Raw genomic sequence first — 56,734 nt, 5'->3', positions numbered from 1 at the left:
GGTGTTCGGGGCGGAAGGCCAGGTAGACGGTGGTGACCGCGGTGATCAGGCCGAGCGCGCCGAGCGAGAAGGCGACCGTCCAGGAGGTGGAGCCCACGTAGTTGACGGGGCCCTCGAAGCCGAACAGGCCGTACAGCACGTGCGTGATGCGGTCGGCCAGGCTCGGGTCGCCGATCGTGCGCTTCGGGTGGGCGCTGACGATGACCAGTCCGAGCGCGAGCGAGCCGGCGCTCATGAGTACGAAGTTGGTAAGAGCGCGCCACCGGCTGCGCGGGTCGGGCAGCGCCCTGAACTCGTCGCGGTGGATCACGAGCGGCACGAACAGGGCCAGCGAGATGAGCGCTCCGATGACCGAGTGCCGGTACGCGAACTGCGACACGGCACCGGCCGGCAGGAGCGCGACCGCGGCCCTCCATGCCCGGCGCTTGCGCCGCTTGAGCCCGTGCGCGAGCAGCAGCAACAGCACTCCGGCGCTGATCGAGAGCGCGGCGGCGAACGGCCCGAGCGAGCCGGGCAGCACCTCGGCCATGGCGTGCATACGGCTGTGACGGAAGCGCGGGAACACACCCGCGGCGATGTCCAGGACGCCCACGACGGCGCACGCCCGGCCGACCAGCGCGGGGACAGCCTCCGGACGCGGACCGCGGACCATACGCCGCGCCCGGTCTGATCGGCTCGGAACCCCGCCCGACATTTCCCCATCTATCCTGACAGACATCGCATCCCGTAGTTCTGCGAGAGACCTTGAATCCGGTGCCGATTCGGGCATCCGGCGACATTGCGCCCTCTAGGACGGTGTCTCGGGGGGAGAGGTTCACTCCCCACTGGAAAGCCGGGTCAAAGGCCAAGGAAAGCTCGGGGCAAGCCTCGCTGAAAGCAGCGGTCGCCACGAGGGGAAGCGCAGGCAGGAAGCACCTCATGGGACTCACGAGCAATAAAATGCTGGCATTGACGATTTTGTTCGCCGTGCTGCTGTTCGCCGGCACGGTGTGGCTGTGGCCCCGGCTGGCCCGGCGGAACTGGCGGGCCGTCAGCGGTCGCGTCGGTCTTCTGCTGGCCACTCAGCTGGCCCTCTTCGCGTGCCTGGGGATAGCCGTCAACCAGGCCTTCGGTTTCTACGCGAGCTGGGGTGACCTGCTCGGTACGGAAACCGACCAGGGCGTCGTCGTCGACTACACGGCGGCCGGCCCGGGCCACGGTCCGGTCCACGTGGTGTCCACCTCCCAGGTGCACGGCATGGGCGGTTCGCTGCCCCGGACGGCCGGTGAGGTCCAGCAGGTCGACATAGTCGGCCGTACGACCCGCATCGCCACGCCCGCGTACGTGTACCTGCCGCCGGAGTACTTCCAGCCGCAGTACCGCACGCGTACGTTCCCGGTGACGGTCGTCCTCAGCGGCTATCCCGGCACCGCGTCGGCGCTGGTCGACAAGCTGCACTACCCGCGCACGGCACAGCATCTGGCCCGCTCCGGCAAGATGCGGCCGATGATCCTGGTGCTGCTGCGGCCCACGATCGCCCCGCCCCGGGACACCGAGTGCGTCGACGTCCCGCGCGGGCCGCAGACCGAGACCTTCTTCGCCAAGGACCTGCCCGAGGCCGTACGCGCCCACTACCGGGTCGGCGGGAAGCCGGGCCGCTGGGGATGGGGGGTCGTCGGTGACTCGACGGGCGGGTACTGCGCGCTCAAGCTCGCGATGCACCATCCCGACGTGTACAAGGCCGGTGCCGGACTGTCCCCGTCGTACACCGCGCCCCACGACCCCACGACCGGCGACCTCTTCCAGGGCGACCGGAACCTCAAGAACCGCTCGAACCTCTGGTGGTTCCTCGGGCACGAACCCGCTCCGGACACATCGCTGCTGGTCACCAGCAGCAAAATCGGAGAGAAGAACTACAAGGACACGATGAAATTCATCGCGCGCGTGCAGGCCACGAACCTGACCCGGATCTCGTCGATCATCCTCGACAGCGGTGGTCACAACTTCAACACCTGGCGCCGCGAGATCCCCGCGACGCTCCAGTGGATCAGCGGCAGGCTGGGTGGCAGCTGAACCGCGGCATTGCCGATGCCGTGCGAAGGCTTCGTTGTCGCCGTGTTTTTACGGCCCGGGGCACCACGATTCGCCTACGCGCGGTAAGTTTCTGGCCATGCCACGTGGACGTCACCGTCATTCCCCTCCACTGCACAGGCTGTTGCCTCCTTCGGTGATCGCCAGTGTCTCCCTCGTCTGCGCTCTCGGCCCCTGGGTGTTCTCCCAACCGACGGTGCTGCGCACCCTGGCCGCGATAGCCGCGGCCACCACCGCCGTGGGTGCCGCCGTCATGCGCCGGTGGGACAGCGAGGCGGGCAAGCAGGTGGCCGACCTGTCACGCGCGCGTGCGAGCGACGAGTGGCGCCACGAGGAGCGGATCGCCGAGCTGGAGACCGACCTCGAGGAGTCGCGGGAGCTGCGCACCAAGCTGGAGCAGCGCCTGCGCGCGAAGCGGGCGGAGCTGGCGGGCCTGCGCAACGAGCACGCGTCCCTGCTGCGCCGCTACGCCACCGCCGAGACCGAGCGGGCGAGCGCCCTGGAGGGCCGCCGCCTGCTGGAGATCGAGGCCGCCGAGCCGTCGTCCGATGCGCTGTCGGCCGCCGGGGCCGCCGCGGAGCCCGACGATGTCGAGGAGACCGTCGAGGAGCTGACGGTCGAGGAGACGGCTCCCGCGATCTTCTCGCCGGAGGGTTCCAAGCTGTTCCTGCGGGCCAAGGTGGCATTGGCCCGCTTCGACGAGGGCGACGCCCCGGAGGCCGACGCCGACGCCGGCACCGAGGGCGTGAAGGAGACGGCCGCCGAGTCCGAGGCGCCGAAGGGCGAGGCCGCGCCGGAGGACGAGGAACAGGGGCAGCCCGAGGCGGCCGACGGGCACACGCGCGCGGCCGCCACCACCACGGCCGAGCCGGCGGACACCGCCCCGGCGGCGGCCGAGCAGGACCCCCACCCCACGACGGTCCCGTCCGCCAACTCCGTGCAGCCCACCGGGCACTTCACGGTGCCGACGGCGGTGGCCGTGCTGCCTGCCGCGCCCATCCCGCGTCCGCTGGTCACCGGTGGGTTCGACTTCTTCGGCACGCAGAAGGGCTCGCCGTCCGGCGGTCTGGAGTCCATGCACAACGAGGACCTCGCGGACGTCGTCGGCCAGGAGGCGCTCGCGCTCCACAAGGCCGAGTCCGAGTCCGACTTCAAGCCCGTCGGCCAGGCGCGGGGCGTCGGCCAGGTCATCGACCTGACCGCGCACGACGAGACGGAGCAGATCAACCTCGGGGGCCTGCGCAGCGCCGCGTCCTGAACGCGTGCCGGTGGTCGGGCGCTGAGGTGAGCGCCCTTTCAGGGGCGCGGGGAACTGCGCGACCAGCCCCCACTCACCCGCACCCGACCACCGTCCGGACCGACCGAGCCGGCCGTCAGGCCATCCAGCGGTCCGGCCGCGCCGCGCGGCGTCCCGTCCGCGACCGCTCGGCCTGCTCCCGCAGCAGCGCCGCCGCCTCCTCCGCGCCCCGCAGACGGGCTGTCACGGTCTTGTTGGCCCCCGTGTCCACATGAACGTCCGCGAGCCGCCACAGCCGCTCCCAGGGCCCCTGCGTCAGCCGTACGCTCTGGACCTTGGCATGCGGGACGAGCGACAGCTTCCGGCGCAGCAGCCCGTGCCGGGCGGCGAACACCGCGTCCGTGACCGCGAGCCCGTACCCGCGCCACCACAGCGGCACGCACCACCCGGCCCGCCGCGGCGGGCGCGACAGCTCGGCCGGCACGGTCACACCGGGCAGCACGCGCGCGACGACCGACTCGGCGACCGCGCGCGGGGCGACCGGCACCAGCACGGAGTTCGCCGACCCGGCCACGTCCAGCTCCACCCGCACCCAGCGCAGCGGCCGCCACATCAGCGGCTCCACTATCCGCACGGTCTGCACCCGCCCCGGCGGCACGGTCTCGTGCGTGCGGTCGAGGAGCCCGTGGTCGATGCGCAGCCCGTCCGGGGACTCCGCGAGCGTCCAGTCGTACTCGGCGACGAACCGGCCCACGCTGGTCGTGGCCGCCGCGCCCAGCAGCGGCAGGGCGGTGGCGAGGACCGTCCACACGCTGTGGGTGGCCAGCCAGAGGAAGGGCGGTACGACGAGGGCCGCGGCCAGCGAGCCCCAGGCGGCGCCCGTCAGCACGAGGGAGAGCGCGAGCTTGCCCGGGGGCACGCGCATCAGCTCGTGCGCCGGTGCCTCGCCGACCTCGTGCGCCGTCTCGGGCGCGAATCCGGCGGCGCGTGCGAGCAGCTCCGCGCGGAGCGCACGGGCCTCGCCCTCGCCGAGGAAGGCGAGTTCGTCCTTCTTGTCGGTGCCGACGACGTCGATGCGCAGCTTGGCGACGCCCGCCACGCGCGCGAGGAGCGGCTGGGTCACGTCGACGGCCTGGATCCGCTCCAGCCGGATGTGCGCGGTGCGCCGGAACAACAGGCCGGTGCGTATGCGCAGTTCGCTGTCGGTCACCGAGAAGTGGGTGAACCACCAGGTGAGGAAGCCGTACAGGGCGCCCGCGGTGACCAGGGCGGCGAGTCCGCCCAGCAGCATGGTGGCGGTCAGCTTCGTCAGCTGCTCCTGGGCCTGGTTCGGGTCGTGGACCGCCCAGCCGGTGATCACCGCGACCGGCGCCCACGCCCGCCGGAACGGCGTCACGGGGTGCAGCCGCCGTTCGGGCACGATCCTGCTCTCACGTATGGCGTCGTCGACGCCCGGCGTGGTCACAGGCCCGCCGATCGGGCCTCGCCGAGCTCGGTGAGCCGGTCACGCAGCCGCTCCGCCTCGGCCGGGTCGAGGCCGGGGATCGTCGCGTCGGTGGCCGCCGCCGCGGTGTGCAGCTGCACGCTGGCCAGCCCGAAGTGCCGTTCGACGGGCCCCGAGGTCACCTCCACCAGCTGCATCCGTCCGTACGGCACCACGGTCTCCTCGCGCCACAGCACACCGCGGCTGATCAGCAGGTCGTCGGCGCGCTCGGCGTACCGCCAGGACCGCCAGTTGCGGCCCAGCAGCACCCAGCCCCACGCCAGCAGGGCCAGCGGCAGCAGCGCGAACGCCGCCCACACCGGACCCGCCAGCAGGCCCAGCAGCAGCCCCAGGGCGAGGGCGAGCAGCCCCAGCCACACCACCAGCAGCAGCCGGCGCATCCGCAGCAGGCCGGGCGGCAGCCCCGTCCACATCGGCTCGGTCCCCGTCGTCTCGGCGCCGGCCGCGCTCCCCGTTTCCATATGGCCAGCGTACGTAGGAGAGACTGTGTCCATGACTCCTACGACGGAGACCACGGTCGGGATCGGCGGCGCCGCGGAGAGCACCGACATGGTGCTCAACATCGGCCCCCAGCACCCCTCCACGCACGGCGTGCTGCGGCTGAAGCTGGTGCTGGACGGTGAGCGGATCGTCTCGGCGGAGCCGGTGATCGGCTATATGCACCGCGGCGCGGAGAAGCTCTTCGAGGCACGCGACTACCGGCAGATCATCATGCTGGCCAACCGTCACGACTGGCTGTCGGCCTTCTCGAACGAGCTGGGCGTGGTCCTCGCCGTGGAGCGCATGCTCGGCATGGAGGTGCCCGTCCGCGCGGTGTGGACGCGCACGCTGCTCGCCGAGCTGAACCGGGTGCTCAACCACCTGATGTTCCTCGGCTCCTACCCGCTGGAGCTGGGCGGGATCACCCCGGTCTTCTACGCGTTCCGCGAGCGCGAGGTCCTCCAGAACGTCATGGAGGAGGTCTCCGGCGGGCGCATGCACTACATGTTCAACCGCGTCGGCGGCCTCAAGGAGGACCTCCCGGCCGACTGGACCGCACGCGCGCGTGCCGCCGTCTCCGCCGTGCGCTCCCGCATGGACGTCTTCGACGACCTGGTCCTCGGCAATGAGATCTTCCGGGGGCGCACGAGGGGCGTGGGCGCCCTTGCGCCGGAGGCCGTGCACGCGTACGGGGTGAGCGGGCCCATCGCGCGCGCCTCGGGTGTCGACTTCGACCTGCGCCGCGACGAGCCCTACCTGGCCTACGGCGAGCTCCAGGACACCCTGAAGGTGGTGACCCGGACCGAGGGCGACTGCCTGGCCCGCTTCGAGTGCCTCCTGGAGCAGACGCACAACGCCCTGGACCTCGCCGACGCCTGCCTGGACCGGGTCGCCGAGCTGCCGCCCGGACCGATCAACCAGCGGCTCCCCAAGGTCCTCAAGGCACCCGAGGGCCACACCTACGCCTGGACCGAGAACCCCCTCGGCATCAACGGCTACTACCTCGTCAGCAAGGGCGAGAAGACCCCGTACCGGCTGAAGCTGCGCTCGGCGTCGTACAACAACATCCAGGCCCTGACCGAGCTGCTGCCGGGGACGCTGGTGGCGGACATGGTGGCGATCCTGGGGTCGATGTTCTTCGTGGTCGGAGACATCGACAAGTAGCGACGAGTAGCGACAAGTAGCGACAGACAGCGACAAGCGGAGGCGAGCAGCGCGGGTGCCGCGTGCGCGTCAGAGCAGCGCGTCCTTGATGCCCACCGGCTGGAGCAGCCAGCCGAAGTCGCCGAGGCCGCCGGAGGCGGTGAGTTCGGCGGCCTCTCCGGTGGTCGCGAGGGCGCGGACGTAGGCGGCGGGGTGGGTGGAGGCGAGCGTGAGCGGGGGGCGTGCGCTGATCAGGCCCAGGGCGCGCAGGGCGTCGCGTTGTGTGCACAGGAGCGCCTCGGGCAGCCTGAGCGCCGGGTCGAGCGCCGCGCACGCGTCCAGCGCGACATGCGCCGTGATGTCGCACGACCCGTCCGGCACGGGCGCCGTCGCCCGCCCCTCGCGGAAGCCGGTGAGCGTTCCGAACGGGGGGCGCCTGTCCGCGGTGTGCGCGTAGTCCACGGCCACCGCGAGTCCCCTGCGGAGACTGGTGACGGCGGATGCCCACGCCTGGTCCCGGGGCAGCCCGATCTCCGCGCGCAGCCCGTGCTCGGTGCTCAGCGGCCACCACCGGGCGAGCCACTCCGCCTCCGGACCGGACACCCGCTCCCCGAGCAGTTCGATGCCGTCCCGCCGGACGTGCACCAGGCGGGGCACACCGGCCGCGTCCACCTCGGCGACGTCGACCGGGACGTTGTCGAGCCATTCGTTGGCGAAGATCAGGCCGGTGACCGTGCGCGGGAGTTCGGTGAGCCAGGTGACGCGGTCGGCGAGGCCGGCCGGGCGGGCGGCGACCTCGACGGCGTACGCACGCGCGCGTGCCGCGACGTCGGCGGGCAGGGCGGCGAGCACACCGGTGACCAGCTCGCCCCGGCCGGCGCCCATGTCGACGAAGTCCAGCGTCTCCGGGCGCCCGAGGGCCTCGTCGACCCGGCACAGCAGCTCGGCCACGGCCTCGGCGAACAGCCCTGACGCGTGCACCGACGTACGGAAGTGCCCGGCCGGGCCCTCCGGGCGGCGGTAGAAGCCGCCGGGGCCGTACAGGGCCGCCTCGGTGGCCGTACGCCAGCCACGGGCGTCGTCGGCCGTCTCTCGCGTCGCCTCATCCGTCACCGGGCCAGACTAGGCGTACAGGTGATCACCTTCTCCACCTTGCGGAGTACACATGCGGAACAGGGATCGGCCCTCCGGTTGACCCCTGCACCTATCACGCTTCCCTACTCTGGGTTACGTGCAGCGCCTCTATGACTTCCTCCGCAGGCACCCGACATGGGTCGACACCTTCTGGGCCGTCGTCCTCCTCGGGCTCTCCGGCGCGAGCGCCTGGAGGCTCAACCAGGGGCAGGACCAGCACGGGTCGGCCGCCGCCATGATGGCCGTGGCGGTCGTCATGAGCGTCGTCGTCGCGCTGCGCCGCCGGTTCCCGGAGCAGATGCTGCTGCTGGCCGCGGCCACCGGCCTGGCCCAGCTGGTGCTGGACGTGGAGACGACGGTCGCCAACTTCGCCATGCTGGTGATCGTCTGCACGAACGCCGCGACGGGCCCGCGCTGGGCGTCCCGGTTCGGCCTCTACGCCGGGCTGTGCGCGGCGCCCCTGGCGGAGATCCGCTGGCCGCAGGACCGGCTGAGCGTCCCGGGCCATATCGCGCTCGTGCTGTTCCAGACGGTGCCGTTCGTGCTCGCCTGGGTGCTCGGCGACTCCATGCGCACCCGCCGCGCCTACTTCGCGCAACTGGAGGAGCGCGCCGCCCGGCTGGAGAAGGAGCGCGAGGCGCAGGCCAAGGTCGCCGTCGCCGCCGAGCGCGCCCGGATCGCGCGCGAGCTGCACGACGTGGTCGCGCACAACGTGTCCGTGATGGTGGTCCAGGCCGACGGCGCCGCCTACGTCCTCGACGCCGCCCCCGACCAGGCCAAGAAGGCCCTGGAGACGATCTCCTCCACCGGCCGCCAGGCCCTCGCCGAGATGCGCCGCCTGCTGGGCGTGCTGCGCACCGGCGAGCACAAGGAGGTCGGCGAGTACGTCCCGCAGCCCGACGTCGAGCAGATCGACGACCTCGTCGAGCAGTGCCGCAGCTCCGGCCTGCCCGTCGACTTCAAGGTCGAGGGCACCCCGCGCCCGCTGCCCAGCGGCGTCGAGCTCACGGCGTACCGGATCGTGCAGGAGGCGCTCACCAACACCCGCAAGCACGGCGGCCCCAACGCGGGCGCCAGCGTGCGGCTGGTCTACTTCGACGACGGACTCGGCCTGCTGGTGGAGGACGACGGCAAGGGCGCCCCGCACGAGATGTACGAGGAGGGCGGCGCCGACGGACAGGGGCACGGCCTGATCGGCATGCGCGAGCGGGTCGGTATGGTCGGCGGCACCCTCGACGCGGGTCCCCGTCCCGGCGGAGGATTCCGCATCAGTGCCCTGCTGCCGCTCAAACCGGCGCATTGACACAGACGCGCGCCCCTGGTTGACACCTGTCACGCCCCGGAAAAGCCGCAAAAAACCCGGAACAAACAGACGAACGGAAACGGAAGAGGCCCCGATGACGATCCGCGTGATGCTCGTCGACGACCAGGTGCTGCTGCGCACCGGGTTCCGGATGGTGCTCGCGGCCCAGCCGGACATGGAGGTCGTCGCGGAGGCGGGCGACGGCGTCGAGGCCATCCAGGTGCTGAAGGCCACCGACGTGGACGTCGTGCTGATGGATGTGCGCATGCCCAAGCTGGACGGTGTGGAGGCCACCCGCCGCATCTGCGCCGAGCCGGACGCGCCCAAGGTGCTCATCCTGACCACCTTCGACCTCGACGAGTACGCCTTCTCGGGGCTGAAGGCGGGCGCCTCCGGCTTCATGCTCAAGGACGTGCCGCCGGGGGAGCTGCTGGCCGCCATCCGCTCCGTGCACAGCGGTGACGCCGTCGTCGCGCCCTCCACCACGCGACGGCTGCTCGACCGCTTCGCGCCGATGCTGCCCTCCGCCGGCAAGGAGCCCCGGCACCAGGAACTGGAGCGGCTCACCGACCGCGAGCGCGAGGTCATGGTGCTGGTCGCCCAGGGACTGTCGAACGGCGAGATCGCGAGCCGGCTGGTGCTCTCCGAGGCGACCGTGAAGACCCATGTGGGCCGCATCCTCACCAAGCTCGGGCTGCGCGACCGCGTCCAGGTGGTCGTGCTGGCCTACGAGACCGGGCTGGTCCGGGCGGGCGGCGGGCACGGCTGACGCACGGCGCCCCTTGCGGGGCGCTCCGGCGCGGGGCGGTCAGGGCAAGCGCCGTACGAAGTCCGCGACCGCCGCCCGCACCTCCTCCGCCGTCCACTCCAGGCCCGCCTCCGCGACCGTCACCTCGGTCATGCACAGGCCTGGGCCCTTGGACTCCCAGAAGCCGGCGAAGAGGTAGGTGCCGGTCTCCTCGGCCTGGCGTACCGCCGCCTCCATCAGCACCTCGGCGTCGTACGGCAGCCAGACCTGGAACTCATGGGTGTGCGGCTCCTCGGGGTGCACCCGGGTCCACGGAAGCCCCGCCCCGGCGAAGCCCTCGCGCAGAGCCGCGGCCACCACGCGCGCGTGGTGGACGTAGTCCGGGAGGCGGGGCAGTTCGCGCTCCAGGCCGATCAGGGCCGCGAGCGCCGTCGGGAACTGCTGGAAGACCATGCCACCGTAGCGGTGCCGCCAGGTCTTCGCCTCCTCGACCAGGGATTTCGGGCCGGCCAGTGCGGCGCCGCCGAAGCCGCCGAGGGACTTGTAGAACGACACGTAGACGCTGTCCGCGAGGTCCGCGATCTCCTGCAGGGGGCGCCCGAAGCGGACGGTGCACTCCCACAGGCGCGCGCCGTCGAAGTGCACCACGGCGTCGCGTTCCCGCGCCGCCTCCACGACCTCCGTGAGCTCCTCCCAGGTGGGCAGCACGTAACCGGCGTCCCTGAGGGGCAGTTCCAGCATCAGCGCCCCGAACGGCTCCTCGAAGCCGCGTATCTCCTCGGCGGTGGGGAGCCGGGGCTCGCCGGTGACGCGGACCGTGCGCAGGCCGGCCACGTCACGGAAGGCGTTGCGTTCGTGCGACTCGGGGTGGGAGAGGGCGTGCAGGGCGACCGTGGGGTTGCCGGTGCGGGCCGCCCAGCAGCGCAGGGCGACCTGCTGGGCCATCGTGCCGGTCGGGAAGAACGCGGCGGCCTCCGTGCCCAGCAGGGCCGCGACCCGCTCCTCCAGGGCGGCGACGATCCCGTTGCCGTAGATGTCCGCCGGTTCGTCCAGGTCGTAGACATCGGGTGCGGCTTCCTGGAGGCGCGCGAGCCGTTCACGGAGGGAGGCGCGCATGCCCACGCGCGCGAGGACGCGGTCGGCCTTCCGGTAGGCGGCCGCGCGCCGCTCCCGCATCCGCTGTTCCGCCGACCGGGGTCGGTCCGGCTGCTCTTCCTGGGGCGTCGTCGCCGTATCGCTCATGCCGTGGATGATGCCGTGGCGCGGGGACGCGAGGCCTCACATTTTCCGTGCGGGCCGTCCCGGCGGATGTCCCGGCGCCGTCCCGGGGGGATGTCCCGGGAGATGTGACGGGTCACCCACAGCCTGTGGACAACCAACTGGGCCCGAACCCGATAGCGTTAACATGACGAGAAATCGTCCGGTACCCAGAGCGGACTGGAACGGGAAGGCCACCCTCGCGTGAGTACAGTCCAACAGCCAGACCCCAGTGACCGCCCCGCGCGGCTCACCGTCGGCGTCGTCGGCGCCGGCCGTGTGGGCCCCGCGTTGGCCGCGTCCCTGCAGCTCGCCGGGCACCGCCCGGTCGCCGTCTCCGGGGTCTCCGACACCTCCCGGCGGCGCGCCGAGGCGATGCTGCCCGGCATCCCGCTGGTACCCCCCGCCGAGGTCCTCCAGCGCGCCGACCTGGTCCTCCTGACCGTCCCCGACGACGCCCTGCCCGGCCTGGTCGCGGGCCTCGCCGAGACCGGCGCCGTACGGCCGGGCCAGCTGCTCGTGCACACCTCCGGGCGGTACGGCACCAAGGTCCTGGACCCGGCCCTGCGCGCGGGCGCGCTGCCGCTGGCGCTGCACCCGGCGATGACGTTCACGGGGACACCGGTGGACGTGCAGCGGCTGGCGGGCTGCTCGTTCGGGGTGACCGCGCCCGAGGAACTGCGGCTGGCCGCCGAGGCGCTCGTCATCGAGATGGGCGGCGAGCCGGAGTGGATCTCCGAGGAGAACCGCCCGCTCTACCACGCGGCCCTCGCCCTCGGCGCCAACCACCTGGTCACCCTGGTCGCCCAGTCCATGGAGCTGCTGCGCACCGCCGGTGTCGAGGCCCCCGACCGGATGCTCGGCCCGCTGCTCGGCGCCGCCCTGGACAACGCCCTGCGCTCCGGCGACGCGGCGCTGACCGGGCCGGTCGCGCGCGGGGACGCGGGCACCGTCGCCGCGCACGTCACGGAGCTGCGCCGGCACGCCCCGCAGGCCGTCGACGGTTACCTGGCGATGGCCCGCGCGACGGCCGACCGGGCCCTCGCGCACGGCCTGCTGAAGCCGGAACTCGCCGAGGACCTCCTCGGCGTCCTCGCGAACAGCGCCGACGGCACCAACGGCACCAACGGCACCGAGGGGAACGCCCGATGACGACCGCCCTGCTGAGCACCGCCGACGAACTGCACGCGCGCGTGCGCCGCGGCCGCCGCGCCGTGGTGATGACCATGGGCGCCCTGCACGAGGGCCACGCCACGCTGATCCGTACCGCGCGCGAGATCGCCGGCCCGGACGGCGAGGTCGTCGTCACGGTCTTCGTCAACCCGCTCCAGTTCGGTGCCGGCGAAGACCTCGACCGCTATCCGCGCACCCTGGAAGCCGACGTGAAGATCGCCGAGCAGGCGGGCGCGGACGCCGTGTTCGCCCCCTCGGCCGAGGAGGTCTACCCGGGCGGGCAGCCCCAGGTCCGCGTCACCGCCGGCCCCATGGGCACCCTCCTGGAGGGCGCCTCCCGGCCCGGGCACTTCGACGGCGTCCTCACGGTCGTCGCCAAGCTGCTCCACCTCACCCGCCCCGACGTGGCCCTCTTCGGGCAGAAGGACGCCCAGCAGCTGGCCGTGATCCGGCGCATGGTGCGGGACCTCAACTTCGGCATCGAGATCGTCGGGGTACCGACGGTGCGCGAGACCGACGGGCTCGCGCTGTCCAGCCGCAACCGCTATCTGTCGGTCGACGAGCGGCGCACGGCGCTCGCGCTGTCCCGCGCGCTGTTCGCCGGGCGCGACCGGCACGCGGCGCAGGAGGCGCTGCGCGCGCGGGCGCGCGAGGTGCCGTCCACGCGGGCGCGTGCCGAGGCGCTCAGCGCCATAGGAGAGTCCCGCGCGGCCGCCGACGCGCACGCCGTCGCCAAGGCCGTGCCGAACGCCGCCGCGGCCGTCCGCGCGGCCGCGCGGACCCTCTTGGACGAGGCCGTCCACTACGACCCGCCGCTGGAACTCGACTACCTGGCCCTGGTCGACCCCTCCGACTTCACCGAGATCGACGACGACTTCACTGGAGAGGCCGTCCTCGCCGTCGCCGCCCGGGTCGGGACGACCCGGCTGATCGACAACATCCCCCTCACCTTCGCCGCCACCGGAGCCGCCTCGTGACCAGCACAGGCATACGACTGCACGCACCCGCCCCCGGATGGTCCATCGACGCGGACGTGGTGGTGGTCGGCTCCGGCGTCGCCGGCCTGACCGCCGCGCTGCGCTGCGAGGCCGCCGGACTGACCACGGTCGTCGTCACCAAGGCGCTCCTCGACGACGGCTCCACGCGTTGGGCGCAGGGCGGTGTCGCGGCGGCCCTGGGCGAGGGGGACACCCCCGAACAGCACCTGGACGACACCCTGGTCGCGGGCGCGGGCCTGTGCGACGAGGACGCGGTACGGATCCTCGTCACCGAGGGGCCGGACGCGGTACGGCGGCTGATCTCGACCGGCGCCCACTTCGACACCGACGCGGACGGCGACATCGATCTCACGCGCGAGGGCGGCCACCACCGGCGCCGGATCGCGCACGCGGGCGGGGACGCGACCGGCGCGGAGATCTCCCGCGCGCTGGTGGAAGCGGCTCGCGCGCGGGGCGTGCGGATGATCGAGAACGCGCTGGTGCTGGACCTGCTCACGGACGCCGAGGGGCGCACGGCGGGCGTGACCCTGCACGTGATGGGCGAGGGCCAGCACGACGGCGTGGGCGCCGTGCACGCCCCCGCGGTCGTCCTCGCGACCGGCGGCATGGGCCAGGTGTTCTCCGCGACCACCAACCCGCCGGTGTCCACCGGAGACGGCGTGGCGCTCGCGCTGCGCGCCGGCGCGGAGGTCTCCGACCTCGAATTCGTGCAGTTCCACCCGACCGTGCTGTTCCTCGGCCCCGACGCGGAGGGACAGCAGCCGCTGGTCTCCGAGGCGGTGCGCGGCGAGGGCGCCCACCTGGTCGACGCCGACGGCGTGCGCTTCATGGTGGGGCAGCACGAACTGGCCGAGCTCGCGCCCCGGGACATCGTCGCCAAGGGCATCCTGCGGCGCATGCAGCAGCAGGACGCCGAGCACATGTTCCTGGACGCCCGGCACTTCGGCACCGACATGTGGGAGCACCGTTTCCCGACGATCCTGGCCGCCTGCCGGGCGCACGGCATCGACCCGGTCACCGAGCCCATCCCGATAGCGCCGGCCGCCCACCACGCCTCCGGGGGCGTGCGCACCGACGCGCGCGGGCGCACGACCGTGCGCGGGCTCTACGCCTGCGGCGAGGTCGCGTGCACCGGCGTGCACGGCGCGAACCGGCTCGCGTCCAACTCCCTCCTGGAGGGCCTGGTCTACGCCGAGCGCATCGCCGCCGACATCGTGGAACGGCACGCGGCGGACCGCCTCCACGCGCGCGTGCCCGTGCCGGTCCCGCACCCCGAGAAGCCCGCGCACCCGCTGCAGGCCGCCGAGGCACGGTTCGCGATCCAGCGGATCATGACCGAGGGCGCCGGCGTCCTTCGCTCCGACGAGTCCCTGACCAAGGCCGCCGAGCAGCTCCAGCGCCTGCACACCGAGGCCCGCGACGCCCTGGACGAGAATGGCAAGACCGCCGAGCCCGGCGTCGACACCTGGGAGGCCACCAACCTCCTGTGCGTCGCGCGCGTGCTGGTCGAGGCGGCCCGGCGCCGCGAGGAGACCCGCGGCTGCCACTGGCGCGAGGACCACGCCGACCGCGACGACGCACACTGGCGGCGCCATATCGTCGTACGGCTCAATCCGGACCGTTCGCTGGCCGTACGCACCTCCGACACCGCAGACTTCCCCCCTACCCGGCCGCACCAGCCACCACAGGAGCAGTGACAGACGTGAGCACCAACGACCTTCCCCTCGCCAACGGCGGCGGCTGCGGCGACGGCTGTGCCTGTGGCGCCGAGGGCGACGAGGAGTACCTGGAGTGCGGGCTCGACCCCGCGCTCGCCGAACTCCTCGCCGCCGCCGGACTCGACCCCGTGGAGGTCGAGGACATCGCCAACGTGGCCGTCCAGGAGGACCTGGACAACGGCGTGGACGTGACGACCGTCGCGACGATCCCCGAGGAGGCCGTGGCGACCGCCGACTTCGTCGCGCGCGAGGCGGGCATCGTCGCCGGGCTGCGGGTCGCCGAGGCCGTGGTCTCCGTGGTCTGCACGGACGAGTTCGAGGTCGAGCGGCACGTCGAGGACGGCGACCGCGTCGAGGCCGGGCAGAAGCTGCTGTCGATCACCACCCGCACCCGCGACCTGCTCACCGCCGAGCGCAGCGCGCTCAACGTCCTGTGCCGGCTCTCCGGCATCGCGACCGCCACGCGCGCGTGGGCGGACGCGCTGGAGGGCACGCAGACACGCGTGCGCGACACCCGGAAGACCACTCCGGGTCTCAGGTCGCTGGAGAAGTTCGCCGTGCGCTGTGGCGGCGGCGTCAACCACCGCATGTCGCTCTCCGACGCGGCCCTGGTCAAGGACAACCACGTGGTCGCCGCCGGCGGTGTCGCCCAGGCCTTCAAGGCCGTGCGCGAGGCCTTCCCGGACCTGGCGATCGAGGTCGAGGTCGACACCCTCCACCAGCTGCGCGAGGTCGTCGACGCGGGCGCCGACCTGATCCTGCTGGACAACTTCACGCCGATGGAGTGCGAGGAGGCCGTCGCGATCGTCGACGGCCGCGCGCTCCTGGAGGCGTCCGGCCGGCTGACCCTGGAGAACGCCCGGGTGTACGCCGACACGGGCGTGAACTTCCTGGCCGTCGGCGCCCTGACCCACTCCTCGCCGATCCTGGACATCGGCCTGGATCTGCGCGAGGCGGAGTGAACCCATGCTCCTCACGATCGACGTCGGCAACACGCACACCGTCCTCGGCCTCTTCGACGGCGAGGACATCGTCGAGCACTGGCGCATCTCCACGGACGCCCGCCGCACCGCCGACGAGCTGGCGGTGCTCCTCCAGGGCCTGATGGGCATGCACCCGCTCCTGGGTGACGAGCTCGGCGACGGCATCGACGGGATCGCGATCTGCGCGACCGTGCCGTCCGTGCTGCACGAGCTGCGCGAGGTGACGCGTCGCTACTACGGCGACGTCCCGGCGGTGCTGGTGGAGCCCGGGGTGAAGACCGGGGTGCCGATCCTCACCGACAATCCCAAGGAGGTCGGCGCGGACCGGATCATCAACGCGGTCGCCGCCGTCGAGCTGTTCGGCGGACCGGCGATCGTCGTCGACTTCGGTACGGCCACGACCTTCGACGCGGTCTCCGCGCGCGGGGAGTACGTCGGCGGTGTGATCGCGCCCGGGATCGAGATCTCCGTGGAGGCGCTGGGCGTCAAGGGCGCCCAGCTGCGGAAGATCGAGGTGGCGCGGCCGCGGAGCGTGATCGGGAAGAACACGGTGGAGGCCATGCAGGCCGGCATCGTGTACGGGTTCGCCGGGCAGGTGGACGGCGTGGTCGGCCGGATGGCCCGGGAGCTCGCCGACGATCCGGACGATGTGACGGTGATCGCGACGGGTGGACTGGCGCCGATGGTGCTGGGGGAGTCCTCCGTGATCGACGAGCACGAGCCGTGGCTGACGTTGGTGGGGCTGCGGTTGGTGTACGAGCGGAACGTGTCGCGGATGTGAGCGGTCGGCGGGGGCGGTCGTGGGGCGGGTTCCGACCCCGCCGCCCTTGCCCCGGACGGGCCGAAGAGCGGCTAGGAGAGTGGCCGCGTCACGCCACGCCCTCCCCCATGTGTCTAGTTTGTCCGATTTACGCGTATCTTCGGTTCATGCCCACGCCATACGGATCCCGCGGCGGCATGGCGTTCGGTGCGGAGGAGCTGCGTGTGCTCCGCCGTGCTCTCGCCCTCGCCCTTCACCCCGGTCCCGCCTCCGCCGAGGACGTCAAGGACTGTCATCGGCTCGCCGCGTCGCTCGACGAGGCGATGTGCGAAGGGGACCGGCTGCGTGCCTTCCTGGTGGCCGATCTCGCCCGGTACCGCGCCGCCCTGCCGGGGACCGTCACCGGTTACCTCGCCCTCCTGGAGGAGGCGCTCGGCGCCGGACACCGGCCCACCCCGGACGATCTCGCCGCCCTGCGGGCGCTGCGGGGGAACGCCGGCGCCGCCGCGCTGCTCGACCGGTGCCGGGATCTCGCCGAGCGGGATGTGCGGGCCCGGCTCGCGCACGGGGGCCCGCCGGTACCGGTGCCCGCCGTTCCGGCCTCCAGGGTCCGCCTGACGGCCCTGCCGGGCGGTGTGGCCAAGGAGCCGGACAAGAAGCCGAAGGAGAAGCCCGCCGAGCGGCCGGCCGAGCGGCCCGCTCCGCAGCCCGCGGCTCCCGAGCCCGCCGCGCCGAAGCGGCCCATTCCGACCCCGGGCGAGGTCTTCCCCCGGCGCCGGCCCACCCCGCCGCCCGCCGGGCAGCCTCCCCGGCAACTCGCCGCGGTCTGAGAAGCCGCAGTTCGCGGGCGTTGCGGAACGGTTCGCCCACCCCGCCCCCTTTCGCCCGGTCCTCCGTGGCTACTCTGGCCGCATGGACTACGTCTCCGCGCTCCTGCCCCCGGTCGTCATGGCCGTCTTCTTCATCGGCCTGGTCCGGGTGATCGTGAAGACCCAGGGCGGGGCCGCCAAGGCCAAGGAGGACGCCGCCGTCGACGCGGCCCTCGAGCGCGCGGCGGGCGCCCGCCGGACCGCCGCCCCCAACGGCGACGCCTGACCGCGAAGAGCGCCTCCACGGGCGTACGACTCACCGCGCACCCGCACCATGCCTGCGCTTCCCGGGTCGTACGCCCTTTTTGTTCGCCTTTGTTGGTGAAAGTGCACGTCCGGCACGCCATTGGCGGGATCTCCCACTATTGTTCTGAGCTGTGCCTCGCCCATTGGGAGAACTCGAAGACGCGGTCATGACGCGGGTGTGGAAGTGGAACCGCCCGGTGACCGTTCGAGAAGTCCTGGAAGACCTTCAGCAGGAACGGTCCATCGCGTACACCACGGTGATGACCGTTTTGGACAATCTCCATCAGAAGGGCTGGGTGCGGCGGGAGGCCGAAGGGCGCGCCTATCGATATGAGGCCGTCTCCACCCGAGCCGCCTACGCCGCGGCCCTGATGAACGACGCCTGGTCGCAGAGTGACAACCCGGCGGCCGCACTCGTCGCCTTCTTCGGGATGATGAGCGACGAACAGCGTCAGGCTCTGCGGGACGCGGTACGGATCGTGCAGGGTCCCGATACGCAGGAACAGCGGCATGAGAGGGAAGACCGGGAAGCTCCGCAAGAGGAGAACCCCGGCTCCGTGGCGGACCGCGGCGGGCGATAGCGTCCGCTCATGTCAGCGATGCGCCCCGAAGTCACCGCAAAAGCCATCACCGTCCGGCGGGCCCGGACCGGCGATGTCCCGGCCGTACGCCACCTCCTTGACGCGTACGTCCGTGACCGCATCCTGCTCGACAAAGCCACGGTGACGCTTTACGAGGACATCCAGGAGTTCTGGGTCGCCGAACGCGACGACAACGCCGAGGTGGTCGGCTGCGGCGCACTGCACGTGATGTGGGAAGACCTCGCGGAAGTGCGCACTCTCGCGGTGAAGCCGGGCCTCAAGGGCGCCGGTGTCGGTCATCAGTTGCTGGAGAAGTTGCTGGAGACCGCGCGTTGGCTTGGTGTTCGCCGCGTTTTCTGTCTGACCTTCGAAGTCGAGTTCTTCGGGAAGCACGGCTTCGTGGAGATCGGCGAGACGCCCGTGGACACCGATGTCTACACGGAGCTGTTGCGTTCCTATGACGAGGGCGTCGCGGAGTTCCTCGGACTCGAACGAGTGAAACCGAACACCTTGGGCAACAGCCGGATGCTTCTGCATCTGTGATCGCGAAGGGGGCCCCTATTCCGGGCGCCCTGCCTTGCCCGGGTGCCCTATGTCCGAAACGCGTATGTTTCCGGGTGGGAGCGGGCCCCTCGGTCTCTCCCAGGGGTTTGTGTTTTTCCCGCAAAAGCGGTTTGCTTTCCGACGTACTGCAGTACTGCATATAACAGGGGGCGGCGAAACGGCGGACGCCGCAGACCCCCGGCCCTGAAGTTTTCGATGAAAGGAAATCCGGTGGCACAGAAGGTTCAGGTCCTTCTTGTCGACGACCTCGACGGCGGCGAGGCGGACGAGACCGTGACGTTCGCGCTGGACGGCAAGACGTACGAGATCGACCTCACGACCGCCAATGCGGACAAGCTGCGCGGCCTTCTCGACCCGTATGTCAAGGGCGGTCGTCGTACCGGTGGCCGTGCTTCGGGCGGACGCGGAAAGGCCCGTGCGGCTTCCGGCGGCAGCCAGGACACCGCGCAGATTCGCGCGTGGGCGAAGGAGAACGGCTACGAGGTCAACGACCGCGGCCGTGTTCCCGCGACGATTCGCCAGGCCTACGAGGACGCCAACGCCTGACTGTCCCGCGGCCCGCGGCCCACGCGCCGCAGCCGGACACGGTGGCACTCGGTGGCCACCGTGTCCACCAGCCGTACGAGATCGGGGGCGCCTCCGACGCCCCCCACGGCCGACAGCGTCGGCAGCGAGGCCTCGACCTCGCACCCCGACTCGGGGGGCCGCAACCAGACAGCGGCCCCCTGCACGGGTTCAGCACGGCCTGCGACGGATTCCGGAAGAGCACCGGCCCCGTCGGATTCGGGAAGCGGTCGCCCCCGGAAGGATTCGGGAAGCGGCCGGACCCCTGCGGACTCGGGAAGCGGTCGGCCCCCCGCGTACTCGGGAAGCCGTCGGCCCCGGGAGGATTCGGGAAGTCGTCGGTCCCGGGCGGATTCGGGAAACGGTCGGATTCCGGCGGACGCCGGCTCGGGCCGTGGCGGAGCGTCCATCCAGCCCTGATCGCCCAGCGCCCGCAGATCCAGGACCGGGGCCAGCGCGCCCCACTCCAGCCAGTCCAGCAGCCCCGGCAGCTCCTCCGCGCCCCCCGCGGCCACCAGCAGCCGCATCCGGCCGCCCTGGAGCGCCACCGGAGCACCCGGCCCCAGATGCCTGAGCGCCCTCGCGCCCGCCTCGGCCGGCATGTCGAGCACGTCGAAACGCACGCCCGTGACCAGCCGCAACGGCTCTCCGGGCGCCGCGGGCACTGTGGCCCAGCCCAGATCGTTCTCGTACCAGTGCCGGAGCCGGGCCGCCCGCCCGACCGGCGCCCCGGCAGATCCGGCAGGACCGGAACCGGAATCCGTACCGGAACCGGAAACAAGCGGACGACGGGGGTGAGGGACCGTGGAAGCGGTCAGAGGGACTGTGCCAGCCATGCCAAGCGCAACCGCCCCGAGCCCGCCCGAGTTACGCTGGGTGTGCGGGCGAATACGCAAAGTGCCGGAAAAAGGTGCTCGTGGGGGTCCGGAGAGACGCAAGGTTGTTCGCCCGTAGCGGAGGGACCGGGGGCCTACGGCATGGACTGTCAGTCCGAACGGGTAAGACATCCCTAGTGGGAGGGGGCGACACGCATGCGAGGCCGTCTCACGTTCGCCATCGGCGTACTGGCGGAAAGGGTAACTGCCTGGCCTGCGGGAACATCGTCTCGCACCATCAGGTTGGAGCAGATGTCGGCGTTCGGGGTCAGGAGGCCATCGACGGTGTCGGCAGTTGGAATGAGCGGTCCCCGCTTGCGGGACTAAGCTGCGGAAGGACAGAGAGGGGAAGTTCCCCCCACTGCCTGACCGCTCTGAGGAGCGATTAACGATGTTCGAGAGGTTCACCGACCGCGCGCGGCGGGTTGTCGTCCTGGCTCAGGAAGAAGCCCGGATGCTCAACCACAACTACATCGGCACCGAGCACATCCTCCTGGGCCTGATCCACGAGGGTGAGGGTGTCGCCGCCAAGGCCCTTGAGAGCCTCGGGATTTCGCTCGAGGCGGTCCGCCAGCAGGTGGAGGAGATCATCGGCCAGGGCCAGCAGGCCCCGTCCGGGCACATTCCCTTCACCCCCCGTGCCAAGAAGGTCCTGGAGCTGTCGCTCCGCGAGGCCCTTCAGCTGGGCCACAACTACATCGGCACGGAGCACATCCTGCTCGGCCTGATCCGTGAGGGCGAGGGCGTCGCCGCCCAGGTCCTGGTCAAGCTGGGCGCTGATCTCAACCGGGTGCGGCAGCAGGTCATCCAGCTGCTCTCCGGTTACCAGGGCAAGGAGACCGCCACCGCCGGCGGGCCTGCCGAGGGCACCCCCTCGACGTCCCTGGTCCTCGACCAGTTCGGCCGGAACCTCACCCAGGCCGCTCGTGAGTCCAAGCTCGACCCGGTCATCGGGCGCGAGAAGGAGATCGAGCGGGTCATGCAGGTGCTGTCCCGCCGCACCAAGAACAACCCGGTCCTGATCGGTGAGCCCGGCGTCGGCAAGACCGCCGTCGTCGAGGGCCTCGCCCAGGCCATCGTCAAGGGCGAGGTGCCCGAGACCCTCAAGGACAAGCACCTCTACACCCTGGACCTCGGCGCCCTGGTCGCCGGCTCCCGCTACCGCGGTGACTTCGAGGAGCGCCTGAAGAAGGTGCTCAAGGAGATCCGCACCCGCGGCGACATCATCCTGTTCATCGACGAGCTCCACACGCTGGTCGGTGCGGGTGCCGCCGAGGGCGCCATCGACGCGGCTTCCATCCTGAAGCCGATGCTGGCCCGCGGTGAGCTGCAGACCATCGGTGCCACCACCCTGGACGAGTACCGCAAGCACCTGGAGAAGGACGCGGCCCTGGAGCGCCGCTTCCAGCCCATCCAGGTCGCCGAGCCGTCCCTGCCGCACACGATCGAGATCCTCAAGGGTCTGCGTGACCGGTACGAGGCCCACCACCGGGTCTCCATCACGGACGAGGCGCTGGTCCAGGCGGCCACCCTGGCCGACCGCTACATCTCGGACCGCTTCCTGCCGGACAAGGCGATCGACCTGATCGACGAGGCCGGTTCCCGGATGCGCATCCGCCGGATGACCGCGCCGCCGGACCTGCGCGAGTTCGACGAGAAGATCGCCGCCGTCCGCCGGGACAAGGAGTCCGCGATCGACTCGCAGGACTTCGAGAAGGCCGCCTCCCTCCGCGACAAGGAGAAGCAGCTCCTGGCCGCCAAGGCCAAGCGGGAGAAGGAGTGGAAGGCCGGCGACATGGACGTCGTCGCCGAGGTCGACGGCGAGCTGATCGCCGAGGTCCTCGCCACGGCCACCGGCATCCCGGTCTTCAAGCTGACCGAGGAGGAGTCCTCCCGCCTGCTGCGCATGGAGGACGAGCTCCACAAGCGGGTCATCGGCCAGATCGACGCCGTCAAGGCGCTGTCGAAGGCGATCCGCCGTACGCGTGCCGGTCTGAAGGACCCGAAGCGCCCCGGTGGCTCGTTCATCTTCGCCGGCCCGTCCGGTGTCGGTAAGACCGAGCTGTCCAAGGCCCTCGCCGAGTTCCTCTTCGGTGACGAGGACGCGCTGATCTCCCTCGACATGTCGGAGTTCAGCGAGAAGCACACGGTGTCGCGTCTCTTCGGTTCGCCCCCCGGCTACGTGGGCTACGAAGAGGGCGGCCAGCTGACCGAGAAGGTCCGCCGCAAGCCGTTCTCCGTCGTCCTCTTCGACGAGGTCGAGAAGGCCCACCCGGACATCTTCAACAGCCTGCTGCAGATCCTGGAGGACGGTCGCCTGACCGACTCCCAGGGCCGGGTCGTGGACTTCAAGAACACGGTCATCATCATGACGACCAACCTCGGCACCCGGGACATCTCCAAGGGCTTCAACCTGGGCTTCGCGGCCACGGGTGACACCAAGTCGAACTACGAGCGCATGAAGAACAAGGTCTCGGACGAGCTCAAGCAGCACTTCCGCCCCGAATTCCTCAACCGCGTCGACGACGTGGTCGTCTTCCCGCAGCTGACCCAGGAGGACATCCTGCGGATCGTCGACCTGATGGTCGGCAAGGTGGACGAGCGCCTCAAGGACCGGGACATGGGCATCGAGCTCTCCCAGTCCGCCAAGGAGCTGCTGTCCAAGAAGGGCTACGACCCGGTGCTGGGCGCGCGTCCGCTGCGTCGCACGATCCAGCGCGAGATCGAGGACACGCTCTCGGAGAAGATCCTCTTCGGCGAGCTGCGGCCCGGTCACATCGTGGTCGTCGACACGGAGGGCGAGGGCGACACCGCGACCTTCACCTTCCGCGGCGAGGAGAAGTCGGCGCTGCCGGACGTCCCGCCGATCGAGCAGGCGGCCGGCGGAGCCGGGCCGAACCTGAGCAAGGAGGCGTAGCCCTTCGGGGACACGCCGAGCGAGGGGCCGGTGCTTTTCGGAGCACCGGCCCCTTCGCGTTGCTCAGCGGCGGGGCGGGTTGATCTCGACGCCTTGGAAGAGGCGGGCGTAGCGGGCCATGTGCGGGGCGGCGGGGAGAAGGTTCACCGACCGCAGGCCTGGGAGCCGGAGTGCCAGGCCGGACAGGTCCTCGTCGCCGTAGACCGCGGTGATCCGCAGCGTCTCGACGCCGGGCAGTTCGGGCATGACCACGAAGGAGTAGGGGAACTCCCGGATGGTCGCCGCGTTGAGATGTAGCTCCCTCAGCTCAGGCAGTGCGGCGACTTCCTGCCAGTCGGTGTCCGTCAGCTCGGTGGTCAAGGGCCCGAGGCTGAGCGATCGAAGTCCGGCCCAGTGCCGAAGCCCGCGCAGGCCCGTGGTGTCGGTGCTATGCCTGCCCAGGAAGAGAGTTTCCAGCGGTGATTCGACCGGCAGGATCTCCCTGAGATCCGTGCCCGGCAACTCCTGGGGCAGGGAGAGCCGCAGTAGGGACCGCAGTGCGCGCAGTCCAGTGACGTCGGCCACCTCGGTGCAGCCCAGGCGGACGAGCGGGAGTTCGGAGAGCCGGTCCAGCCCTGTCGTCGGGCAGTTCGTCAACCACACCTCACGCAGGGAGCCGAAGGACAGGAGGGCGTCCGCATCAATGACATGGGGATTGTCCGTGAGTTCGAGTGCGGTCAGTGCTTCCGGCGCCGGCACGGCGGCCAGAATTTCATCTATGCGGTGCGGGCCATGGAAGGACAGGGCATGCCACGGCCGCATCGTGGCGAGGGCAGAGAACTCCTCCGCCGACTCACAGGTGAGGTAGAGATCGTCCCGTTCCAGATGGTCGAGGACCTCGGAGGCGTACTCCGCTGTGTCGAATCGGTGCCAGGTGCCCACGAGCTGGCGCCGAACGTCCAGGCTTCGATGGTTCCGGAATCGCCGCAGTACCGTGATCGCCCCCTCGGGCTCCTCCACGCCGAGCAGGGAGGCGGTGACCGTGACGCCCTTGGCCTCCTGGTCCGTGAGCATCGAAGGTCCCGGCAGCAACTCCAGAGCCAGAGGTCCTGCCTCCGCCAGGGTCTGCGCCTCCTTGGCCGACAACGGAGGGATCAGCTTCGCAGCCTGCGAGTCGACCGCCAGCCGCACCTCGGGAGCCAACGCCGTCGCATGCTCCAGACATGCCAGTGCCATCACTGTCAGCCGAGGCTCACCACCGGCCAGCAACTGCCTCAGCAGCCAGGCCCGTTCCCCGGGGCGGGCGTGCGCTACCGCCATGCGGATCACGTCCTCCCACTGGGGGTCGCCTGCATGGCTCGCGAGGACGTCCAGGTGTCCCTCCTCCACCGCGTAGCGCGCCCCCAGGTAGTCCTGGAAGGTGCGGTGCACGAAGTCCACGACACCGTCGGCCGGTTGGCGGATCAGTCCGCTGCGCAGCAGCAGGGTGCGCAGGACGGTCGTCGCGTCCTGGTTCCCGCCCGGCAGGGCGATCGACGGGAGGCACCTCACCACGATGCCTTCGGCCGACTCGACCTCCAATTCCGTGCGGCCGCTCAATACCAGCGCATAAGCCAGGCGTTGCAGCAGCTCCAGCTGCACCTCCTCGCCCAGCTCCACGTCGTCCACCGCGCCCATGCCCCGCTCCCGGTCGCGCCGGGACAGCAGCATGGTGAGGGCAGCGTCGTACAACTCCTTGCGGCCGGTGGGGAGATAACCGCGGCGTTCCCGATGCAGGGCGCAGATCAGGCCGCACATCAGGGGGTTGGTGGCGAGTCGGGCCAGGTCGCGTTTGGTGCGCAGGGAGTCGAGGAGCGGGCCCTCGAACTCCGGGGCGCGGGCCGCCGTGTGCCAGCGGTGGACGAAGGTCGCCACGTCGGTGCGGCGCATGGGGGTCAGGGTCAGTTCGCGGAAGCCCTCCGCGGCGAGCCAGTCGGGGCGGACCGCAGTGGGCCGGGAGGTCAGGAGCCAGCGATTGCCCGGGAAGGCGTGGATGAGGGAGAGCAGCCAGTCGCGGGTGCCACGGCGGTCGGCGTCGGAGATCTCGTCCAGGCCGTCGACGAGAATGAGGCCGCGGCCCGCCGTCAGAACGCGTTCCGCCCAGCCGTCGGGTGCGGACAGCGGGCAGCTCACCGCGGTCAGGAAGGCCTCGGGAGCAGGGAAGGCGCCGCTGCGGATCAGGGTGCGCAGCGGGAGGACGTACGGGATGCGCGCGCCCTCCTGCGCTGCCGTCACCGCGAGCCACTGCACCAGCGTCGTCTTGCCCGAACCCGCGTCGCCACGCAGTAGGACGCGCTCGTGGGTGCGGAGGGCTTCCTCGGCGGGCAGCTGGAGGATGGCGGGGGCCGGGCCGGAGCCGTCCCCGGGGAGGGGGCGCTCGTCTTCGCCGGTCGCCTCCAGACTCAGATAGGCGACTTCCAGCGGCCAGCGGTCCGGGGAGTCGCGCAGGTCGATGCCGTAGATGGTGATGTGGTTGTGGCGTTCGGTGATGTGGGCGCGGTAGCGGCGCTCGAAGGCGGTGTCGCGGGCGTCGGGGCGCGGTGTGCGGGCGAGCAACTCGTCGATCTTCGCGACGAGTTCGGCCTGGGTCCGGGTCTGCTCCACCAGGGTGCGGGCCACAAAGCTGGAGCGGCGGGTGAAGAACTCCAGGATCTGCAGGCAGGCCCACTCGGTCACGGAGTCGAGGAAGTAGCAGGCGTCGGAGGAGAGGCCGTCGGGTGCGGGTGCCCGGTGGCGCAGCCTCGCGGCCAGTTCGCGGTGTCCGAGCCGTACCGCCTGGACGTCGTCCATGTCCAGATCGCCGAGGGAGAGCAGTCTGCGGGCCAGGGCGTCGGCGACGGCGGTCTGCTCGCCGGTCCGGAAGGGCGGCTCGCCGGGTGAGTCGACCGCCTGCCGGACCAGATGCTCGGCGAGCTTGTGCACGTCCTTGTCGACCAGCACGCGCTTCTCGCCCTTGAAGGACACCAGGTCCTTCAGCCGCACCGGCTTGTCCACCAGCCCCGCGCCCGGGCCGTCCGCCACGAACAGTTTCTTCAGCAGGGGCGAGACCAGGCTCGACGCCAGTTTGCCGCCCAGCACCGTCGGCTCCATCCGCACACCCCCGTGATCGACGCGAACGGATGGAGCCTAGCGGTGGGTTACGACAACTGGCCGTTGTAGTCCGGCAGCTTGAACGTCTTGTCGGCGTGGCCGCCCGACAGGTCGGAGGCGCTGTTGCCGATGTTCGCGATGATGTCGTAGCCCTTGTTCTCGATGTCGACGCGCTGGGCGGTCTTGTACGCGGCGACGTCCTTGAAGAGGTCGAGGAAGCCGCGGACGTAGAGGCCGGAGACCTGGTAGCCGTCGTACTCGAGGTTGTACTCGGTGGGCAGGTAGATGATCCCCGGGCGGGCCGTCACGAAGAACAGGGCGACGCCGTGCTCCTGGGCGTACCTGGCCACGTTCAGGACCGGCTTGTTGGCCGGCTGGGGGTAGCTGAAGCCGAAGTCGGTCTCGAGCGTGGTGTTGTCGATGTCGAAGACGATCGCCTGCTTCTCGCCGGGCTCGGCGGCGGCGATCCGGCTCTTCAGGTAGGGCAGGGCCTGGTCCATCACGGACTGGCAGTCCGTCTGCCAGGTGGCGTAGTCGACCGTGGTGGAGCTGCTCTCCGTCGCTGCCTGGGCCGGCGCGGCCATCCCGGCGAGCGCGGCCACGGAGACGGCGGTGGCGGATATGCGGCGGGTCCAGGTGCCTGTGGTCATGGGGGCGGTTGTCCTCTCATGTCACTGCTGGTTGTGTCAGGGGCATGGTGAGCGGGGGAGGTGGCGTGAGGGGAACCGTAGGGTTACCGGCGGGTAGGTGGCCAGAGGTGTGCGTCACATGGGCGACCTCGGCCCCGGCGGGTGACATACCGCACGGGCCGGATGTCCGTTACTAGTGGAGATAGTCGGTTCATCGGCCGGAGTGCTCGGGGCGGCCGGGGCTTTCGCTCAGGAATGCAGGGGTCAAGAAATAGTCAAGTCCCGGTATGGATACTATGCGGCCTCGTAGATGAGGGGGGTTGGGCGGAGCCCGGCTTCCGGGTTACCTGGAGATGCCCCATCCGGCGGCCGACGGTGCGTGTCGGTGTCGGACGGGGGTCCCTGTCGTCCAGCCCGTGAGGTTCCGATGTCCCTGCGTGCCGCTCTCCGTGCCCCCCGTACGTCCTCGCTCCGCAAGCGGGCCGCCGTTCTGGCCGCCGGTGTCGGGGTCGCGGCCGTGGTGGGGTCGGGGGTCGCGTCGGCCGCCACGTCCGGTGCCGCCGCCTGGGTCGACCCGGTGAAGAAGTACGCGCTCTCCGCGAGCTTCGCCCAGTCCGGCGGCCTGTGGAGCGCCAAGCACAGCGGGCAGGACTTCGCCGTGCCGACCGGCACCCGGGTCGTCGCCGCGCACGGCGGCACCGTCGTCAAGGCCGGCGGCAACGGCGCCGGTGACGGTCCCGCGTACGGCAACGCCGTCGTCATCAAGCACGCCGCCGGCCAGTACTCGCAGTACGCGCATCTGTCGCGCGTCGGCGTCAGGGTCGGGCAGGTCGTGAAGACCGGTCAGCACATCGGTCTGTCCGGCAGCACCGGCAACTCCACCGGGCCGCACCTGCACTTCGAGATCCGTACGACCCCGCACTACGGCTCCGCCGTCGACCCGGTCGCCTTCCTGCGCGCCAAGGGTCTGAAGATCTGACCGGCGTCCAGGCCGGCGTCTAGGCGGAGCCGGCGGAACCCTTGTGGGCCTGGGTCACCAGGTCCACGGCGACCTCCAGAGCGGCCTCGCGCTTCTTCTGGGGGTCGCCTTCGATGTCCTGCATGATGAACATCCCGGCGTGCAGGGTGAAGATCGCGCTCACGCAGCGGACCTGGTCGGTCAGCGACGCGTCCGGGTCGATGATGATGTTCCGCAGGCCGCGCATCCGGTCCTTGAAGGTGTCGCCGATCCGCAGTTCCCGGACCGTCGCCTGGTTCTCCTGCATGAAGCGGAACAGCGGTTCGGCCTCGGCGAGCGCCTGGCTGTAGCGCCGTACGATCTCCTGCTTGGTGTCCAGGGTGTGCGGCTGGCCCTTGCCCCACTCGATGAGTTCCTGGATCGGCCGCGTCAGGTCCTCGAAGACGCTGACCAGGATCTCTTCCTTGGTCTTGAAGTGGTAGTACAGGGCAGCCTTGGTGACGTCGAGGCGCTCGGCGATCTCCCGCAGGGAGGTCTTCTCGTAGCCCTGCTCGGCGAAGAGTTCGAGGGCCACGTCCTGGATGCGCTGGCGGGTGTTGCCGCGGCGCTGCTGCTTGGTGCCGTCCATGGTGACGCCCATCCTCTTACTCCTCGCACTCCCGCGAAAACTCGCCTGCCGCGACCGGTCGGCGGACCCGTACACCGGGCTCCGTAACTTACTTGACGACCGGCTAGTGACAGGTCTACCTTCACAGTGTACTGAACTAGCCGGGCGGCAAGTAAGTAGCTGTCGCCAGGGGGAGTGGGAGAGATGGCGGAGACCCAGGCGGCCGGGACCGGCCAGGAATCACCAGGGGCACCGGACGCGGCGGACGCTCCGGCGAAAGAGCCCAAGAGCGTACGGGTCGTGATCCTCGCGCTCATGGTCGCGATGATGCTCGCGATGCTCGACAACATGATCGTGGGTACGGCGATGCCGACGATCGTCGGCGAGCTGGGCGGCCTCGAACACCTGTCATGGGTCGTGACCGCCTACACCCTCGCGACCGCGGCGGCCACCCCGCTCTGGGGCAAGCTCGGCGACATGTACGGGCGCAAGGGCGCCTTCATGACCTCCATAGTCATCTTCCTGATCGGCTCCGCGCTCAGCGGCATGGCCCAGAACATGGGCGAGCTGATCGGGTTCCGGGCCGTTCAGGGGCTCGGTGCCGGTGGTCTGATGGTCGGCGTCATGGCGATCATCGGTGACCTCGTGCCGCCCCGCGAGCGCGGCAAGTACCAGGGCATGATGGCCGGCGTCATGGCGCTCGCGATGATCGGCGGTCCGCTGGTCGGCGGCACCATCACCGACAACTGGGGCTGGCGCTGGGCGTTCTACATCAACCTGCCGCTCGGCGTGGTCGCGCTGGCCGCCATCAGCGCCGTACTGCACCTGCCGAAGAAGCGGAACAAGGCCCGCATCGACTACCTCGGCGCCGGGCTGCTGACCCTCGGCATCACCTCGATCGTGCTGGTCACCACCTGGGGTGGCACGCAGTACGCCTGGACGTCCGCGCGGATCATGGAACTGATCGCCATCGGCGTCGTCGCGCTGGTCGGGTTCGTGTTCTGGCAGACCAAGGCCGCCGAGCCGATCATGCCGCTGCACATCTTCCGCAGCCGCAACTTCACCCTGATGTCGATCATCGGCTTCATCGTGGGCTTCGTGATGTTCGGCGCCACGCTCTTCCTGCCGCTCTACCAGCAGTCCGTGCAGGGCGCGTCGGCGACCAACTCCGGTCTGCTGCTGCTTCCGATGCTCGGCGCGATGCTGGTGACCTCGATGATCGCCGGGCGGGTGACGACCGGTACCGGCCGTTACAAGATCTTCCCGATCGTCGGCGGCGTACTGCTGACCGTGGGCCTGTACCTGCTGTCGACGATGGACACGGACACCACCCGGTTCACCTCCGGCGTGTACATGGCCGTCGTCGGTCTGGGCATGGGCTGCCTGATGCAGATCACCATGCTGGTCGCGCAGAACAGCGTGGAGCTGAAGGACATGGGCGTCGCGTCCTCCTCGACCACCCTCTTCCGCACCCTCGGCTCCTCCTTCGGTGTCGCGATCATGGGCGCGCTCTTCAACGACCGGGTCAAGCACGTCATGGCCGAGCGGGCCGGCTCGCTGGGCTCCAAGATCACCGAGCAGTCGGCGCAGCTGGATGCGAAGAGCCTGGCGAAGCTGCCGGCCGCGGCGCGCGAGGCGTACCAGCACGCGGTGTCGGCGGGCACGCACTCGGCGTTCCTGCTGGGTGCCGTGATCGCCGTGGTGGTGCTGGTGACGGCGGTGTTCGTCAAGGAGGTCCCGCTGAAGGGCGCGGCCCCGAAGGCGGGCTCCGACGAGGCCGCGCCGATGCCGGTCGTCGAGGCCGTCTGAGAAGAGGCCGTCTGAGAAACGGGCCATGTGCGGGTGGCTCCGGGGACCGTATCCCCGGAGCCACCCGCTTTGCGTTGTCCCGCGGACACCGGGCGCCGCAACCGTCCTGCGTTGACGGCCGTCCGGCGTTGTCAGTGCCGCATGTCACCATCGGCCTCATGGACAGACTGCGTCAGCTGCGGCGTGCCAAGGACGCCATGGACCGGGACTGGGCCGACCCGGGCCTGGACCTCGACGCGGTCGCCGCCCACGCCGGGTACTCGCGGTATCACTTCCTCCGCGCCTTCAAGGAGGCGTACGGCGAGACGCCCGGCCAGTATCTGACGCACCGCCGGATCGAGCGGGCGGAGGAGATGCTCCGCGCCGCGAACCTCACCGTCACCGAGATCTGCCACCTCGTCGGCTTCAGCAGCCTCGGCACCTTCTCCGCGAAGTTCAAGGCACGGACGGGGCTCAGCCCCACCGAGTACCGGGCCGAGCATGTCGGCAGCGGCGCCTCCCTCATACCCGGCTGCTACGCCCTGCTCTGGGCCGGAGGGTTCCCGCGCAGGAGCGCAATTTCCGAGAAGCGCGCCGAGCGCCCCGCTGCCTACCGTGACGGACAGGAACAGCAACCGTCCGGCAGGAGTACCGAGCCATGATCCAGGGTCTGGCCATCACCACCGTGTGGACCTTCGACCAGCAGCGCACCAAGGCCTTCTTCACCGAGAAACTCGGCTTCGAGGTGCGCAACGACATCGCGATGGGTGACATGCGCTGGGTCACCGTCGGCGCCAAGGATCAGCCCGGCGTCGAGCTCGCCCTGATGCGCCTGGACGGGCCGGGCCTCGACCCCGAGTCCGCCGAGGCGCTGCGCAAGCTGGTCGCCAAGGGGGCGATGGGCGCCGGGGCGTTCCGCACGGACGACTGCCGGGGGGACTACGAGACCTTCAGGGCCAGGGGCGTCGAGTTCGTCCAGGAGCCCAAGGAACGGCCGTACGGCATCGAGGCGATCTTCCGCGACGACAACGGCAACTGGTACTCGCTGACCCAGCGCAGCGAGGAGCTCGACTTCTCCAAGGAGTTCTGAGCATGACCACGGGGACAGGGCCCGATCACACCGCCGTCCGCACCGCCCTGTGGCGCGCACTGCACCTGCGTGCCGATCCGCCGCCGTACGTCGTGGAGGACGAGGTCGGGCTGCGGCTCGCCGAGCCGGAGTCCGGGGACGACTGGCGGGGCCGGCCGGACATGGACGTCGACGCCACCCGGCGGACCCGGGCGTCCATCGTGGCCCGGGCCCGGTTCGTCGAGGACCTGGTGGTGGCGGAGGCCGGGCGCGGGGTGGACCAGTACGTCCTCCTCGGCGCCGGGCTCGACACCTTCGCGCAGCGCCGCGCCGACGACATCGCCGCGGCCGGGCTGCGGGTGTTCGAGGCCGACCGGGCCGGAGCCGTGGCGTGGAAGCGGCGGCGGCTGGCCGAGCTGGGGTACGGCGTGCCCGAATGGCTGCGGCTGGTGCCGGTGGACTTCGAAGGGGACTGGTGGGGGCAGCTGGTGGACGCCGGGTTCGATCCGGGACGGCCGGCCGTGGTCGCCTCGGCCGGGGTCACGATGTACCTCACCGAGGACGCGCTCGCCGCCACCCTGGGGCATATCGCCAAGCTCGCGCCGGGATCGACGCTGGTCACGACCTTCCTGCGGCCGATCGAGGACGTCGAGCCGGACCAGCGGGAACAGCTGAGGGTGGCGCAGCGGGGCGCGCGGGCCTCCGGCACGCCCTTCCTGAGCTTCTACGCGCCCGAGCGCATGGCCGCCCTCGCCCTGGCGGCCGGCTTCCGGGAGACCCGGCACGTGCCCGCCGAGGAGCTCGCCGAGCGTTACTTCGCCGGGCGGACGGACGGGCTGCGCCCGTCACGCGGGGAGGAGATCCTCGTGGCCCTGACCTGAAGGCCCACCGGCGAGTGGCTCAGCGGTGACCTGCGGGCCGGTGGGGGCTTGTCGCGCAGTTCCCCGCGCCCCTAAGGGGCGCTACCGGCTCCCCGCCTGTGCCGGGCCCGGCAGCATCGGGTAGCTCCCCGTGGCCGTCGGTGCGTGTTCCGGGAGCCACAGCACGGCCACCGCACCCTCCGCCGGGATGTGGTCGGGTGCGCCCGCCGGACGGACGTTGCGGAAGGTCAGGCGGGCGCCCAGCACCCGGGCCTGGCCGGCCGCGATGGTCAGGCCCAGCCCGTGGCCCTGGCCCGCGCGGTCCGCGCTGCCGGTGCGGAACCGGCTCGGGCCCTCGGCGAGAAGCGCCTCGGGGAAGCCGGGACCGTGGTCGCGGACCCGGATGACCCGGCCCTCGACGGTCACCTCGATGGGCGGCTTGCCGTGCCGGGCCGCGTTGGCGAGCAGATTGAACAGCACCCGCTCCAGGCGGCGCGGGTCGGTCGTGACCTCCGACTCGTGCACCACCCGAACCTCGATCTCGGGGTCCTTCGCGGCCACCCGCCGGGCGACGAACTCGCCCAGCATGATGTCCTGCAGCTCGGCCCGCTCGGAGGCGCTGTCGAGCCGGGCCACCTCCAGGACGTCCTCGACGAGGGTGCGCATCGCCTTCGCCCGGTCCAGGACCAGCTCGGTCGGACGCCCGGGTGGCAGGAGCTCGGCCGCCGTGAGCAGGCCCGTCACCGGCGTCCGCAGCTCGTGCGCGATGTCGGCCGTCACCCGCCGCTCGGCCTCCAGGCGCTGCTGCAGCGCGTCCGCCATCGCGTCCACCGCGCGCGCCAGGTCGTCGGTCTCGTCCCGTACGACCCCGCCGATCGCCTCCCGCACCCGTACGTCCGGCTCGCCCTGGGCGACCTGGTTGGCCGCGGCCGCCGCCTTGCGCAGCCGGCGCGAGAGCTGTCCGCCGATCAGCACGCCGAGCGCGCTGCCGCCGAGCACGACCGCGATGGAGCCGATGACGAGGGCCTGGTCGAGGTCCTTGAGCACGTTGCTGCTGCGGTTCGGGAAGGTGCCGTGCAGGGACAGCACACGGCCGTCCTTGGCCTGCACCGCCGCCCAGATGTCCGGTGCCCCGTGCCCGTGGTCGATGACATCGGTCGCCCGGCGGCCCGCGTCGACCTTGTCGCGCAGGGCGTCCGGCAGCCGGGGGTCGTCGACCTTGACGTCGGGGAAGTTCGCCCGCCCGTACAGCTCGTAGTTGCGCTGGGCGATCTGCAGCCGCTCGTTGGACAGGTCGCGGGCGTTGTCCAGCATCGAGACCCGGGCGGCGTTGTGCACCACCAGGCTCAGTGCGATCGCGACCAGCGCGCCGACCAGCGCGATCGCCGCGCTCAGCTTCCATCGGAGCCCGGTGCGCAGACCCGGACCCCGGTACCGGACGAATCTCGTGATCCCCCGCATGACCGCCCCGCTCAGGCCTTCAACTTGTAGCCGAAACCGCGGACCGTCTCGATCCGGTCCTGGCCGATCTTCGTGCGCAGCCGCTGCACATGGACGTCCACGACCCGGGTGTCCCCGCCCCAGCCGTAGTCCCAGACGCGTTCGAGCAGCTTGTCGCGGGAGAGTACGGTCCCCGGTGCCGAGGAGAACTCCAGGAGCAGCCGCATCTCGGTCGGGGTGAGCGCGACCGGCTCCCCGGCCCGGCGCACCTCCATGCCCTCGGTGTCGATCTCCAGCTCCCCGAAGGTCAGCGGGCCGCCGTTCACCTCGGCCGCGTCCGCAGAGGGCCGCTCGCCGCCGCTCGCGTGCCCGAACCGGCGCAGTACCGCCCGGATCCGGGCGACCAGTACGGCGCCGTCGAACGGCTTGGTGACGTAGTCGTCGGCGCCCGCCTCCAGGCCCAGCACCACGTCGATCGAGTCGGCGCGCGCAGACAGCATGATCACCGGCACGGTGGACTCGTCCCGGATGCGCCGGCACAGGCTGACCCCGTCCAGACCCGGGACCATCACGTCCAGCAGGGCGATGTCGGGCCGGTCGGCGCGGAACGCCTCCAGCCCGGACAGCCCGTCGGGCATGGCGGTGACCGCGAAGCCGTCCCGCTCCAGCGCGAGCTGGGTGGCCTCGCGGATGACGTCGTCGTCCTCGACGAACAGGACGTGGGTCTGGTCTGCCATCCCGGCTCTCTCGTGTTGTCGGTGTGGGGTCAGCCGGCGGCGGAGGGGTCCTCGGTGGTGTTGCCGCCGGCCGCGTTGCCGTAGTCGGTGTGGTGGAAGTCCTCCTGGACGAAGTGCCCCCCGGCCCAGGTGTACGTGATCACGTTCTCACCCGACGGACTCGACACCGGGTCGCCCTTCTCGTACACCTGCTTGGTCACGCTCAGATCGCCCTTGTCGATCTCCGCGTAGATCGGGGACTCCTCGGCCTTGAAGACATTCTTGTACGCGCCGCTCTCGCTGCGGTACACATACGCCCCGACCCCGACCGCGTCCCCGCAGGTCAGCACGTTGACAACGACGTCCTCGACCGAGCCTCCGGTCAGATCGCCGTATGTCACGTCGACCGGGTACTCGTCGCCCGCGCAGGGCTTCAGGTCCCGCTTCACCGTGGCGGACACCGCCGGGTCGGCCTTCACCAGGGCGACCGCGTCGACCTTCTCGTACGTCTGGGACGGATTGGGCGAGGGGGCGGCGGCGGCCGGGGCGTTCCCGACCGAGTCGGCGTGCGCCGGGCCCTCGTCACGGGCTCCGGTGCCGCCGGTGCCGCAGGCGGCGGCGAAAAGGGCGAGGGCGGCGAGCACGGCCGCCGCCGTGATCACCGCCTGGGCACCCGCCGGGCCCCTGTCGGGCCCTGCGTCGGTCATGCCGCGCAACGCTCCCGCTCCTCACGCTCCAGCGCGCGTGCGTCGAGGTCGCGTGACTCCAGCTCCTCGCGGAGCCGGGCGAGCGCCCGGTGCAGCGTGCTCTTGACCGTTCCGGCCGACATGCCGAGGGCGGCGGCCGTCTCCTCCGTGGACATCTGCTCCCAGTGTCGCAGCACCACGACACTGCGCTGCTTCGGAGCCAGAACCTTCATGATGTCCATAAGGAGCGCGCGGTCCGCGTGCTGCTCGGTGGAGTCGTCGACGCAGGCGTCGGGCAGCTGCTCGGTCGGGACCTCCTCCAGTTTGCGGGCCCGCCACCACTCGGTACGCGTGTTGATCATGACCCGGCGGAGATAGGCGTCCGCGAGCTTCTTGTCCGCGATGCCGTCCCAGCGGCCGTACGTCCGGACGAGCGCGGTCTGCAGCAGGTCCTGTGCGTCCGTCGGGTCCGGGACCAGCCGGCGCGCGCTGCGCAGCAGCGCGTCCTGCCGGGTGCGGACGTACTCCTCGAATTCGAGCACCTCGCCCTGCGCCATGATCAACCGCCTCCCGATCCCCGTTTTTTCCCCGGCCCCTGTGCCTGAGTTGCCGCTGTCCCGCGGTCCTGGCGGGCACAGAAACGAAGTTACGGACCTGTTGTCACGGGGCTGTGCGGAGCAGCCTGCGGGTAGCAATCGGCTGTCCGTCGGTTGTGTAACGGAGATGAGTTCGGGGTAAGCGATCGTGGACTTATGTCCCACTGTATGGCGATTTGCCAGGTGGCCGGGGTCGTAACACAGCCTCTTCCGCTGTGATGTGGCTGTACGTCAGCTCAGCGGAAGCCGGTACAGACCGTCCGCGAGCGGCTCCACCAGCCCGTCCGAGACCAGCCCGTCCAGCGCGCGGGCGCGTTGCACCGGCTCGTGCCACACCCGGTCGAGCGCCGCCTGCGGCACAGGGGCGTGCGCCTCGCGCAGCACGGCGAGCAGCTTGCCGCGTACCTGCCGGTCCGTACCGGCGTACGTCTGCCCGCGCCGGGGCGGACCCTCGTGCTCCGGCTTGCCGGCCAGCCGCCAGGCGCACGCGCCGGCGATCGGGCACCGCTGGCACGTCTCGTTCTTCGCCGTGCACACCAGCGCGCCCAGCTCCATCGACGCGGCGGCCCAGCGGGCGGCGGTCTTCTCGTCCTCCGGCAGCAGCTCGCGGGCGAGTCTGCGCTCGGCGGCGGTGGTGGCGTTCGGCGGGTACTGCACACCGGTCACGGCCCGCGCGAACACCCGCCGCACATTGGTGTCGAGCACGGCGTGCCGCTGCCCGTACGCGAACGACGCGACCGCCGCGGCCGTGTACTCCCCGATCCCCGGCAGCGCGAGCAGCTGCGCGTGATCCGTCGGTACGTCCCCGCCGTGCCGTTCCGTTATGGCTACGGCGGCGCCGTGCAGCCGCAGGGCGCGGCGCGGGTAGCCGAGCCGGCCCCAGGCGCGGACCGCCTCGCCGGGCGCCTCCTTGGCGAGGTCGGCGGGGCGCGGCCAGCGGGCCAGCCACTGCTCGTACACGGGCAGGACGCGGCTCACCGGCGTCTGCTGCAGCATGAACTCGCTGACCATCACCCCCCACGGGCCCGCCTCCGGGCGGCGCCAGGGGAGGTCACGGGCGTGGGCGTCGAACCAGGCGATCACGGGGGTGTGGAGCGTCTCAGTCATGTCCCTTCCGATCCTGCCACGTCCTGCGGCGGCCGGGGTGGACGTGGTTCGCGGCGGCGGCGGGGTTGACGCCGTGCGCGGTGAAGAGGGGCCGTGCTGGCGGGAGTTGCCGGAATGATGATCCGGAAAAGTTGAGGTTTGGGCGGCGGGTGGGGCGAGGAAGTGCACGGATCTCTCGTACAGTTTGGGCCGTGGGATCTCTGCGCAATCCGGTCGGGCCGCTTCCCTCCTCCATCTACTGGCGACGGAGGGGCATCATGCTGTCCGTCGCCGCCGTGCTGGCGCTGCTGATCGCGTGGATCGTGACGTCGGGCGGCGGGGGCGGAAAGAAGACCGCCGACGGGTCGAACGGCAAGAATCCCGTGTCCACGATCACGCCGGGGCCGTCCGGCAGCGGGCCGGCGATCAGCCAGGCACCGGGCGGGCGGGACGAGTCGAGCGGGGGCGGTTCGGGTGCCGGCTCGGGTTCGGGATCCACGTCCGGTTCCGACGGCGGGAGTTCGGGCGGATCGGGGGGCGACTCGTCGTCCGGCTCCGGCGGTTCGTCGTCCGGATCGTCCGGATCGTCTGGCACATCCGGATCGTCCGGCTCGGGCGACGATGTGACCTCGGGTTCCGGCGGTACGGTCGCCTCGCTGCCGGGGACCTCCACCCTCCCCAACTGCACAGCCGCGGCTGTGTCGTTGAGCCTGAAGAGCCTGCGCAACTCCTACTCGCCGGAGCAGACGCCGACCTTCGAACTCACGGCGAAGAACACGTCGTCCAGTGACTGCAAGGTCGATCTCGGGCCGAAGAACGCGGTGTTGACGATCACGGCGGCCAGTGCGGACAACAGTTACTGGTCGTCGGCGGACTGCCCGAAGGCGGCGGCGAGCCGGTGGTACCGGGTGCCGGCGGGCAGCACCATCACCTACACGCTGAAGTGGGACCGCAAGCCGAGCGCGGCGAACTGCGCGACGCCTTCGGCGGGGTCGGCCGGGGCGGGGACGTACCTGCTGCAGGCGGAGACCCCGGGCTTCACGAAGACACAGGCGTCGTTCGTGCTGTCGGCGGACTGACACGCCCCGTCAGGGGCGCGGGGCTGTATCGATATGCGGCTCCACCGCGTGGGCGCGATCAGCCCCCACTCACCCGCACTCGCCACACGACGCACCCCGTCGAGCTACTGGGCGAAATCAGACATACCGCTCAAGAATCGAGGACTCGGCCAGTCGCGACAGCCCCTCGCGTACGCTCCGTGCCCGCGCCTCGCCGACCCCGTCCACCGTCTGCAGGTCATCGACGCTCGCAGCGAGCAGCTTCTGCAGGCCCCCGAAATGCTCCACCAGCCGGTCGATGATGGCCCCCGGCAGCCGCGGCACCTTCGCCAGCAGGCGGAAGCCGCGCGGGGACACCGCCGAATCCAGCGTCTCCGGCGAACCCGTGTAACCCAACGCCCTCGCCACCGTCGACAGTTCCAGCAGCTCCGCATGGCTCAGGGCATCCAGCTCCGAGAGCGCCTCGTCGACCGTACGGGACCGCTTCGCCGTGGGCTCGGGGACGTAGTCCCGCACCACCAGTTCCCGCTCGGGCTCGACCCCGGCGATCAACTCGTCCAGCTGGAGCGCGAGAAGCCGCCCGTCGGTGCCCAGTTCGACAACGTACTCGGCGATCTCCGTGGCGATCCGGCGGACCATCTCCAGGCGCTGGGCGACGGCCGACACGTCGCGGACCGTCACCAGGTCCTCGATCTCCAGCGCCGACAGCGTTCCCGCGACCTCGTCGAGCCGGAGCTTGTACCGCTCCAGGGTCGCGAGCGCCTGGTTCGCACGGGAGAGGATCGCCGCCGAGTCCTCCAGGACGCGGCGCTGACCGCCGACGTACAGCGCGATCAGCCGCATCGACTGGGAGACGGAGACCACCGGGAAGCCGACCTGCTTGGAGATACGGTCCGCCGTCCGGTGCCGGGTGCCGGTCTCCTCCGTCGGGATCGTCGCGTCCGGTACGAACTGGACGCCCGCCCGGAGGATCTTCGACAGGTCGGACGAGACCACGATGCCGCCGTCGAGCTTGCACAGCTCGCGCAGCCGGGTCGCCGTGAACTCGACATCCAGGACGAAACCGCCCGTGCACATGGTCTCGACCGACTTGTCGGAGCCGAGCACGATGAGACCGCCGGTGTTGCCCCTCAGGACCCGCTCCAGGCCGTCCCGCATGGACGTGCCCGGCGCCACGGCGCTCAGCGAGGCGCGCATCAGGCCCTCGGAACCGGCACTCCCACCGGACTTTCCGGGAGCCGCTGCCCGGTCGTTGGCTGCCACTGCACTCCTCCGGTCGCAGGTTCTGAGGCGCTCCCGCACCCGCACTCGGTTCGTACGGACGGGCGAGACCAGGGCAAAGTCTACCGGCGCTGCTCCGCCTCCTGTGGGGCCTCCCGGCGACGGGAGCGCGGCAGCACCCGCAGCGCGTCCCCCATGTCGGCGACTTCCAGGACCTTCATGCCCGGCGGGATCTTGCCCGGATCGCCCGGTACGAGCGCGTGCGTGAAGCCGAGGCGGTGCGCCTCCGTGAGCCTGCGCTGGACGCCGGTGACCCGTCTGACCTCGCCCGCGAGGCCGACCTCGCCGATGGCGACCAGGTTCTTCGGGAGGGGGGTGTCGCTGGCGGCGGAGGCCAGGGCGAGGGCGATGGCCAGGTCGGCGGCGGGCTCGGAGAGCTTCACCCCGCCGACCGTCGCGGAGTAGATGTCCCGCTTGCCGAGCGCGCTGATGCGCCCCCGCTGCTCCAGCACCGCCAGCATCATCGAGACCCGGGAGGTCTCCAGTCCGGAGGTCGTCCGGCGGGGGGAGGGGATCTGTGAGTCGACGGTGAGGGCCTGGACCTCGGCGACCAGCGGGCGGCGGCCCTCCAGGGTGACGGTCAGACAGGTCCCCGGGACCGGTTCGTCACGTCGTGTCAGGAAAAGTCCGCTCGGATCGGCGAGGCCCGTGATGCCCTCGTCGTGCAGTTCGAAGCAGCCGACCTCGTCGGTGGCGCCGTAGCGGTTCTTGACCCCTCGGACGAGGCGGAGGCGCGCGTGCCGGTCGCCTTCGAAGTGCAGGACCACGTCCACCAGGTGCTCCAGCAGGCGCGGACCTGCGATCGCGCCGTCCTTGGTGACATGGCCGACCAGGAGCGTGGACATGCCCCGATCCTTCGACGCGCGGATGAGGGCCCCGGCCACCTCCCGCACCTGGGCCATGCCACCGGGCGCACCGTCGATCTCGGGGGAGGCGACGGTCTGCACCGAGTCGAGGATGAGCAGCGACGGCTTCACCGCGTCCAAGTGGCCGAGGACGGCGGCCAGATCGGTCTCGGCGGCGAGATAGAGGTGGTCGTCGATGGCGCCGATGCGGTCGGCGCGCAGCCGGACCTGGCTCGCGGACTCCTCGCCGGTGACATAGAGGGTGCGGTGCTCGTCGCTGGCCGACTTGGCCGCCACGTCGAGGAGCAGGGTGGACTTGCCGACGCCCGGCTCGCCCGCGAGCAGCACGACCGCACCGGGGACCAGGCCGCCGCCGAGGACGCGGTCCAGCTCCGGGACGCCGGTGGTGCGGGCGGTGGCCTGGCGGCCGTCGACCTGGCCGATGGGCACGGCGGAGGTGGTGACACGGCCGGGTGCCGTCGTACGGACCGCGGGCGTGCCGTACTCCTCGATCGTCCCCCAGGCCTGGCACTCGGGGCAGCGGCCGAGCCACTTGGCCGTCTGCCAGCCGCACTCGGTGCAGCGGTAGGACGGACGGTCCTTCGAGGTCTTGGTACGGGTGGCCATGCGGAAACCGTAGCCCCCGCCACCGACAACGGGACCGCCGTGGCCCGCGTGACGGGTGTGGGTGGACCGGTCCCGGCCACGCGGTGTGAGGAACGAGCCACGGAATGGAGGGCTCCTGTCCCCTTATGAGGGATCGTTTCACCCGTACGGATTAAAAGTGCTCAAGCCGCAAGAAGGTGCCATACAGCGCCGCCTACGGTCGCACGGGTGATGAGCAGCAGCCCGGAGACCACGACCCGTACGACCGGCGCGCACCGGGCGGACCGGGAGGCGCGCACGGCGCGCGATCGTACGGCGGCGCGCACGCTGGCGCAGCGACCGCCGGCACGCTACGAGCAGTACCTGGACGGGCTGTTCACCTACTGCCTCTCCGTGCTGTGCGACCACGACGCGGCCACCACCGCCCTCGCGGACGTCCTCGCGCTCGCCGAGCGGCGCGGCCAGCGCGTCCCGGACGCCGTCGGCGACCGCCGCGCCTGGCTGTACGCGCTGGCCCGCTGGGCCTGTCTGCGCGGCCTCGCCCAGGCCAAGCAGAAACGTCAGGCCACCCATGCCGTGGGGCGGCACAGCGCCGCCGAACCGCCGCTCGCCACCGAGAACCAGGAGGAGCGGCGCCGCGAACTCGCCCAGCTCGCCTGGCCCGAGGCCGCTGGCACCACCCCCGAGCAGCGCGAGGCCCTCGAACTCGCCGTACGCCACCACCTGGCCGCCCACGAGGTCGCCGCCGTCCTCGGCATGGACCTGGCCGCCGCCCGTGAACTGCTCTCCTCCGCCGCCTGCGAGGTCGAGCGCACCCGCGCGGCCCTCGCCGTCGTGGAGACCGGCGGCTGCCCGAGCGTGTCCCACCTCACCGGGGACAGCCAGCTGGTGCTCAGCAGCACGCTGCGCCGCGAGCTGGTCCGGCACGTCGACGACTGCCCGCGCTGCCGCCGTACCGCCGAGCGCGCGGCACCCGGACGGTGGCCCGGCGCGATGACCACGCCCGCCGAACTGCCCGTCCTGGAGGCACCCCGCGCGGCCCTGCACATGGTGCTCGCGCACCAGCCACGCGCGCGTGGCGCCGCCGTTCCGCGCTTCGACCGGCGCGGCTTCCCGATGGACCCCAAGGACCGTGCGGCCCGGCGCGACCGGCTCCGCGCGCGTGCCGTCACGACGACCGTGGTCGCCACGGTGGTGGCGGCGCCGGTGCTCGCCCTGTGGGCCGCGTACCGGGGCTCGCCGGCGGGGGAGGCCCACGAGGGGCCGTCCGCGACCGCGCGCGAGGCCGCCGGCCCCGACGCGCTCGACGGCGCCGACGCGGGGGGCTACGAGAACGCCGGCAACGCCGGCACCAGGCCCGGACCGCGCATCGGGAAGGACGGCAAGGCCGACGTCTCGGTGGAGGTGGTCGGTGTGGTCGGGGGCGGCAAGAAGCCGGCCGGTGCGGGGCGCCTCGCGGTGACCGCCGACAACGAGGGCGACACGACGCTGATCACGCTCGCGGCGTCCGGGGACTCGGCGCTGCGGTGGTCGGTGGCCACGCCCGCGGGCTGGCTGTACTTCTCGCGGTCCTCGGGAACGCTCCGGCCGGGCGAGTCGTTCACGATCAAGGTGTACGTCGATCATCTGCGGGAGCCGGCCGGGCCCTGGCGCGCGCGGGTGGCGGTGGCCCCGGCGGGGGCGGTGGTGTCGATCAACGGGTACGGGACCGCTCCGCGGAGGGGGACGCCGACGCCTACGCCCACGGCGACCGAGCCGGCGTCGGCGACGCCGACATCGCCGGCCGGTGAGCCGCCGACGTCGGCTTCGCCCACACCGACGCCCACGGAATCGGACACCGCCGGTCCGACGGGGTCGGCTTCGCCGACGGAGAGCGAGAGTGCGGGTTCGTCGGCGAGTCCGTGAGGTGGGTCGGCTGTTCGGAGGCTGCGGGCCGGTGGGGGCTGGTCGCGCAGTTCCCCGCGCCCCTAGCGGGGCGCTGGATCCGCCGGATGCGGGGCCAGCAGGGGGAGCTGTCCTGCCAGGCGTTCCTCGCAGAGTTCCACCAGGCGGTCGTAGCCCGCCTTGCCCATCAGCTCGGTCAGTTCCGGGCGGTACGACACGTACACCGGGTCGCCCGCGCCGTGTGCCGAGGTGGCCGACGTGCACCACCAGTGCAGGTCGTGGCCGCCCGGGCCCCAGCCCCTGCGGTCGTACTCGCCGATCGAGACCTGGAGGACGCGGGTGTCGTCCGGGCGGTCGATCCAGTCGTACGTCCGGCGGATCGGGAGCTGCCAGCAGACGTCCGGCTTGGTCTCCAGCGGCTCGCGACCTTCCTTCAGCGCCAGGATGTGCAGCGAGCAGCCCGCGCCGCCCGCGAAACCGGGGCGGTTCTGGAAGATGCACGAGCCGTTGAACGGGCGGGTCTGGCGGGAGCCCTCCTCGTCCTCCGAGATCCAGCCGTTCCGCGTGCCCTCGTCGTGGTGCTGCCAGACCTCCGGCGTGAGCCTCGCCACATGATCGGCGACCCGCTTCTCGTCGTCCTCGTCGGAGAAGTGCGCGCCCAGCGTGCAGCAGCCGTCGTCCGCACGGCCCGCCTGGATGCCCTGGCAGCCGCTGCCGAAGATGCAGTTCCAACGGGAGGTCAGCCATGTCAGATCACAGCGGAACACCTGCTCGTCGTCCGCCGGATCAGGAAATTCCACCCATGCGCGCGCGAAGTCGAGGCCCTTCTCGTCCGCTGCCAGGGCCTTCTTCGCCGTCTTCACCGGCTTCACCCGCGAAGAACCGTCGGCAGATTTGGCGCCCTTGTGGTCCTTCGTCTTTTTCGTCTTTGGCACCCGTCCAGGGTATGTCGCCCGAGGCGGCATCGGGGACGGCTCCGAGCACCGGTTATGTCCCAGGTGGCAGTAGCGTTCCGTACATGAGACTCGGTGTCCTCGACGTGGGATCTAACACGGTGCATCTGCTGGTGGTGGATGCGCACCCCGGCGCGCGCCCGCTGCCGGCGCACTCGCACAAGGCGGAGTTGCGTCTTGCCCAACTCCTCGACGGCAACGGGGCGATCGGCCCCGACGGGGTCGAGAAACTGGTCGATGTCGTCCGTGTCGCCCTGCAGGCCGCGGAGGACAAGGGCGTCGAGGACCTGCTGCCGTTCGCCACCTCCGCCGTGCGCGAGGCCAGCAACGCCGATGACGTCCTCGCGCGCGTGCAGGCCGAGACCGGTGTCGAGCTCCAGGTCCTCACCGGCTCCGAGGAGGCCCGGCTGACCTTTCTCGCGGTACGCCGCTGGTTCGGCTGGTCCGCCGGAAAGCTGCTGGTCCTGGACATCGGCGGGGGCTCCCTGGAGATCGCGTACGGAATCGACGAGGAGCCGGACGCGGCCGTCTCGCTGCCGCTCGGCGCAGGCAGGCTCACCGCGGGCTGGCTGCCCGGCGACCCGCCGTCCGCCGACGACATACGGTCGCTGCGTCGCCATGTACGCGCCGAGATCGCCCGTACGGTCGGCGAGTTCAGCCGCTTCGGCGCCCCCGACCACGTGGTCGCCACGTCGAAGACCTTCAAGCAGCTGGCCCGTATCGCCGGCGCGGCCCGCTCCGCCGACGGCCTCTACGTCCAGCGCGAACTCAAGCGGGACTCCCTGGAGACCTGGGTCCCGAGGCTGGCGGCCATGACCACGGCCCAGCGGTCGGCGCTTCCGGGGGTCTCCGAGGGCCGGTCGGGGCAGCTGGTGGCCGGTGCCCTGGTGGCCGAGGCCGCGATGGACCTCTACGGGGTGGAGAACCTGGAGGTCTGCCCGTGGGCGCTCAGGGAGGGCGTCATCCTCCGGCGCCTCGATCACATGGGATCGGCGTAGCCGCGCGGGGGCACGGCCCAGCCGCGCGGGCGCGACCCTGGTCACAACGGCGAGTAGCCGCCCCCTTCCCGCCCGCCCCCACCCCGTAACCTGTCCCTCGTGGCAAAACCAAGGGACGTCGTCCGCATCCCGGATGCGAAGGTCGCGCTCTCCACGGCCTCCGTCTACCCGGAGTCGACGGCGACGGCCTTCGAGATCGCCGCGCGCCTGGGCTACGACGGTGTCGAGGTCATGGTGTGGACCGACCCGGTCAGCCAGGACATCGAGGCCCTGCGCAGACTGAGCGACTACCACCGCATGCCGATCCTGGCCGTCCACGCGCCCTGTCTGCTGATCACCCAGCGGGTCTGGTCCACCGACCCCTGGGTCAAGCTCCAGCGGGCCCGGGCCGCGGCCGAGAAGCTGGGCGCGAGCACGGTCGTGGTGCACCCGCCGTTCCGCTGGCAGCGCCAGTACGCCCGCGACTTCGTCGAGGGGATCTGGCGCATGGCGAACGAGACGGACGTGCGGTTCGCGGTGGAGAACATGTACCCCTGGCGTTATCGCGACCGCGAGATGCTCGCGTACGCCCCCGACTGGGACGTGACGAAGGACGACTACCGGCACTTCACGATCGACCTCAGCCATGCCGCCACGTCCCGCACCGACGCCCTGGCCATGGTCGACCGGATGGGCGACCGGCTCGGCCATGTCCACCTCGCCGACGGCCGCGGCTCCGCCAAGGACGAGCATCTGGTGCCCGGCCGCGGGACCCAGCCGTGCGCCGAGCTCCTGGAGCGCCTCGCGTTCACCGGCTTCGACGGGCATGTCGTCATCGAGGTCAACACCCGGCGCGCCATGTCCGGCGCGGAGCGCGAGGCCGACCTCGCGGAGGCCCTCGCCTTCACCCGTCTGCACCTGGCCTCGGCCGTGAAGGTGCCCCGCCGGTGACCGGTAGCGAGAACGCCGGTACCGAGAACCCCGGTAGCGGCAGCGGTGGCCACGCCGGCAACGGCACCGGTGACAACGGCAACGCTGGCACCGGCGCCCGGCGCCGTGGCCGCCCTCCGCGCACCGAGTCGGCCGACACCCGGGACCGTATCCTCGCCGCCGCCCGCGAGGAGTTCTCCGAACGCGGGTACGAGAAGACGTCCGTACGGGGTATCGCCAAGGCCGCCGGGGTCGACTCCGCCCTGGTCCACCACTACTTCGGCACCAAGGAACAGATCTTCGAGGCCGCGATCTCGGTCGCCTTCGCCCCCGCGCTCAACGCGCCGACCGCGATCGCCGAGGGCCCGCTGGACGGGGTCGGCGAGCGCCTGACCCGCTTCATCTTCGGCATCTGGGAGAACCCCACCACCCGTACGCCCCTTCTCGCGATCGTCCGCTCGGCCGTCAACAACGACGCGGCCGCCGCCGTCTTCCGCCGCCTGATCTCCACCCAGCTGCTGCGCCGGGTCGCCGGACAGCTGAACCTCCCGGACGCGGAGCTGCGCGCCGAGCTGGCGGCAGCACAGCTGGTGGGCTGCGCGATGCTCCGCTATGTGATCAAGGTGGAGCCGCTGGCCTCGGCGGATCTGGAGCAGATCGTGCGGCGGATCGCCCCGGTGGTGCAGGGGCATCTGACCGGGCCCTGAGGCCGATCCTCCCGAGACACGCATCCCGCATTCCGGACACCCTGTCCCGAGGCCTGAACAACGGGCGTACGCTCAATAGCAGCCCTATCTGTCTGAAGGAGCGAGCGACGATGCCCGAGCTGAGGTCCCGCACAGTCACCCACGGTCGCAACATGGCGGGCGCCCGCGCCCTTATGCGCGCCTCCGGTGTACCCGGTGCGGACATCGGCCGTAAGCCGATCATCGCGGTCGCCAACTCCTTCACGGAGTTCGTGCCGGGCCACACCCACCTGCAGCCGGTCGGCCGGATCGTCTCCGAGGCGATCAAGGAGGCGGGCGGCATCCCGCGCGAGTTCAACACGATCGCCGTCGACGACGGCATCGCGATGGGCCACGGCGGCATGCTGTACTCCCTCCCCTCCCGCGACCTGATCGCGGACTCGGTCGAGTACATGGTCGAGGCGCACTGCGCCGACGCCCTGGTCTGCATCTCCAACTGCGACAAGATCACCCCGGGCATGCTGATGGCCGCCCTGCGGCTGAACATCCCCACGGTCTTCGTCTCGGGTGGCCCGATGGAGGCCGGTCGCGCCACCCTCGTGGACGGCACGGTCCGCACCCTCGACCTGATCGACGCGATGGTCGACGCGGCGAACGAGAACGTCTCCGACGAGGATGTCCTCAAGATCGAGGAGAACGCCTGTCCGACCTGCGGCTCCTGCTCCGGCATGTTCACCGCCAACTCGATGAACTGCCTGACGGAGGCGATCGGCCTCTCCCTCCCCGGCAACGGCTCGGTCCTGGCCACCCACACGGCCCGCAAGCAGCTGTACGTCGACGCGGCCACCACGGTCATGGACATCACCCGCCGCTACTACGAGCAGGACGACGACACGGTCCTGCCCCTCAACATCGCGACCTTCGCCGCGTTCGAGAACGCCATGGCCCTCGACATCGCGATGGGTGGCTCCACCAACACGATCCTGCACCTGCTGGCCGCCGCCCAGGAGGCGGGCGTTCCGTTCGGCCTGGAGGAGATCAACGCGGTCTCCCGCCGGGTGCCCTGCCTCGCCAAGGTCGCCCCGAACGTCGCCAAGACCCGCACGTACTACATGGAGGACGTGCACCGCGCCGGCGGCATCCCCGCCCTCCTCGGCGAACTGCACCGCGGCGGTCTCCTCAACGAGGACGTCCACTCCGTCCACAGCCCCTCCCTCGCGGACTGGCTGAAGACCTGGGACGTCCGCGCCGGCTCCCCGTCCCCCGAGGCGATCGAGCTGTGGCACGCGGCCCCCGGCTGCGTCCGCTCCGCCGAGGCCTTCTCCCAGTCCGAGCGCTGGGAGGCCCTCGACGAGGACGCGGCGGAAGGCTGCATCCGCAGCGTCGAGCACGCGTACTCCAAGGACGGCGGCCTCGCGGTCCTCAAGGGCAACCTCGCCGTCGACGGCTGCGTGGTGAAGACGGCCGGCGTCGACGAGTCGATCTGGACCTTCGAGGGCCCGGCGGTCGTCTGCGAGTCGCAGGAGGAAGCCGTCGAGAAGATCCTCAACAAGCAGGTGACGGACGGCGACGTCGTCGTCATCCGCTACGAGGGCCCCAAGGGCGGCCCCGGTATGCAGGAGATGCTCTACCCGACGTCCTTCCTCAAGGGCCGCGGCCTCGGCAAGACCTGCGCGCTGATCACGGACGGCCGCTTCTCCGGCGGCACGTCGGGCCTCTCCATCGGCCACGCCTCCCCGGAGGCGGCCTCCGGCGGCACGATCGCCCTCGTCGAGAACGGCGACCGCATCCGCATCGACATCCCGAACCGCACGATCGAGCTCCTCGTCGACGAGTCCGAGCTGTCCCGCCGCGAGCAGGCCCTCGGCGGCGTGTACGCCCCGAAGAACCGCGACCGCAAGGTCTCGGCGGCGCTCCGGGCCTACGCGGCGATGGCCACGAGCGCCGACAAGGGCGCGGTGCGCGACGTGTCCAAGCTGGGCTGACCCCCCCCGCAGACACTTCAGGGGCCGCCTCCCACACCGGGAGACGGCCCCTCGCTTCTTTTGCTGTACGACTCCTTTTCGTGACTGCGTGACTCCGCAACGTCACCAGGTGCCGGGATCATCCGCGTCCACGGCGAAGACGGTGCCGTCGGGGGCGGTGGCGTAGATGTGGGAGTCGAGGATCACGGGGGCGGGCACCGAGGTGGCGACCCCGCCCTCACTCCGCCCGAAGCGGGACGAGGTCTGTCCGGCGGCCTTCCCGCTGTTCGCGTCCACCGCCGTGAGCCGCCCGTCGGCAGCCGAGAAGTACACATACCGGTTGTCGGCGACGGGTGCCGAGCCCCGGCTCACCGAAGTCTCCAGGTGCCAGGTTCGCTTGCCCGCAGTCATGTCGACGGCGTCCAGCGACCCGGTGGCGGCCAGTACATAGACCACCCCGTCATGCACGCCGGCCTGCGCGTCCGCGCGCGGTGCCGGGAGCTTGACCCGGCGCGTGGCCCCGGACTCCGGCCTGTAACGGACCACCGCATCGGTGTCGCCGTAGACCGGATCGGTGGCCAGCAGGAAAACCGTCCCGTCCTGCGCGCCGACCGTCCTCAACAGACCCGGCAACCGCTTGTCCCACCGAATCTCTCCGGTGGCCGGGTCCACGGCGGTGACCTGGGTGTCGGCTCCGTCCGTGGACGTACTGGCCACATACGCCGACGACGTGTCCGAGGGGAAGAAGTCGATGCGGGGCGTGCTGCGCCCCCCTGTCGGCCGGCTCCACTTGGTGGTGCCGGTCGCGCTGTCCACTCCGGTGACCGTGCCGTCCGCGCCCGCGAACAGGAGCGTGTCGCCCGCGTACTTCATCCCCACGTCAGCGGGCAGGTCTTGCTGCCATCGAGTCTTGCCCGAGTCGGGATCGAGCGCCGTCACGTGCCGGACCCCGTCCGTGACGAGTTGGACGAGGCCGCCGGAGAAGACCGGGGGCCTGCTCCAGTGGGCGTTCTCGACGGAGTGCCGCCAGAGCACGGCACCGGTCACCGGGTTCAGGGCGAAGGCCACCGACGCCTCGGCGCAGAACAGCTTTCCGTCACCAACGGCGCATTGGGGAGTGGTCGCGCCCTTGGTGACCGGGTTCGCCTGCCAGGCGGCGAAGGCGGCGGCCGTCGTCCTGGGGCTGCTCTCCTGCGGTTGCTGCCTGCTCGCGGTGACCCACTGGACCAGGGCCGCGACCGCCCCCAGCGCGAGAACGACGGCACCCGTGGCCAAGGCGACCCGTCTGCTGAGGCGTGGCCTGAGCGGACGCCGCGGCTCCTCCTGTTTCGGCGGCTCCGGCCTCGCCGTGTCGCTGCCGTCCTCGGCGGAGACGGCCCGCTGTGCCGGTATGAACGCCTGCGTGTCGTACGACGCCGACAACGACCGCAGCCCCCGCATCAGTTCGTCGGGCGTCGGGCGGTCCTCGGGCTCCTTGGCGAGGCACTGCAGCACCAGCGGAGCGAGTTCCTCCGGCACCCCGGTGATGTCGGGCTCGTCATGCACGACCTGATAGGCGACGACATACGGGCTGTCGGAGTCGAACGGCCCACTACCGGTCGCCGCGTGCACCAGCACCGACCCGAGCGCGAAGATGTCGGCGGCGGGCCCGACCTCCCGCGGACGGCGGAACTGCTCGGGCGCCATGAACGGCGGCGTACCGATCAACTTCCCGGTCTCGGTCCGCAGCTCACTGTCCTTTGGCCGGGAAATACCGAAGTCGATGACCTTCGGACCGTCCTCGGCGAGCAGCACATTGCTCGGTTTGAGATCCCTGTGCACCACCCCGACCCTGTGAATGTCGCGCAACGCCTCCGCGAGCCCGACCATCAGCCGGCGCAACTGGGCAGGGGGCATCGGCCCGTTCCGCTTCACGTGCTCGGAGAGGGTCGGGCCGGGGATGAAGAGGGTGGCCATCCAGGGCCGCTCGGCCTCGGGGTCGGCGTCCACGACAGGGGCGGTGAACGCGCCGCTGACCTTGCGCGCGGCGGCCACCTCCTGCCGGAAACGACCCCTGAACTCGCGGTCCTTGGCGAACTCGGCGTGCACGACCTTCACCGCGAGCTTCAGCCCCGAGGTACTGCGGGCCAGGTGCACCACACCCATGCCACCGGAACCCAGGCAGGACTCCAGGCGGTAGTGCCCGGCGTACTCGGGAAGTTCCGCTTCCGCGCCCGCTCCGGTGTTGCGCTGTGGCGTCAAGGGACCACCCCCGTGCTTTTTCCGCGGAGCGCGACGCACGGAGCCTAGTCGATGACTCGTGCGATACAGAGGCGGCTTGCTAGCCTCCGCGTGCGAGTTGCGTACATGTGTTTCGTGGCTCGATCGAGGGGAATCAACGGGACTCCATGGCACTCATGGGTTCAGTGGGGGGAGCAGTACATGTCCGTCGAACGTGTGCAGGAGGCCGAGAACAGCGGCGAGGAGGAGGCCGTCACGACGCTGGCGACATCCGTGCGCTACTACTCGGTCGCCCCGGGCGTCCGCCTGAACGTCCGCAGCGGCCCCGGTACCAGCTACGACATCACCCGCGTCCTCCCCGAGGGCGCCAAGGTTCCGATCTACTGCCAGACGCCGGGTACGACGGTGTCCGGTTACTACGGCACCTCGAACATCTGGGACAACATCAGCAACGGCGAGTTCGTGTCAGACGCCTACGTCAACACGGGCAGCGACGGGTACGTGGCCGACCGCTGCTCCTGATCCGGTCCAGGAGGACTGGGATGACACCCTTAAGACGCGCTTCCGTCCTTCTCGCGGGCTCCGCAGGAGCCTTCCTCATGATCCTTGGCTCGGCCTCGGTCGCCGCCGCCGTATCGACGTACTCGGTCGCCCCGGGCGTCCGCCTGAACGTCCGCGACGGCCCCGGCACCAGCTACAGCATCACCCGCACCCTCCCCGAGGGAACCAAGGTCCCGATCTTCTGCCAGACGCCGGGTACGACGGTGTCCGGTTACTACGGCACCTCGAACATCTGGGACAACATCGACAACGGCGAGTTCGTGTCAGACGCCTACGTCAACACGGGCAGCGACGGCTACGTGGCTGACCGCTGCGCCTGACCCAGCACACCACCCCGACCTGGAGCCCGCGGCCTCCGGCGCCATAATCGTCCCGTGAGCGACGAACCAGGCACCCCGGACACCCCCGCGGGCTCCACCGGCGGACCCCGTCCCGAGCCCCTCCGTTTCTTCGGCACGTCCTGGGTGAACCACGACGACGGCTACACCGCCCGCCGGATCGGCGTGGCCGTGGGCTCGCTCGCCGCCGCCGTGGCCTCCTGCCTGATCCTGCGCCTCGCCTACGAAGGCGTGCAGCTCGCCGACACCGGGTCCTTCGTGACCGTCCTGGTCGTCGCGATGTTCGCCATCTGCAGCGCCCTGGCCTTCCGCAACACCTGGGAGTCCTTCGGCAAGCGCCCCGACCCCGAACGCCAGGCCTCGCTGCGCGGCCTCCTCGCCATCGGCTTCGTCGGCTCCCTGCTCGCCTACTTCTTCCGCTCCCTGACGGAGGCCCCCGGCGAGAAACTCCACCGCACCGAGTACGACACCGCCGTCCAGCAACACGAACACCGCAACACCCGCCGCTCGGGCAACCCGTCGAAGAAGAAGCGCAAGCACTGAGGCCGCCCGTCACTTCCGCCGCTCCGGTTGCCCGGTGAAGGGGAGGTGGCGGCTGTTGCGGCCGTCCGGCGTGGCGGCAGGGACGCACCCGCCGGTCGGCGACCGCTGCGTCACCCTCGCCCCTTCGGCCACCCGGCCAAGAAGCGGAAGCGTCGGTCGTGTTCTGGAGGCAGAGGGCGGTCGGTTCGACCCTCCGCCCCCGAAAACCCCCTGTCGCCCCCGGCTCCACCCCCGGGACCATGGCTCCATGACCACAAGCCAGTCGCGCCCCCCGAACCCCGCTCCCTCCCACGCCGCCCGGGCCCACTCCTTCAACGCCGCCGCGGCCCAGTACGCCGAGAACCGCCCCTCCTACCCGCCCGCCCTTCTCGACGCGGTCGAGGAAGAGGCCGGCCGCTCCCTCGCCGGTGCCCGGGTGGTCGACGTCGGCGCGGGTACGGGCATTGCGACCGCCCTCCTGCACGCACGCGGCGCCGACGTGGTCGCGGTGGAGCCGGGGGAGGGCATGGCGGCGCAGTTCCACGCCACGCTCCCCGACGTCCCGATCGTCCGAGGCAACGGCAACGCCCTCCCCCTCGCCGACGGCACCGCCGACTTCCTCACCTACGCCCAGGCCTGGCACTGGACCGACCCCGCCCGCTCCGTGCCGGAGGCCCTGCGCGTACTGCGTCCCGGCGGGGCGCTGGCGCTGTGGTGGAACACCAGCGCCCTCGACGTCGACTGGATTGCCGACTCCGCCGAGCGCATCGGCCGCTTCTTCGGCATCGACGTCCCGACCGAGCAGGGCAAGAGGACCGACCGCACGGACCTCGCCGACCCCAGCGGCCGACTCCGTTTCGCCCGCCGCGAGGTCCGCTGGAGCCGCCGCGTCCCCCTCGACACCCATCTCGCCAACATCTCCAGCCACTCGGCGTTCCTCGTCACCCCCGAGGCCCGCCGCACCGCCTTCCTCGCCGAGGAACGCACCCACCTCCTGAAGGCCTTCCCGGACGGAATCGTCGAGGAGACCTACGTCGTGCTCCTGCTCGTGGCCCTCAACTCCTGAGGAACACCGGCACCGGCCCGCACCAGCGGCCCAGCCGCGGGCCGGTGCCGACTGATCGCGCCCACGCGGCGAAGCCGCACATCGACAAGCCCCCGCCTCTACAGGGGCGCTTCGGCTACGGCGCCCCTCCTCAGCCGACCCGGCTACGGGCAGCCGCGCTTCCCCAACCCCGCACCTGGCCCGGGCCCTTAGCGCCCACCCTGACCCCGGGTCCCGGCCTCGGCCCCCAGCGCCCACCCTGGCCCCGGGTCCCGGCCTCGGCCCCCAGCGCCCACCCTGGCCCCTGGCCCCTGGCCCCGGTTCTGGCCCCCGGCCCCCGGCCCTCAGCCCTCAGCCCCCACCCCGGCCCCCATCCCTCGGCGCACCCCCTCCGCCCGACCCCGACCGGCCTGACCTCGACTGCCCCCGACCGGCCTGACCCCGACCCACCCGGCCCTTGACGCCTCCCACCCCCCCGGAGCATTATTCATCACATGGTGAATTACTCGCCGGAGCCGCCCGAGGCCCCCGGCAACTCAGCCCTGCCGCCCGCCGTCCAGGCCGTCGGACTCACCGCGGTCCGCGGCCCCCGCACAGTCCTCCGCGGCCTCGACTTCGCCGTCCCGCGCGGTCAGATCACCGGACTGCTCGGGCCCTCCGGATGCGGCAAGTCGACGTTGATGCGGTCGATCGTCGGTACGCAGGCCAAGGTCTCCGGCACCCTCGACGTCCTCGGCCGCCCCGCCGGCCACCCCTCCCTCCGCACCCGCATCGGCTACGTCACCCAAGCCCCCTCCGTCTACGACGACCTGACCGTCCGCCAGAACCTCGACTACTTCGGCTCGATCCTCGACCCCGCCCGCCCCACCCCCGACCGCCGCGCCGACGTCGAACGCGTCCTCGGCGAGGTCGACCTCACCAGCCACGCCGACGCCCTCGCCGGCAACCTCTCCGGCGGACAGCGCAGCCGCGTCTCCCTCGCCGTCGCCCTCCTCGGCACCCCCGAACTCCTCGTCCTCGACGAACCCACCGTCGGCCTCGACCCCGTCCTGCGCCGCGACCTGTGGGCCCTCTTCCACGCCATCGCCGCCGACCGCGGCGCCACCCTCCTCATCTCCTCCCACGTCATGGACGAGGCCGAGCGCTGCCACCGCCTCCTCCTCATGCGCGACGGCCAGATCCTCGCCGACGACAGCCCCGAGGCCCTCCGCACCCGCACCGGCTCCGACACGGTCGAGGCGGCCTTCCTCCACCTCGTCGACGAAGCGGCCGCCGACGCCCGCACGAAGGAAACGGCACGATGACCACTCAGACGGCGACCACCGTGACCACCACGACGACCTCGGCGGCTCCCGCCCGCGCCCTCAACCTCTCCCGCACCACGGCCACCGCGGCCCGCGTCCTGCGCCAGCTCCGCCACGACCCCCGCACGATCGTGCTGCTGCTCCTCATCCCGTGCCTGATGCTGGTCCTGCTCCGCTACGTCTTCGACGGCAGCCCGCGCACCTTCGACAACATCGGCGCCTCGCTCCTCGGCATCTTCCCGCTCATCACGATGTTCCTGGTGACCTCCATCGCCACCCTCCGCGAACGCACCTCGGGCACCCTCGAACGCCTCCTCGCCATGCCCCTCGGCAAGGCCGACCTCATCGCCGGCTACGCCCTCGCCTTCGGTATCCTCGCGATCATCCAGTCGGCCCTCGCCACCGGCCTCGCCGTCTGGTTCCTGGGCCTGGACGTCACCGGCTCCCCCTGGCTGCTGCTCCTGGTCGCCCTGCTCGACGCCCTGCTCGGCACGGCCCTCGGTCTTTTCGTCTCGGCCTTCGCGGCCTCGGAATTCCAGGCGGTCCAGTTCATGCCCGCGGTGATCTTCCCCCAACTCCTCCTCTGCGGCCTGTTCACCCCCCGCGCCAACATGCACCCCGCCCTCGAAGCCATCTCCGACGCCCTCCCCATGTCCTACGCCGTCGACGGCATGAACGAGGTCCTCCACCACACCGACATGACCGCGACCTTCGTCAGGGACATCCTGATCGTCGCCGGCTGCGCACTGCTCGTACTCGCGCTGGGTGCGGCCACCCTGCGACGACGGACCGCGTGACCACGGGCGGGGCCGCGGTCCGCCCAGCGGACAACCACCCCGCCCCCCTCACCCCGGTGCCAGACTGAACCGCATGAGTCAGAAAGTCGCAGTCCTCGGCACCGGCAAGATCGGCGAAGCCCTGCTCAGCGGAATGATCCGCGCCGGCTGGGCGCCTGCCGACCTCCTGGTCACCGCCCGCCGCCCCGAACGGGCCGAAGAACTCCGCACCCGCTACGGAGTCACCCCGGTCACCAACTCCGAGGCCGCGAAGACCGCCGACACCCTGATCCTCACGGTCAAGCCGCAGGACATGGGCACCCTCCTCGACGAGCTCGCCCCGCACGTCCCCGCCGACCGACTCGTCATCAGCGGCGCCGCGGGCATCCCCACCTCCTTCTTCGAGGAGCGCCTCACCGCAGGCACCCCGGTCGTCCGGGTCATGACCAACACCCCCGCCCTCGTCGACGAGGCGATGTCCGTCATCTCCGCCGGCAGCCACGCCACCGCCGCCCACCTCGCCACCGCCGAGGAGATCTTCGGCGCCGTCGGCAAGACCCTCCAGGTCCCCGAGTCCCAGCAGGACGCCTGCACCGCCCTCTCCGGCTCGGGCCCGGCGTACTTCTTCTACCTGGTCGAGGCCATGACCGACGCCGGCATCCTGCTCGGCCTGCCCCGCGACAAGGCCCATGACCTGATCGTCCAGTCCGCGATCGGCGCCGCCGTGATGCTCCGCGACAGCGGCGAACACCCCGTCAAGCTCCGCGAGAACGTCACCTCACCCGCCGGCACCACCATCAACGCCATCCGCGAACTGGAGAACCACGGCGTACGGGCCGCCCTCATCGCCGCCCTCGAAGCCGCCCGCGACCGCAGCCGCCAGCTCGCCTCCGGCAAGAAGGACTGACTCCCCAGGGGACGGTGGCTAAACCGCCGCGGCCGCCGCGACCATCTTCTCCGCGGGCCGTCGCCGGGCGGTCCGACGCTCTCAGTAGGAGCGCTGAGCGCCACCCATACGTGGGGCCCGTGAAGTCGAGCGATCGCCGACTGGCGTTCCTGCACTCGGTCACTCGTTCGTGTGAGCCTTGCGGGATTCGAAGAGGGAAGCGAACCTTGGGGCTACGTTTGCGGCATGACGACATCAACGCAAGCTGACCGGGCCGGGTATGCCCGGTACACGTACCGGCTTCGTGTGTCGTCAATGGCCCGTACGGCGCTGCTGGCGGAGTGGGACCGCTGCCGCTGGATCTGGAACGAGTGTGTGGCCCGGTCCAAGAAGGCCTATACGGAGAACGAGAAGTGCGGTCCGGCGATGCTGGACGGGATGCTGACCGTGGCCCGGGCCACGATGCCGTGGCTCGCCAAGGGAGCGTCGGTGCCGCAGCAGCAACTCATCCGTGACTTCGCCAAGTCTCGGGCTAAGGCATTGAAGGACGTCAAGGGCCACTTGCCCGTCAGACAGCGGGCCGGGATGCCGCAGTACAAGAAGAAGCGTGAGGCGGAGCCGACTCTCAACTACACGCGGCGCGGATTTCGGTTGAAGGACGGGCGCCTGCACCTGGCGGGCGGGATCGTACTGACGGTGGTGGTGATCGCGAGACTTGGCTGCCGAGCCGTCATCGGTGCGCGTGTATCGCGATGCTCTTGGGCACTGGTATGCCTCCTTAGTCGTACCCGCTGAAACCGAGCCTCTCCCCGACACCGGTCGCGTGATCGGGATCGACTGGGGTGTCAGGGAGACCGCGACCACTACCAGTGACGCGCACGACCTACCACATGCCCAGCACGGTGGAAAAGCCCGGGCGAAGCTGTCCCGGTACGACCGGATGATGGCCAACCGTAGACCGAAGAAGGGCCAGGCCGCCTCGAAGGGCTATCGTGAGGCAAAGAAGTGGCGGGCGAAGACCTACGCGAAGATCGCCCGGCAGCGGCAGGACACTGGACGCAAGTGGGCCAAAGCCGTCGTCCGAGACCATGATGTGATCGCGGTCGAGGACTTTCGTCCGAAGTTCCTGGCCAGGGTCTCGGCGTCGGGTGAAAACTGGCCGCTGAACGGCGGATCAAAAGGGACCCATTTCGCGATCTTCTGACCAGCCTGATCTTGAACGTCAAGATCG

Annotated in this window: 52 protein-coding genes and 1 pseudogene (1 of these 53 cut by a window edge); 35 read left to right on the top strand and 18 right to left on the bottom strand. The window is 71.1% G+C overall.

The window, feature by feature from the left end; translation table 11 throughout:
• Positions 1-694, bottom strand: the 5' end (the start) of a protein-coding gene (locus tag AB0D85_RS42455; RefSeq protein ID WP_362333262.1) for a phosphatidylglycerol lysyltransferase domain-containing protein. It extends 1,118 nt beyond the left edge of the window; 694 of the gene's 1,812 nt are visible here — the first part of the coding sequence; it begins with the start codon at positions 692-694; the stop codon falls past the left edge of the window.
• 224 nt (positions 695-918) lie between these two features.
• Here AB0D85_RS42455 and AB0D85_RS42450 point away from each other — a divergent pair, with 224 nt between their 5' ends.
• Entirely contained in the window at positions 919-2,052 is a 1,134-nt protein-coding gene (locus AB0D85_RS42450) for an alpha/beta hydrolase-fold protein (RefSeq protein WP_362333259.1), read from the top strand.
• A gap of 97 nt (positions 2,053-2,149) precedes the next feature.
• On the top strand, positions 2,150-3,328 hold the full coding sequence (locus tag AB0D85_RS42445; protein WP_362333256.1) for a hypothetical protein: 1,179 nt from the start codon (positions 2,150-2,152) through the stop codon (positions 3,326-3,328).
• Between the two features lie 115 nt (positions 3,329-3,443).
• Here AB0D85_RS42445 and AB0D85_RS42440 read toward each other — a convergent pair whose 3' ends face one another.
• Positions 3,444-4,772: a PH domain-containing protein gene (locus AB0D85_RS42440; protein ID WP_362333253.1), complete on the bottom strand. Its 1,329-nt coding sequence runs from the start codon at positions 4,770-4,772 to the stop codon at positions 3,444-3,446.
• Positions 4,769-5,272 carry a PH domain-containing protein gene (locus AB0D85_RS42435; protein WP_362333250.1) on the bottom strand — a complete coding sequence of 168 codons (504 nt, stop codon included), beginning with the start codon at positions 5,270-5,272 and terminating at the stop codon, positions 4,769-4,771. The genes AB0D85_RS42440 and AB0D85_RS42435 overlap by 4 nt, the downstream gene beginning before the upstream one ends.
• A 31-nt stretch (positions 5,273-5,303) precedes the next feature.
• Between AB0D85_RS42435 and AB0D85_RS42430 the strand changes: the two genes are divergently transcribed.
• On the top strand, positions 5,304-6,455 hold the full coding sequence (locus AB0D85_RS42430) for an NADH-quinone oxidoreductase subunit D (protein WP_362333247.1): 1,152 nt from the start codon (positions 5,304-5,306) through the stop codon (positions 6,453-6,455).
• Positions 6,456-6,524: 69 nt separating this feature from the next.
• Here the strand turns inward: AB0D85_RS42430 and AB0D85_RS42425 are convergent, their stop codons facing one another.
• Entirely contained in the window at positions 6,525-7,547 is a 1,023-nt protein-coding gene (locus AB0D85_RS42425) for an SAM-dependent methyltransferase (RefSeq protein WP_362333244.1), read from the bottom strand.
• Between the two features lie 118 nt (positions 7,548-7,665).
• Here AB0D85_RS42425 and AB0D85_RS42420 point away from each other — a divergent pair, with 118 nt between their 5' ends.
• Both AB0D85_RS42420 and AB0D85_RS42415 read left to right on the top strand, forming a co-directional pair.
• A complete protein-coding gene (locus AB0D85_RS42420; RefSeq protein ID WP_362333241.1) occupies positions 7,666-8,871 on the top strand; it encodes a sensor histidine kinase in 1,206 nt (401 codons plus the stop codon).
• A 94-nt stretch (positions 8,872-8,965) separates the two neighbouring features.
• The gene (locus AB0D85_RS42415) at positions 8,966-9,640 is read left to right on the top strand and encodes a response regulator transcription factor (protein WP_362333237.1); all 675 of its coding nucleotides are present in this window, start codon (positions 8,966-8,968) and stop codon (positions 9,638-9,640) included.
• A 39-nt stretch (positions 9,641-9,679) separates the two neighbouring features.
• Here the strand turns inward: AB0D85_RS42415 and AB0D85_RS42410 are convergent, their stop codons facing one another.
• Entirely contained in the window at positions 9,680-10,861 is a 1,182-nt protein-coding gene (locus AB0D85_RS42410; protein WP_362333234.1) for a beta-eliminating lyase-related protein, read from the bottom strand.
• 219 nt (positions 10,862-11,080) lie between these two features.
• Here AB0D85_RS42410 and AB0D85_RS42405 point away from each other — a divergent pair, with 219 nt between their 5' ends.
• The 10 genes from AB0D85_RS42405 to AB0D85_RS42360 all read left to right on the top strand — a co-directional run bounded on the left by AB0D85_RS42405 (position 11,081) and on the right by AB0D85_RS42360 (position 19,314).
• Positions 11,081-12,028 carry a DUF2520 domain-containing protein gene (locus AB0D85_RS42405; protein ID WP_362333231.1) on the top strand — a complete coding sequence of 316 codons (948 nt, stop codon included), beginning with the start codon at positions 11,081-11,083 and terminating at the stop codon, positions 12,026-12,028.
• Positions 12,025-13,026, top strand: a complete 1,002-nt coding sequence (gene panC / locus AB0D85_RS42400) for a pantoate--beta-alanine ligase (protein ID WP_362333228.1) — start codon at positions 12,025-12,027, stop codon at positions 13,024-13,026. Before AB0D85_RS42405 ends, panC begins: the two co-directional genes overlap by 4 nt.
• Entirely contained in the window at positions 13,023-14,744 is a 1,722-nt protein-coding gene (locus AB0D85_RS42395; RefSeq protein WP_362333225.1) for an L-aspartate oxidase, read from the top strand. The genes panC and AB0D85_RS42395 overlap by 4 nt, the downstream gene beginning before the upstream one ends.
• A 5-nt stretch (positions 14,745-14,749) precedes the next feature.
• Complete coding sequence (gene nadC / locus AB0D85_RS42390; protein WP_362333222.1) at positions 14,750-15,727, top strand: carboxylating nicotinate-nucleotide diphosphorylase; 978 nt, start codon at positions 14,750-14,752, stop codon at positions 15,725-15,727.
• Between the two features lie 4 nt (positions 15,728-15,731).
• Complete coding sequence (locus AB0D85_RS42385) at positions 15,732-16,529, top strand: type III pantothenate kinase (RefSeq protein ID WP_089099902.1); 798 nt, start codon at positions 15,732-15,734, stop codon at positions 16,527-16,529.
• Positions 16,530-16,705: 176 nt separating this feature from the next.
• The gene (locus tag AB0D85_RS42380) at positions 16,706-17,338 is read left to right on the top strand and encodes a hypothetical protein (RefSeq protein ID WP_362333457.1); all 633 of its coding nucleotides are present in this window, start codon (positions 16,706-16,708) and stop codon (positions 17,336-17,338) included.
• Positions 17,339-17,420: 82 nt separating this feature from the next.
• On the top strand, positions 17,421-17,603 hold the full coding sequence (locus tag AB0D85_RS42375) for a hypothetical protein (RefSeq protein WP_362333218.1): 183 nt from the start codon (positions 17,421-17,423) through the stop codon (positions 17,601-17,603).
• Between the two features lie 151 nt (positions 17,604-17,754).
• On the top strand, positions 17,755-18,204 hold the full coding sequence (locus tag AB0D85_RS42370; RefSeq protein ID WP_362333215.1) for a BlaI/MecI/CopY family transcriptional regulator: 450 nt from the start codon (positions 17,755-17,757) through the stop codon (positions 18,202-18,204).
• A 9-nt stretch (positions 18,205-18,213) separates the two neighbouring features.
• Entirely contained in the window at positions 18,214-18,747 is a 534-nt protein-coding gene (locus tag AB0D85_RS42365) for an amino-acid N-acetyltransferase (protein WP_362333212.1), read from the top strand.
• A 231-nt stretch (positions 18,748-18,978) separates the two neighbouring features.
• Positions 18,979-19,314 (top strand): Lsr2 family protein, encoded by a 336-nt coding sequence (locus tag AB0D85_RS42360; RefSeq protein WP_046730878.1) that lies wholly within the window; start codon positions 18,979-18,981, stop codon positions 19,312-19,314.
• Here the strand turns inward: AB0D85_RS42360 and AB0D85_RS42355 are convergent.
• Positions 19,293-20,168, bottom strand: a complete 876-nt coding sequence (locus AB0D85_RS42355) for an SCO3374 family protein (RefSeq protein ID WP_362333208.1) — start codon at positions 20,166-20,168, stop codon at positions 19,293-19,295. The two genes, AB0D85_RS42360 and AB0D85_RS42355, sit on opposite strands and share 22 nt — an antisense overlap.
• A 430-nt stretch (positions 20,169-20,598) precedes the next feature.
• On the opposite strand from AB0D85_RS42355, the gene AB0D85_RS42350 reads away from it, so the two are divergent.
• Entirely contained in the window at positions 20,599-23,124 is a 2,526-nt protein-coding gene (locus AB0D85_RS42350) for an ATP-dependent Clp protease ATP-binding subunit (protein WP_362333205.1), read from the top strand.
• A 63-nt stretch (positions 23,125-23,187) separates the two neighbouring features.
• Here the strand turns inward: AB0D85_RS42350 and AB0D85_RS42345 are convergent, their stop codons facing one another.
• Both AB0D85_RS42345 and AB0D85_RS42340 read right to left on the bottom strand, forming a co-directional pair.
• Positions 23,188-26,232 (bottom strand): NACHT domain-containing protein, encoded by a 3,045-nt coding sequence (locus AB0D85_RS42345; protein ID WP_362333202.1) that lies wholly within the window; start codon positions 26,230-26,232, stop codon positions 23,188-23,190.
• Positions 26,233-26,279: 47 nt separating this feature from the next.
• A complete protein-coding gene (locus tag AB0D85_RS42340) occupies positions 26,280-26,882 on the bottom strand; it encodes an HAD family acid phosphatase (protein ID WP_362333199.1) in 603 nt (200 codons plus the stop codon).
• A gap of 406 nt (positions 26,883-27,288) precedes the next feature.
• Between AB0D85_RS42340 and AB0D85_RS42335 the strand changes: the two genes are divergently transcribed.
• Positions 27,289-27,840, top strand: coding sequence for a M23 family metallopeptidase (locus tag AB0D85_RS42335; RefSeq protein WP_362333196.1), 552 nt, complete (start codon positions 27,289-27,291; stop codon positions 27,838-27,840).
• Positions 27,841-27,859: 19 nt separating this feature from the next.
• On the opposite strand, the gene AB0D85_RS42330 is transcribed toward AB0D85_RS42335, so the two are convergent.
• Entirely contained in the window at positions 27,860-28,459 is a 600-nt protein-coding gene (locus AB0D85_RS42330) for a TetR/AcrR family transcriptional regulator (protein ID WP_362333193.1), read from the bottom strand.
• Between the two features lie 171 nt (positions 28,460-28,630).
• Between AB0D85_RS42330 and AB0D85_RS42325 the strand changes: the two genes are divergently transcribed.
• From AB0D85_RS42325 to AB0D85_RS42310, 4 genes are all read left to right on the top strand, one after another.
• The gene (locus AB0D85_RS42325) at positions 28,631-30,235 is read left to right on the top strand and encodes an MDR family MFS transporter (RefSeq protein ID WP_362333190.1); all 1,605 of its coding nucleotides are present in this window, start codon (positions 28,631-28,633) and stop codon (positions 30,233-30,235) included.
• 158 nt (positions 30,236-30,393) lie between these two features.
• Complete coding sequence (locus AB0D85_RS42320; protein ID WP_362333187.1) at positions 30,394-30,876, top strand: helix-turn-helix transcriptional regulator; 483 nt, start codon at positions 30,394-30,396, stop codon at positions 30,874-30,876.
• A complete protein-coding gene (locus tag AB0D85_RS42315) occupies positions 30,873-31,304 on the top strand; it encodes a VOC family protein (RefSeq protein WP_362333184.1) in 432 nt (143 codons plus the stop codon). Before AB0D85_RS42320 ends, AB0D85_RS42315 begins: the two co-directional genes overlap by 4 nt.
• Before the next feature lie 2 nt (positions 31,305-31,306).
• Complete coding sequence (locus AB0D85_RS42310) at positions 31,307-32,164, top strand: class I SAM-dependent methyltransferase (RefSeq protein ID WP_362333181.1); 858 nt, start codon at positions 31,307-31,309, stop codon at positions 32,162-32,164.
• Positions 32,165-32,245: 81 nt separating this feature from the next.
• On the opposite strand, the gene cseC is transcribed toward AB0D85_RS42310, so the two are convergent.
• The 5 genes from cseC to AB0D85_RS42285 all read right to left on the bottom strand — a co-directional run bounded on the left by cseC (position 32,246) and on the right by AB0D85_RS42285 (position 36,688).
• Entirely contained in the window at positions 32,246-33,604 is a 1,359-nt protein-coding gene (gene cseC / locus AB0D85_RS42305; RefSeq protein ID WP_362333178.1) for a two-component system sensor histidine kinase CseC, read from the bottom strand.
• A gap of 11 nt (positions 33,605-33,615) precedes the next feature.
• Complete coding sequence (gene cseB, locus AB0D85_RS42300) at positions 33,616-34,320, bottom strand: two-component system response regulator CseB (protein ID WP_362333175.1); 705 nt, start codon at positions 34,318-34,320, stop codon at positions 33,616-33,618.
• Between the two features lie 29 nt (positions 34,321-34,349).
• Positions 34,350-35,006 (bottom strand): hypothetical protein, encoded by a 657-nt coding sequence (locus tag AB0D85_RS42295; RefSeq protein ID WP_362333172.1) that lies wholly within the window; start codon positions 35,004-35,006, stop codon positions 34,350-34,352.
• On the bottom strand, positions 35,003-35,542 hold the full coding sequence (locus tag AB0D85_RS42290) for a SigE family RNA polymerase sigma factor (RefSeq protein ID WP_362333168.1): 540 nt from the start codon (positions 35,540-35,542) through the stop codon (positions 35,003-35,005). The genes AB0D85_RS42295 and AB0D85_RS42290 overlap by 4 nt, the downstream gene beginning before the upstream one ends.
• A gap of 270 nt (positions 35,543-35,812) precedes the next feature.
• A complete protein-coding gene (locus AB0D85_RS42285; RefSeq protein WP_362333165.1) occupies positions 35,813-36,688 on the bottom strand; it encodes an A/G-specific adenine glycosylase in 876 nt (291 codons plus the stop codon).
• A gap of 191 nt (positions 36,689-36,879) precedes the next feature.
• On the opposite strand from AB0D85_RS42285, the gene AB0D85_RS42280 reads away from it, so the two are divergent.
• Positions 36,880-37,746, top strand: coding sequence for a hypothetical protein (locus AB0D85_RS42280; RefSeq protein ID WP_362333162.1), 867 nt, complete (start codon positions 36,880-36,882; stop codon positions 37,744-37,746).
• A 117-nt stretch (positions 37,747-37,863) separates the two neighbouring features.
• Here AB0D85_RS42280 and disA read toward each other — a convergent pair whose 3' ends face one another.
• The gene (gene disA / locus AB0D85_RS42275; protein ID WP_362333159.1) at positions 37,864-38,988 is read right to left on the bottom strand and encodes a DNA integrity scanning diadenylate cyclase DisA; all 1,125 of its coding nucleotides are present in this window, start codon (positions 38,986-38,988) and stop codon (positions 37,864-37,866) included.
• A gap of 80 nt (positions 38,989-39,068) precedes the next feature.
• Positions 39,069-40,478: a DNA repair protein RadA gene (gene radA / locus AB0D85_RS42270; protein WP_362333156.1), complete on the bottom strand. Its 1,410-nt coding sequence runs from the start codon at positions 40,476-40,478 to the stop codon at positions 39,069-39,071.
• Positions 40,479-40,685: 207 nt separating this feature from the next.
• On the opposite strand from radA, the gene AB0D85_RS42265 reads away from it, so the two are divergent.
• Entirely contained in the window at positions 40,686-42,362 is a 1,677-nt protein-coding gene (locus AB0D85_RS42265; protein WP_362333153.1) for a hypothetical protein, read from the top strand.
• Between the two features lie 62 nt (positions 42,363-42,424).
• On the opposite strand, the gene AB0D85_RS42260 is transcribed toward AB0D85_RS42265, so the two are convergent.
• Positions 42,425-43,276, bottom strand: coding sequence for a hypothetical protein (locus tag AB0D85_RS42260; protein WP_362333150.1), 852 nt, complete (start codon positions 43,274-43,276; stop codon positions 42,425-42,427).
• Positions 43,277-43,359: 83 nt separating this feature from the next.
• Here AB0D85_RS42260 and AB0D85_RS42255 point away from each other — a divergent pair, with 83 nt between their 5' ends.
• The 4 genes from AB0D85_RS42255 to ilvD all read left to right on the top strand — a co-directional run bounded on the left by AB0D85_RS42255 (position 43,360) and on the right by ilvD (position 47,872).
• Positions 43,360-44,292, top strand: a complete 933-nt coding sequence (locus AB0D85_RS42255; RefSeq protein ID WP_362333148.1) for a Ppx/GppA phosphatase family protein — start codon at positions 43,360-43,362, stop codon at positions 44,290-44,292.
• Between the two features lie 99 nt (positions 44,293-44,391).
• A complete protein-coding gene (locus tag AB0D85_RS42250; protein WP_362333145.1) occupies positions 44,392-45,222 on the top strand; it encodes a sugar phosphate isomerase/epimerase in 831 nt (276 codons plus the stop codon).
• Positions 45,219-45,908 (top strand): TetR family transcriptional regulator, encoded by a 690-nt coding sequence (locus AB0D85_RS42245; protein WP_362333142.1) that lies wholly within the window; start codon positions 45,219-45,221, stop codon positions 45,906-45,908. The genes AB0D85_RS42250 and AB0D85_RS42245 overlap by 4 nt, the downstream gene beginning before the upstream one ends.
• A gap of 110 nt (positions 45,909-46,018) precedes the next feature.
• The gene (gene ilvD, locus AB0D85_RS42240) at positions 46,019-47,872 is read left to right on the top strand and encodes a dihydroxy-acid dehydratase (RefSeq protein ID WP_362333140.1); all 1,854 of its coding nucleotides are present in this window, start codon (positions 46,019-46,021) and stop codon (positions 47,870-47,872) included.
• Between the two features lie 102 nt (positions 47,873-47,974).
• On the opposite strand, the gene AB0D85_RS42235 is transcribed toward ilvD, so the two are convergent.
• Positions 47,975-50,092 carry a serine/threonine-protein kinase gene (locus AB0D85_RS42235; RefSeq protein ID WP_362333138.1) on the bottom strand — a complete coding sequence of 706 codons (2,118 nt, stop codon included), beginning with the start codon at positions 50,090-50,092 and terminating at the stop codon, positions 47,975-47,977.
• A gap of 180 nt (positions 50,093-50,272) precedes the next feature.
• Here AB0D85_RS42235 and AB0D85_RS42230 point away from each other — a divergent pair, with 180 nt between their 5' ends.
• The 8 genes and pseudogenes from AB0D85_RS42230 to AB0D85_RS42195 form a co-directional block, all read left to right on the top strand.
• Positions 50,273-50,593, top strand: coding sequence for an SH3 domain-containing protein (locus AB0D85_RS42230; RefSeq protein WP_362333135.1), 321 nt, complete (start codon positions 50,273-50,275; stop codon positions 50,591-50,593).
• 77 nt (positions 50,594-50,670) lie between these two features.
• Positions 50,671-50,952 carry an SH3 domain-containing protein gene (locus AB0D85_RS42225; protein ID WP_362333132.1) on the top strand — a complete coding sequence of 94 codons (282 nt, stop codon included), beginning with the start codon at positions 50,671-50,673 and terminating at the stop codon, positions 50,950-50,952.
• Positions 50,953-51,006: 54 nt separating this feature from the next.
• A complete protein-coding gene (locus tag AB0D85_RS42220; RefSeq protein WP_362333129.1) occupies positions 51,007-51,513 on the top strand; it encodes an EamA/RhaT family transporter in 507 nt (168 codons plus the stop codon).
• 247 nt (positions 51,514-51,760) lie between these two features.
• Positions 51,761-52,558: a class I SAM-dependent methyltransferase gene (locus AB0D85_RS42215; RefSeq protein WP_362333126.1), complete on the top strand. Its 798-nt coding sequence runs from the start codon at positions 51,761-51,763 to the stop codon at positions 52,556-52,558.
• Positions 52,559-53,031: 473 nt separating this feature from the next.
• Complete coding sequence (locus AB0D85_RS42210; RefSeq protein WP_362333123.1) at positions 53,032-53,841, top strand: ABC transporter ATP-binding protein; 810 nt, start codon at positions 53,032-53,034, stop codon at positions 53,839-53,841.
• Positions 53,838-54,638, top strand: a complete 801-nt coding sequence (locus AB0D85_RS42205; protein WP_362333120.1) for an ABC transporter permease — start codon at positions 53,838-53,840, stop codon at positions 54,636-54,638. Before AB0D85_RS42210 ends, AB0D85_RS42205 begins: the two co-directional genes overlap by 4 nt.
• Before the next feature lie 73 nt (positions 54,639-54,711).
• A complete protein-coding gene (gene proC / locus AB0D85_RS42200) occupies positions 54,712-55,524 on the top strand; it encodes a pyrroline-5-carboxylate reductase (RefSeq protein ID WP_362333117.1) in 813 nt (270 codons plus the stop codon).
• 225 nt (positions 55,525-55,749) lie between these two features.
• Positions 55,750-56,638: pseudogene (locus AB0D85_RS42195) on the top strand (transposase); the annotation flags it as partial.
• Between the last annotated feature and the right edge of the window lie 96 nt (positions 56,639-56,734).

Source organism: Streptomyces sp. NPDC048277 (assembly GCF_040652235.1).
Lineage (GTDB): Bacteria > Actinomycetota > Actinomycetes > Streptomycetales > Streptomycetaceae > Streptomyces.
Note: the sequence above shows the minus strand (reverse complement) of the source record. Positions and strands in the feature narration are given on the sequence as shown.

What these genes read in the sequence shown, in the direction of transcription:
- AB0D85_RS42415 (WP_362333237.1), top strand. Translation starts at nt 8,966, where the DNA reads ATGACGATCCGCGTGATGCTCGTCGACGACCAGGTGCTGCTGCGCACC.
- AB0D85_RS42450 (WP_362333259.1), top strand. Translation starts at nt 919, where the DNA reads ATGGGACTCACGAGCAATAAAATGCTGGCATTGACGATTTTGTTCGCC.
- AB0D85_RS42295 (WP_362333172.1), bottom strand. Translation starts at nt 35,006, where the DNA reads ATGACCGACGCAGGGCCCGACAGGGGCCCGGCGGGTGCCCAGGCGGTG.
- AB0D85_RS42255 (WP_362333148.1), top strand. Translation starts at nt 43,360, where the DNA reads ATGAGACTCGGTGTCCTCGACGTGGGATCTAACACGGTGCATCTGCTG.
- proC (WP_362333117.1), top strand. Translation starts at nt 54,712, where the DNA reads ATGAGTCAGAAAGTCGCAGTCCTCGGCACCGGCAAGATCGGCGAAGCC.
- AB0D85_RS42335 (WP_362333196.1), top strand. Translation starts at nt 27,289, where the DNA reads ATGTCCCTGCGTGCCGCTCTCCGTGCCCCCCGTACGTCCTCGCTCCGC.
- AB0D85_RS42310 (WP_362333181.1), top strand. Translation starts at nt 31,307, where the DNA reads ATGACCACGGGGACAGGGCCCGATCACACCGCCGTCCGCACCGCCCTG.
- AB0D85_RS42205 (WP_362333120.1), top strand. Translation starts at nt 53,838, where the DNA reads ATGACCACTCAGACGGCGACCACCGTGACCACCACGACGACCTCGGCG.
- AB0D85_RS42215 (WP_362333126.1), top strand. Translation starts at nt 51,761, where the DNA reads ATGACCACAAGCCAGTCGCGCCCCCCGAACCCCGCTCCCTCCCACGCC.
- AB0D85_RS42355 (WP_362333208.1), bottom strand. Translation starts at nt 20,168, where the DNA reads ATGGCTGGCACAGTCCCTCTGACCGCTTCCACGGTCCCTCACCCCCGT.
- cseB (WP_362333175.1), bottom strand. Translation starts at nt 34,320, where the DNA reads ATGGCAGACCAGACCCACGTCCTGTTCGTCGAGGACGACGACGTCATC.
- AB0D85_RS42340 (WP_362333199.1), bottom strand. Translation starts at nt 26,882, where the DNA reads ATGACCACAGGCACCTGGACCCGCCGCATATCCGCCACCGCCGTCTCC.
- AB0D85_RS42435 (WP_362333250.1), bottom strand. Translation starts at nt 5,272, where the DNA reads ATGGAAACGGGGAGCGCGGCCGGCGCCGAGACGACGGGGACCGAGCCG.
- AB0D85_RS42290 (WP_362333168.1), bottom strand. Translation starts at nt 35,542, where the DNA reads ATGGCGCAGGGCGAGGTGCTCGAATTCGAGGAGTACGTCCGCACCCGG.
- AB0D85_RS42325 (WP_362333190.1), top strand. Translation starts at nt 28,631, where the DNA reads ATGGCGGAGACCCAGGCGGCCGGGACCGGCCAGGAATCACCAGGGGCA.
- ilvD (WP_362333140.1), top strand. Translation starts at nt 46,019, where the DNA reads ATGCCCGAGCTGAGGTCCCGCACAGTCACCCACGGTCGCAACATGGCG.
- panC (WP_362333228.1), top strand. Translation starts at nt 12,025, where the DNA reads ATGACGACCGCCCTGCTGAGCACCGCCGACGAACTGCACGCGCGCGTG.
- AB0D85_RS42315 (WP_362333184.1), top strand. Translation starts at nt 30,873, where the DNA reads ATGATCCAGGGTCTGGCCATCACCACCGTGTGGACCTTCGACCAGCAG.
- AB0D85_RS42230 (WP_362333135.1), top strand. Translation starts at nt 50,273, where the DNA reads ATGTCCGTCGAACGTGTGCAGGAGGCCGAGAACAGCGGCGAGGAGGAG.
- cseC (WP_362333178.1), bottom strand. Translation starts at nt 33,604, where the DNA reads ATGCGGGGGATCACGAGATTCGTCCGGTACCGGGGTCCGGGTCTGCGC.
- radA (WP_362333156.1), bottom strand. Translation starts at nt 40,478, where the DNA reads ATGGCCACCCGTACCAAGACCTCGAAGGACCGTCCGTCCTACCGCTGC.
- AB0D85_RS42350 (WP_362333205.1), top strand. Translation starts at nt 20,599, where the DNA reads ATGTTCGAGAGGTTCACCGACCGCGCGCGGCGGGTTGTCGTCCTGGCT.
- AB0D85_RS42320 (WP_362333187.1), top strand. Translation starts at nt 30,394, where the DNA reads ATGGACAGACTGCGTCAGCTGCGGCGTGCCAAGGACGCCATGGACCGG.
- AB0D85_RS42430 (WP_362333247.1), top strand. Translation starts at nt 5,304, where the DNA reads ATGACTCCTACGACGGAGACCACGGTCGGGATCGGCGGCGCCGCGGAG.
- AB0D85_RS42225 (WP_362333132.1), top strand. Translation starts at nt 50,671, where the DNA reads ATGATCCTTGGCTCGGCCTCGGTCGCCGCCGCCGTATCGACGTACTCG.
- AB0D85_RS42375 (WP_362333218.1), top strand. Translation starts at nt 17,421, where the DNA reads ATGGACTACGTCTCCGCGCTCCTGCCCCCGGTCGTCATGGCCGTCTTC.
- AB0D85_RS42210 (WP_362333123.1), top strand. Translation starts at nt 53,032, where the DNA reads ATGGTGAATTACTCGCCGGAGCCGCCCGAGGCCCCCGGCAACTCAGCC.
- AB0D85_RS42345 (WP_362333202.1), bottom strand. Translation starts at nt 26,232, where the DNA reads ATGGAGCCGACGGTGCTGGGCGGCAAACTGGCGTCGAGCCTGGTCTCG.
- AB0D85_RS42410 (WP_362333234.1), bottom strand. Translation starts at nt 10,861, where the DNA reads ATGAGCGATACGGCGACGACGCCCCAGGAAGAGCAGCCGGACCGACCC.
- AB0D85_RS42365 (WP_362333212.1), top strand. Translation starts at nt 18,214, where the DNA reads ATGTCAGCGATGCGCCCCGAAGTCACCGCAAAAGCCATCACCGTCCGG.
- AB0D85_RS42385 (WP_089099902.1), top strand. Translation starts at nt 15,732, where the DNA reads ATGCTCCTCACGATCGACGTCGGCAACACGCACACCGTCCTCGGCCTC.
- AB0D85_RS42285 (WP_362333165.1), bottom strand. Translation starts at nt 36,688, where the DNA reads ATGACTGAGACGCTCCACACCCCCGTGATCGCCTGGTTCGACGCCCAC.
- AB0D85_RS42330 (WP_362333193.1), bottom strand. Translation starts at nt 28,459, where the DNA reads ATGGGCGTCACCATGGACGGCACCAAGCAGCAGCGCCGCGGCAACACC.
- AB0D85_RS42380 (WP_362333457.1), top strand. Translation starts at nt 16,706, where the DNA reads ATGGCGTTCGGTGCGGAGGAGCTGCGTGTGCTCCGCCGTGCTCTCGCC.
- AB0D85_RS42445 (WP_362333256.1), top strand. Translation starts at nt 2,150, where the DNA reads ATGCCACGTGGACGTCACCGTCATTCCCCTCCACTGCACAGGCTGTTG.